The organism is Arthrobacter jinronghuae (assembly GCF_025244825.1).
GTDB classification, from domain to species: Bacteria; Actinomycetota; Actinomycetes; order Actinomycetales; family Micrococcaceae; genus Arthrobacter_B; species Arthrobacter_B jinronghuae.
On the sequence record NZ_CP104263.1, the window covers coordinates 2,345,228 to 2,402,607 of the forward strand.

Annotated in this window: 51 protein-coding genes, 2 tRNA genes and 3 rRNA genes (2 of these 56 running past the window's edge); 14 read left to right on the top strand and 42 right to left on the bottom strand. The window is 65.4% G+C overall.

Going from position 1 to position 57,380, the window contains the following annotated elements; genetic code table 11:
• The 9 genes from rpsP to ftsY all read right to left on the bottom strand — a co-directional run.
• Window positions 1-67 carry the beginning of a 30S ribosomal protein S16 gene (gene rpsP, locus N2K98_RS11020; RefSeq protein ID WP_255766527.1) on the bottom strand. It extends 341 nt beyond the left edge of the window, so only the first 67 of its 408 coding nucleotides appear in the window; the start codon lies at window positions 65-67; its stop codon lies off the left edge, out of view.
• Window positions 68-261: 194 nt separating this feature from the next.
• Entirely contained in the window at window positions 262-1,149 is an 888-nt protein-coding gene (locus N2K98_RS11025) for a VOC family protein (protein ID WP_255865836.1), read from the bottom strand.
• Between the two features lie 68 nt (window positions 1,150-1,217).
• Window positions 1,218-1,715, bottom strand: coding sequence for a GNAT family N-acetyltransferase (locus tag N2K98_RS11030; RefSeq protein ID WP_255865837.1), 498 nt, complete (start codon window positions 1,713-1,715; stop codon window positions 1,218-1,220).
• Window positions 1,715-2,287 carry an alpha/beta fold hydrolase gene (locus tag N2K98_RS11035; protein ID WP_255865838.1) on the bottom strand — a complete coding sequence of 191 codons (573 nt, stop codon included), beginning with the start codon at window positions 2,285-2,287 and terminating at the stop codon, window positions 1,715-1,717. Before N2K98_RS11035 ends, N2K98_RS11030 begins: the two co-directional genes overlap by 1 nt.
• Window positions 2,288-2,295: 8 nt before the next feature.
• On the bottom strand, window positions 2,296-2,841 hold the full coding sequence (locus tag N2K98_RS11040; RefSeq protein ID WP_255865839.1) for an NUDIX domain-containing protein: 546 nt from the start codon (window positions 2,839-2,841) through the stop codon (window positions 2,296-2,298).
• 135 nt (window positions 2,842-2,976) lie between these two features.
• Window positions 2,977-4,560, bottom strand: a complete 1,584-nt coding sequence (gene ffh, locus N2K98_RS11045; RefSeq protein ID WP_255865841.1) for a signal recognition particle protein — start codon at window positions 4,558-4,560, stop codon at window positions 2,977-2,979.
• A 176-nt stretch (window positions 4,561-4,736) separates the two neighbouring features.
• The gene (locus tag N2K98_RS11050; RefSeq protein ID WP_146364419.1) at window positions 4,737-5,075 is read right to left on the bottom strand and encodes a P-II family nitrogen regulator; all 339 of its coding nucleotides are present in this window, start codon (window positions 5,073-5,075) and stop codon (window positions 4,737-4,739) included.
• Window positions 5,072-6,370, bottom strand: coding sequence for an ammonium transporter (locus N2K98_RS11055; RefSeq protein ID WP_255865842.1), 1,299 nt, complete (start codon window positions 6,368-6,370; stop codon window positions 5,072-5,074). The genes N2K98_RS11050 and N2K98_RS11055 overlap by 4 nt, the downstream gene beginning before the upstream one ends.
• A 210-nt stretch (window positions 6,371-6,580) precedes the next feature.
• Entirely contained in the window at window positions 6,581-7,768 is a 1,188-nt protein-coding gene (gene ftsY / locus N2K98_RS11060) for a signal recognition particle-docking protein FtsY (RefSeq protein ID WP_229951591.1), read from the bottom strand.
• Between the two features lie 62 nt (window positions 7,769-7,830).
• Between ftsY and N2K98_RS11065 the strand changes: the two genes are divergently transcribed.
• Window positions 7,831-9,060: an MFS transporter gene (locus N2K98_RS11065; protein WP_255797385.1), complete on the top strand. Its 1,230-nt coding sequence runs from the start codon at window positions 7,831-7,833 to the stop codon at window positions 9,058-9,060.
• On the top strand, window positions 9,057-9,788 hold the full coding sequence (locus N2K98_RS11070) for a glutamine amidotransferase (protein WP_255865843.1): 732 nt from the start codon (window positions 9,057-9,059) through the stop codon (window positions 9,786-9,788). The genes N2K98_RS11065 and N2K98_RS11070 overlap by 4 nt, the downstream gene beginning before the upstream one ends.
• On the opposite strand, the gene smc is transcribed toward N2K98_RS11070, so the two are convergent.
• Entirely contained in the window at window positions 9,785-13,402 is a 3,618-nt protein-coding gene (gene smc, locus N2K98_RS11075; RefSeq protein ID WP_255865844.1) for a chromosome segregation protein SMC, read from the bottom strand. The genes N2K98_RS11070 and smc overlap by 4 nt on opposite strands.
• 214 nt (window positions 13,403-13,616) lie before the next feature.
• On the opposite strand from smc, the gene N2K98_RS11080 reads away from it, so the two are divergent.
• Genes N2K98_RS11080 through N2K98_RS11095 form a run of 4 tightly spaced genes read left to right on the top strand, consistent with a single transcriptional unit; the run spans window position 13,617 to window position 19,090 of the window.
• Entirely contained in the window at window positions 13,617-14,642 is a 1,026-nt protein-coding gene (locus tag N2K98_RS11080; RefSeq protein ID WP_229951615.1) for a 3-oxoacyl-ACP synthase III, read from the top strand.
• Entirely contained in the window at window positions 14,636-17,266 is a 2,631-nt protein-coding gene (locus N2K98_RS11085; RefSeq protein ID WP_255865845.1) for an alpha/beta fold hydrolase, read from the top strand. Before N2K98_RS11080 ends, N2K98_RS11085 begins: the two co-directional genes overlap by 7 nt.
• Complete coding sequence (locus N2K98_RS11090) at window positions 17,263-18,261, top strand: NAD-dependent epimerase/dehydratase family protein (RefSeq protein WP_255865846.1); 999 nt, start codon at window positions 17,263-17,265, stop codon at window positions 18,259-18,261. Before N2K98_RS11085 ends, N2K98_RS11090 begins: the two co-directional genes overlap by 4 nt.
• 10 nt (window positions 18,262-18,271) lie before the next feature.
• Window positions 18,272-19,090: a serine hydrolase domain-containing protein gene (locus N2K98_RS11095; RefSeq protein WP_308219829.1), complete on the top strand. Its 819-nt coding sequence runs from the start codon at window positions 18,272-18,274 to the stop codon at window positions 19,088-19,090.
• A gap of 59 nt (window positions 19,091-19,149) precedes the next feature.
• On the opposite strand, the gene N2K98_RS11100 is transcribed toward N2K98_RS11095, so the two are convergent.
• From N2K98_RS11100 to N2K98_RS11115, 4 genes are all read right to left on the bottom strand, one after another.
• A complete protein-coding gene (locus tag N2K98_RS11100) occupies window positions 19,150-20,733 on the bottom strand; it encodes an HNH endonuclease (protein ID WP_255865848.1) in 1,584 nt (527 codons plus the stop codon).
• Window positions 20,734-20,853: 120 nt separating this feature from the next.
• Window positions 20,854-21,552 carry a hypothetical protein gene (locus tag N2K98_RS11105; RefSeq protein ID WP_255865849.1) on the bottom strand — a complete coding sequence of 233 codons (699 nt, stop codon included), beginning with the start codon at window positions 21,550-21,552 and terminating at the stop codon, window positions 20,854-20,856.
• Window positions 21,552-22,637 (bottom strand): serine hydrolase domain-containing protein, encoded by a 1,086-nt coding sequence (locus N2K98_RS11110; RefSeq protein ID WP_255865850.1) that lies wholly within the window; start codon window positions 22,635-22,637, stop codon window positions 21,552-21,554. Before N2K98_RS11110 ends, N2K98_RS11105 begins: the two co-directional genes overlap by 1 nt.
• A gap of 1 nt (window position 22,638) precedes the next feature.
• Window positions 22,639-23,151 (bottom strand): winged helix-turn-helix domain-containing protein, encoded by a 513-nt coding sequence (locus N2K98_RS11115; RefSeq protein WP_255865852.1) that lies wholly within the window; start codon window positions 23,149-23,151, stop codon window positions 22,639-22,641.
• A gap of 133 nt (window positions 23,152-23,284) precedes the next feature.
• On the opposite strand from N2K98_RS11115, the gene N2K98_RS11120 reads away from it, so the two are divergent.
• The 3 genes from N2K98_RS11120 to N2K98_RS11130 are packed head-to-tail and all read left to right on the top strand — an operon-like array spanning window position 23,285 to window position 24,534.
• Window positions 23,285-23,755 (top strand): hypothetical protein, encoded by a 471-nt coding sequence (locus N2K98_RS11120; protein ID WP_255865853.1) that lies wholly within the window; start codon window positions 23,285-23,287, stop codon window positions 23,753-23,755.
• Window positions 23,755-24,057 carry a transcriptional regulator gene (locus N2K98_RS11125; protein ID WP_255865855.1) on the top strand — a complete coding sequence of 101 codons (303 nt, stop codon included), beginning with the start codon at window positions 23,755-23,757 and terminating at the stop codon, window positions 24,055-24,057. Before N2K98_RS11120 ends, N2K98_RS11125 begins: the two co-directional genes overlap by 1 nt.
• 24 nt (window positions 24,058-24,081) lie before the next feature.
• Window positions 24,082-24,534, top strand: coding sequence for a VOC family protein (locus N2K98_RS11130; protein ID WP_255865856.1), 453 nt, complete (start codon window positions 24,082-24,084; stop codon window positions 24,532-24,534).
• Here the strand turns inward: N2K98_RS11130 and mutM are convergent.
• From mutM to coaD, 5 genes are all read right to left on the bottom strand, one after another.
• A complete protein-coding gene (mutM, locus tag N2K98_RS11135) occupies window positions 24,470-25,456 on the bottom strand; it encodes a bifunctional DNA-formamidopyrimidine glycosylase/DNA-(apurinic or apyrimidinic site) lyase (RefSeq protein WP_255865857.1) in 987 nt (328 codons plus the stop codon). The two genes, N2K98_RS11130 and mutM, sit on opposite strands and share 65 nt — an antisense overlap.
• A gap of 12 nt (window positions 25,457-25,468) precedes the next feature.
• Window positions 25,469-26,176 (bottom strand): ribonuclease III, encoded by a 708-nt coding sequence (rnc, locus tag N2K98_RS11140; RefSeq protein ID WP_227923609.1) that lies wholly within the window; start codon window positions 26,174-26,176, stop codon window positions 25,469-25,471.
• Between the two features lie 85 nt (window positions 26,177-26,261).
• A complete protein-coding gene (gene rpmF / locus N2K98_RS11145) occupies window positions 26,262-26,465 on the bottom strand; it encodes a 50S ribosomal protein L32 (protein ID WP_146364453.1) in 204 nt (67 codons plus the stop codon).
• Window positions 26,466-26,467: 2 nt separating this feature from the next.
• Window positions 26,468-27,034 carry a YceD family protein gene (locus N2K98_RS11150; RefSeq protein WP_255797453.1) on the bottom strand — a complete coding sequence of 189 codons (567 nt, stop codon included), beginning with the start codon at window positions 27,032-27,034 and terminating at the stop codon, window positions 26,468-26,470.
• A gap of 236 nt (window positions 27,035-27,270) precedes the next feature.
• A complete protein-coding gene (gene coaD, locus N2K98_RS11155; protein ID WP_255797371.1) occupies window positions 27,271-27,753 on the bottom strand; it encodes a pantetheine-phosphate adenylyltransferase in 483 nt (160 codons plus the stop codon).
• A 40-nt stretch (window positions 27,754-27,793) separates the two neighbouring features.
• On the opposite strand from coaD, the gene N2K98_RS11160 reads away from it, so the two are divergent.
• Window positions 27,794-29,047, top strand: a complete 1,254-nt coding sequence (locus N2K98_RS11160; protein WP_255865858.1) for an aminotransferase class I/II-fold pyridoxal phosphate-dependent enzyme — start codon at window positions 27,794-27,796, stop codon at window positions 29,045-29,047.
• Complete coding sequence (locus N2K98_RS11165) at window positions 29,044-29,835, top strand: spermidine synthase (RefSeq protein WP_255865859.1); 792 nt, start codon at window positions 29,044-29,046, stop codon at window positions 29,833-29,835. The genes N2K98_RS11160 and N2K98_RS11165 overlap by 4 nt, the downstream gene beginning before the upstream one ends.
• On the opposite strand, the gene rsmD is transcribed toward N2K98_RS11165, so the two are convergent.
• From rsmD to N2K98_RS11185, 4 genes are all read right to left on the bottom strand, one after another.
• Complete coding sequence (rsmD, locus tag N2K98_RS11170; protein WP_255865860.1) at window positions 29,832-30,440, bottom strand: 16S rRNA (guanine(966)-N(2))-methyltransferase RsmD; 609 nt, start codon at window positions 30,438-30,440, stop codon at window positions 29,832-29,834. The two genes, N2K98_RS11165 and rsmD, sit on opposite strands and share 4 nt — an antisense overlap.
• Window positions 30,441-30,488: 48 nt before the next feature.
• Complete coding sequence (locus N2K98_RS11175; protein ID WP_255865861.1) at window positions 30,489-32,714, bottom strand: ATP-dependent DNA helicase RecG; 2,226 nt, start codon at window positions 32,712-32,714, stop codon at window positions 30,489-30,491.
• Entirely contained in the window at window positions 32,704-33,663 is a 960-nt protein-coding gene (locus tag N2K98_RS11180; protein WP_255865874.1) for a DAK2 domain-containing protein, read from the bottom strand. Before N2K98_RS11180 ends, N2K98_RS11175 begins: the two co-directional genes overlap by 11 nt.
• 204 nt (window positions 33,664-33,867) lie before the next feature.
• On the bottom strand, window positions 33,868-34,890 hold the full coding sequence (locus N2K98_RS11185; RefSeq protein ID WP_255865862.1) for an LCP family protein: 1,023 nt from the start codon (window positions 34,888-34,890) through the stop codon (window positions 33,868-33,870).
• An 82-nt stretch (window positions 34,891-34,972) separates the two neighbouring features.
• On the opposite strand from N2K98_RS11185, the gene N2K98_RS11190 reads away from it, so the two are divergent.
• The gene (locus N2K98_RS11190) at window positions 34,973-35,452 is read left to right on the top strand and encodes a DUF3515 domain-containing protein (RefSeq protein ID WP_255865863.1); all 480 of its coding nucleotides are present in this window, start codon (window positions 34,973-34,975) and stop codon (window positions 35,450-35,452) included.
• Here the strand turns inward: N2K98_RS11190 and N2K98_RS11195 are convergent.
• The 6 genes from N2K98_RS11195 to leuC form a co-directional block, all read right to left on the bottom strand.
• Window positions 35,449-36,591 carry a D-alanine--D-alanine ligase family protein gene (locus N2K98_RS11195; RefSeq protein WP_257794568.1) on the bottom strand — a complete coding sequence of 381 codons (1,143 nt, stop codon included), beginning with the start codon at window positions 36,589-36,591 and terminating at the stop codon, window positions 35,449-35,451. The two genes, N2K98_RS11190 and N2K98_RS11195, sit on opposite strands and share 4 nt — an antisense overlap.
• Window positions 36,592-36,602: 11 nt before the next feature.
• The gene (locus tag N2K98_RS11200) at window positions 36,603-37,646 is read right to left on the bottom strand and encodes an NAD(P)H-dependent glycerol-3-phosphate dehydrogenase (RefSeq protein ID WP_255797364.1); all 1,044 of its coding nucleotides are present in this window, start codon (window positions 37,644-37,646) and stop codon (window positions 36,603-36,605) included.
• Window positions 37,643-38,437: a lysophospholipid acyltransferase family protein gene (locus tag N2K98_RS11205; RefSeq protein WP_255865865.1), complete on the bottom strand. Its 795-nt coding sequence runs from the start codon at window positions 38,435-38,437 to the stop codon at window positions 37,643-37,645. Before N2K98_RS11205 ends, N2K98_RS11200 begins: the two co-directional genes overlap by 4 nt.
• 9 nt (window positions 38,438-38,446) lie before the next feature.
• Entirely contained in the window at window positions 38,447-39,787 is a 1,341-nt protein-coding gene (gene murA, locus N2K98_RS11210; RefSeq protein WP_255797362.1) for a UDP-N-acetylglucosamine 1-carboxyvinyltransferase, read from the bottom strand.
• Between the two features lie 274 nt (window positions 39,788-40,061).
• A complete protein-coding gene (leuD, locus tag N2K98_RS11215; protein WP_255797361.1) occupies window positions 40,062-40,661 on the bottom strand; it encodes a 3-isopropylmalate dehydratase small subunit in 600 nt (199 codons plus the stop codon).
• Between the two features lie 10 nt (window positions 40,662-40,671).
• Complete coding sequence (leuC, locus tag N2K98_RS11220; protein ID WP_255797360.1) at window positions 40,672-42,123, bottom strand: 3-isopropylmalate dehydratase large subunit; 1,452 nt, start codon at window positions 42,121-42,123, stop codon at window positions 40,672-40,674.
• A gap of 113 nt (window positions 42,124-42,236) precedes the next feature.
• On the opposite strand from leuC, the gene N2K98_RS11225 reads away from it, so the two are divergent.
• Window positions 42,237-42,956, top strand: a complete 720-nt coding sequence (locus tag N2K98_RS11225) for an IclR family transcriptional regulator (RefSeq protein WP_227923577.1) — start codon at window positions 42,237-42,239, stop codon at window positions 42,954-42,956.
• 47 nt (window positions 42,957-43,003) lie between these two features.
• A complete protein-coding gene (locus tag N2K98_RS11230; RefSeq protein ID WP_255797359.1) occupies window positions 43,004-43,432 on the top strand; it encodes a potassium channel family protein in 429 nt (142 codons plus the stop codon).
• A 35-nt stretch (window positions 43,433-43,467) separates the two neighbouring features.
• On the opposite strand, the gene thiL is transcribed toward N2K98_RS11230, so the two are convergent.
• From thiL to N2K98_RS11295, 13 genes are all read right to left on the bottom strand, one after another.
• Window positions 43,468-44,478, bottom strand: coding sequence for a thiamine-phosphate kinase (gene thiL / locus N2K98_RS11235; RefSeq protein WP_255865866.1), 1,011 nt, complete (start codon window positions 44,476-44,478; stop codon window positions 43,468-43,470).
• Between the two features lie 136 nt (window positions 44,479-44,614).
• Window positions 44,615-44,687 (bottom strand) — tRNA-Glu (locus tag N2K98_RS11240).
• A 124-nt stretch (window positions 44,688-44,811) separates the two neighbouring features.
• A tRNA-Gln gene (locus N2K98_RS11245) sits at window positions 44,812-44,883 on the bottom strand.
• Between the two features lie 112 nt (window positions 44,884-44,995).
• Window positions 44,996-45,721, bottom strand: a complete 726-nt coding sequence (locus N2K98_RS11250; RefSeq protein WP_255865867.1) for an HAD family hydrolase — start codon at window positions 45,719-45,721, stop codon at window positions 44,996-44,998.
• 10 nt (window positions 45,722-45,731) lie between these two features.
• Window positions 45,732-47,249 carry a glutamate--tRNA ligase gene (gene gltX / locus N2K98_RS11255; protein WP_255865868.1) on the bottom strand — a complete coding sequence of 506 codons (1,518 nt, stop codon included), beginning with the start codon at window positions 47,247-47,249 and terminating at the stop codon, window positions 45,732-45,734.
• Between the two features lie 39 nt (window positions 47,250-47,288).
• On the bottom strand, window positions 47,289-47,891 hold the full coding sequence (locus tag N2K98_RS11260) for a hypothetical protein (RefSeq protein WP_260553701.1): 603 nt from the start codon (window positions 47,889-47,891) through the stop codon (window positions 47,289-47,291).
• Window positions 47,891-48,664 carry a fumarylacetoacetate hydrolase family protein gene (locus N2K98_RS11265; RefSeq protein ID WP_227923562.1) on the bottom strand — a complete coding sequence of 258 codons (774 nt, stop codon included), beginning with the start codon at window positions 48,662-48,664 and terminating at the stop codon, window positions 47,891-47,893. The genes N2K98_RS11260 and N2K98_RS11265 overlap by 1 nt, the downstream gene beginning before the upstream one ends.
• 45 nt (window positions 48,665-48,709) lie before the next feature.
• A complete protein-coding gene (locus N2K98_RS11270; RefSeq protein WP_255865870.1) occupies window positions 48,710-49,459 on the bottom strand; it encodes a DUF1648 domain-containing protein in 750 nt (249 codons plus the stop codon).
• A gap of 84 nt (window positions 49,460-49,543) precedes the next feature.
• Window positions 49,544-49,660 (bottom strand): 5S ribosomal RNA (gene rrf, locus N2K98_RS11275).
• A gap of 264 nt (window positions 49,661-49,924) precedes the next feature.
• Window positions 49,925-53,059, bottom strand: a 23S ribosomal RNA gene (locus tag N2K98_RS11280).
• Window positions 53,060-53,602: 543 nt separating this feature from the next.
• A 16S ribosomal RNA gene (locus tag N2K98_RS11285) occupies window positions 53,603-55,130 on the bottom strand.
• The 16S, 23S and 5S rRNA genes sit together here, the layout of an rRNA operon.
• 650 nt (window positions 55,131-55,780) lie before the next feature.
• Window positions 55,781-56,569, bottom strand: a complete 789-nt coding sequence (locus N2K98_RS11290; RefSeq protein WP_407079984.1) for an MBL fold metallo-hydrolase — start codon at window positions 56,567-56,569, stop codon at window positions 55,781-55,783.
• 7 nt (window positions 56,570-56,576) lie between these two features.
• On the bottom strand, window positions 56,577-57,380 hold the 3' portion of the coding sequence (locus tag N2K98_RS11295) for a branched-chain amino acid aminotransferase (protein WP_255797344.1). It continues 303 nt past the right edge of the window; 804 of the gene's 1,107 nt are visible here — the last part of the coding sequence; the start codon falls outside the window, past its right edge; its stop codon occupies window positions 56,577-56,579.

The window sequence follows — 57,380 nt, forward strand, 5'->3', positions numbered from 1 at the left end:
TGACAACAACGCGGTAGTGTGCTGAGAACTTCTTGCCAAGGCGCTTAAGGCGAATCTTTACGGCCACTTTTGTGGTCACTCCTGATCTGAAATGGGGCGAACCCGTACTTCTGCTCCCGTGGGGCGGGCCATAACGTTGGGGTTCAAAAGGACAAGATGCATGCACGGAGAGAGGGCCCGCGCAGATCGAGTACCTGACCATTGTGCCAGATGAGTTCATCTTTTGCGACTCGCCCGGCCGGGGCGGATATCCGCGGATTTTCAGCCGACGGCAACACGCAGCCGGTTGCGCCAGGGGTCCTCGAAGCGCAGCTCGGCCCCGGTGGAGTGGCTGGAAATCCCGGCGAACCGAAGGCGGTCCGCCAGCCCGGCGACGTCGTCGGCCGTTGGAACGGTAATCAGCACCTCCCCAAGGCCAAGGGTGTCACGGCGAGGTCCTGCGCCGCGGCTGTTCCAGACGTTCATCGCCATGTGGTGGTGGTAGCCGCCGGCGGAGACGAACAGTGCCTGGCCGTGGAAGCCTGCAGTCCGCTCAAAACCGAGCGTGTCGATGTAGAAGGCGGCGGCGGTGTCCGTATCCCCTACCTGCAGGTGAACGTGCCCGACGGCGGCGTCGGCTGCCTGAAGGCCGGCCAGTGCCGCTTCGGTGAGGTGGTCGCGGATGTAGGCCTGCGGAGACAGCGGCAGGGAGGCCATCCGGACCTCACGGCCGGCCGCGGTCTCGTCCCAGTCCCAGGTGTCCCGGGGCTTGTCATAGTAGAGCTCGATGCCGTTGCCTTCGGGATCGGTGAAGTAGAAGGCCTCGCTGACGAGGTGGTCCGCGGAGCCGGCAAAGGCCGACGGATCGTGCCTCGCTGCGGAGGCAACCGCAGCGGCCAGGTCAGCCTGGGTTTCAAAGAGGATGGCGGTGTGGAACAGGCCTGCCTCTCCGCGGGAGGCGACCTGCAGGTCCGGCGCCGGTGCCAGGTGCACCAGGGGAACACTTCCGCGACCGAGGTACATGCCGCCGTCGGACTCTGCCACGACGTCCAGCCCGAGGGCGCTGCGGTAGTACGCGGAGACGTTTGCCAGATCGCCCACCTTGAGCATTACGGTGCCCATGGCGAGATCGCCGGGCAGCAGGTCCCGGGCATTTACTTGAAGGTTCATGCAATCAGGTTACTTGAAGGTTCATGTATTCTTCAATGCTGCATCCTCCCAGCCAACAGCGACCCCGGTTACAGCCGGGCACGCATCGCCACGCGCTTCCCCAAGGAATCCAGCCCGAGGCGGATTTCGTGCTGCCGCACCGCCGCCAGTTCGCCGTCGGGGTCCTGGACAACTTCGAAGCCGCAGCTGGCGTAGAACGGGGCGTTGAACGGCACGTCCGCAAAGGTGCACAGCGTCATTGAGGTGTAGCCGTGCTGCCGCGCCCAGTCCAGGGCAGCCTCGACCAGTGCCCGGCCGAGCCCTGCGCCGGCGGCGTCGGGGTGGACGGAGAGCTGCTCAAGGTGCACCTGTCCATCGGTTTCCTCCAGACGGGCAAAGCCGGCGGGCGGATCGCCCGCAACCAGGATGTGGCGGGACGCTGCGAGCTCCGGAACAGTGGCGGGCGGCGGCAGCTCCCGGCGGCCGGTAGGCAACATTCCGTCCAGCAGCGTGTCGGAGGCCGCTTCCAGTGCCGGCAGCACGGAAAGATCTCCGGGACGGGCACTCCGGATGGACGGTCCGCCCATCAGCTGGCTCCGATCCGGCTGACGGAGGCCAGGAAGTCCCGGATCGCCTGCCGCCCGGCATCCGTGTCCTGGGGACGGTGGTTTCCACCGACCTGCCGGTGCTCAGCACCCGTAGACACCAGGAAATCCGCCACCTCTTCGTACAGCGGCTCCCATCCCCCGGTCAGGACCAGCGTGGGTACACCCGGAACAATATCCAGCGGTGCGTCGTCAAAGAGGGGCTGCAGCAGGTTGCGGTGGGCCGTTGTGGCCGGCAGGTCGCGGGTCAGGGAGAAGACCGCAGGCTCGCACAGGACCAGGGACAAGACCCGGGCCGGATCGCGGAGTGCGGCCAGCATGGCCGGAACCGCGCCGGCCGAGTGCGCCACCAGGTGCCCGCCGTCGGCCAGTTCCTCCCGGATCAGGGCGATGTCCGCTTCCAGGTCCGGAGGCAACGGCTCGGCGACGGCGTCATAGCCGTGGCGCCGGAGGAACAGGCACTCATAGTCCAGGGCAAGCCCGTGCTGCCGGGGCCACGCGGCAGCGCCGAAACTGCCGGCACCGTGCACAAACACCACTCGTTCCCGAGCCAAACCCACTCCTAATGTCCAAGAATTCCGGAGAAGCCCTCCAGCGGCGGCATCATCCTGCGCAGCGTCGGCGCGGCGACCGGCCCCGCGGAGACAGGCTCACCGTTCACGAGCTCCACCATGGTGCCCAGTTCCAGGGCTTCCAGCGCGGCTCCCCACTCCCCGCGAAGCCCCTCGTCCGCCGCACCGCAATCCGCGAGGGGAATGAAGCCGGCCTCCCACTCGCCGCCGGCTCCGGTAAAGGACGTCACGGAGGTGGACAACATGCCGCCGTCGAACAGGAAACCGATCGAGTCCGCCTGCCCCTGGACTCCCTGCACGTAGTCCAGCACCAGCACGCGGCCGACGTCGAACTCGGGGTCCAGGGTGGCACGGGCAATGCGGCGGGCCGCGGAGCGTGGATCTTCCCCGCCCTTCACTACTCCCCCCGGCAGCTCCCAGGCGTTGCCGCTGCGCAGCATCAGCACCCGGCCGTCGGTTGTGCGGATCAGGACCCGTACGGTGATGCTGCGCCGGAAGACCGACCCGTAAAAGCCGCTCAGCCCCTGTGCCGCCATGCTGGTCCCTCCCTCTGGTGACGAACTTCCGCGTTCGTGCCGAACTTCCGCGCAGCGCCCTGAAGGCACGCATCCGTCATTAAACACACAACGCCGGACCAGAAGTCCGGCGTTGTGTCGGGTGCGGCGCGGACCCTACTTGCCGAGGAACTTGTCGAAGCCCTTGGGCAGGTTCAGCGAGGACGGGTCGAAGTCCGTCTCCTGGCCTCCGAACGCACTGCCGGTGGGCAGGGCCTGCCGGGCTCCCGCACGCCGGGCCTCCGCCTCTGCACGTTCCTGTGCGGCCTTGGCCGGGTTGCCCGACTTGGCCTTCTTCTTGCCCTTGGCTGCCTGCTGCTTCTTGCGGGCGCCGCCGAACCCGCCGGGCCCTGCCATGCCGGGCATGCCCGGGATGCCGCCGCCGGCAGCCATCTTCTTCATCATCTTCTGCGCCTGCACGAAACGCTCGAGCAGGCCGTTGACCTCGGAGACGTGCACGCCGGAACCGCGGGCGATGCGGGCACGCCGGGAGCCGTTGATGATCTTGGGCGCAACCCGCTCGTGCGGGGTCATGGAGCGGACAATCGCTTCCACCCGGTCGATTTCGCGTTCGTCGAAGTTTTCCAGCTGATCACGCATGCCGGCGGCGCCGGGCATCATCATGAGCATCTTCTTCATGGAGCCCATCTTGCGGATCTGCTGCATCTGGGCAAGGAAATCGTCGAGGGTGAAGTCTTCCTGGTCGGCGAACTTCTTCGCCATCCGGTTGGCTTCGTCCTTGTCCCAGCTCTGCTCGGCCTGCTCGATCAGGGTCAGGACATCGCCGAGATCCAGGATGCGGCTGGCCATGCGGTCCGGGTGGAAGACCTCGAAGTCGGTCAGGCCCTCGCCGGTGGAGGCGAACATGATCGGCTTGCCGGTCACCGACGCCACGGACAGCGCGGCACCGCCGCGGGCATCGCCGTCGAGCTTGGTGAGGACCACGCCGGTGAAGTTGACGCCCTCGTTGAAGGCCTGCGCCGTGTTGACGGCGTCCTGGCCGATCATGGCGTCAATGACGAACAGGACTTCGTCCGGGTTGATCGCGGCGCGGATGTCCGCGGCCTGCTGCATCAGCTCTGCATCCACGCCCAGGCGGCCGGCGGTGTCAACAATGACGACGTCGTAGAGCTTGGTGCGTGCTTCCTCGATGCCCTGGCGGGCGACGGCGACCGGATCGCCGGTGGCTGCCTCGAACTCGGAGGAAACGCCGGGGTGCGGCGCGTAGACCGGCACGCCGGCGCGTTCACCGTTGACCTGCAGCTGGCGGACGGCGTTGGGGCGCTGCAGGTCCGCTGCAACGAGCAGCGGGCTGTGGCCCTGGGACTTCAGGTGCTTGGAGAGCTTGCCGGCGAGGGTGGTCTTACCGGCACCCTGCAGGCCCGCGAGCATGATGACCGTGGGCGGGTTCTTCGCCAGGCGCAGCCGCCGGGTCTCGCCGCCGAGGATGCCCTTGAGCTCTTCGTTGACGATCTTGACGACCTGCTGGCCCGGGTTCAGCGCCTGCGAGACCTCCAGGCCGAGGGCGCGTTCCTTGACGGAGGCGGTGAAGGCACGCACCACCGGAACGGCGACGTCGGCGTCCAGCAGGGCGCGGCGGATCTCGCGTACGGTGGCATCGACGTCGGCCTCGGTGAGCCGGCCCTTGCCGCGGAGATTCTTGAAGGTTGAAGTCAACCGGTCAGACAGTGAATTGAACACGTGCCGCGCACTTCTTTCGTCAGTTCTTCGCCATGTTTGGCAGGCCCAGCTGTTAAGGGTACCAAGCCGGTCCCGCTATTCGCCCCTCCTGTCCTGCCGGATCGCTTCGCCGGATCGCAGGACCGCCCGGCTGGAGCACCAGCCGGGCGGTAGGTTCCTTTCCTCTGGAGGGAGAGTCAGAGCGCCGAGTCCCCCCGCTCCCCCGTCCGGACCCGGAGGGCTTCCTCCACGTTCACCACCCAGACCTTGCCGTCGCCGGCCCGTCCGGTGTTGGCCGTGGAGACCAGCACATCCACAATGTCGTTGACCCAGTCATTGGCCACCAGGATCTCCACCCGGACTTTGGGCAGCAGGTCCACGGTGTATTCGGCGCCGCGGTAGACCTCGGTGTGTCCGCGCTGGCGGCCGTACCCGTTGGCGGAGCTTACGGTCAATCCCTGGACCCCGTAGCTCTCCAGGCTTCCCCGGACGGCGTCAAGCTTTTCCGGCCGGACAATAGCGGTTACCAGTTTCATGAGTTGACCGTCTCCTTGGTTGTGGTGGCGCGTGCCGTGTCCTGGAAGGGGCTGAAGGAGCCGCCGGTGCCGAGTCCGCCGAATTCGTAGGCGGTTTCGGCGTGTTCGCTCAGGTCCACGCCGTTGACCTCCGCCTCCTCCGAGATCCGGAAGCCCATAGTCTTGTGGATCGCCAGGCCGATGAGCAGCGTGAGGACGCCGGAGAAGACGATGGCCACTGCCGCGGCTGCTGCCTGAGCGCCGAGCTGGCCCAAACCGCCGCCGTAGAACAAGCCCCCGCCCGCGCCGTCGACCGGCAAGGCGATGAAGCCCAGGGCCAGGGTGCCCGCAAGGCCGGCAACGAGGTGCACGCCGACGACGTCGAGCGAGTCGTCATAGCCGAACCGGTATTTGAGCCCGACGGCGAGGGCGGACAGGACACCGGAGACCAGGCCCAGCCCCACCGCGGCGAGCGGGCTGACGTTGGCGCAGGCCGGGGTGATGGCAACGAGTCCTGCCACGACGCCGGAGGCGGCTCCGAGCGACGTCGCCCGGCCGTCACGGAGCCGTTCGGTCAGGAGCCAGCCGAGCATCGCTGCGGCCGGTGCGGCGAGGGTGTTGATCCAGATCAGCCCCGCTTCTTCGGCGGTGCCCGCGGCGCCGCCGTTGAAACCGAACCACCCGAACCAGAGCAGCGTGGCGCCGAGCATCACGAAGGGGATGTTGTGCGGACGCTGGTTGGGGTCCTTCCCGAAGCCCTTCCGCTTGCCGAGGATCAGGGCCAGGACGAGTCCCGCCACGCCTGCGTTGATATGGACCACGGTGCCGCCGGCGAAGTCGATGGCTTCACCGACCACCGAGCCCACGGCCCCCTCGGCACCGAGGAGTCCGCCGCCCCAGACCATGAACGCCAGCGGGCAGTAAACCAGGGTCACCCACACCGGCACAAACACCGCCCAGGCGCCGAACTTGGTCCGGTCGGCCACCGCGCCGCTGATCAGGGCAACGGTGATGATGGCGAACGTGGCCCCGTAGCCGGCGGTGATGAGGTCCTCGCTGCCGAGGATGTCTTTGAGTCCAAAGGAGGTGAAGGGGTTGCCGAACAGTCCGGCGATACCGTTCCCGCCGGTCATGGAGAAGCCCCAGAGGATCCAGACCACGCCGACGAGTCCGATCGAGACGAAGCTCATCATCATCATGTTCAACGCGGCCTTGGCGCGGGTCATGCCGCCGTAGAAAAATGCCACGCCCGGCGTCATAAGCAGCACAAGCGCCGCCGAAACCATTACCCAGACGTGACCTGCTGACAGATCCATCTTCACGTCCCTTCACATATGGCGGGCATCTCCCGCACAACGAACTCTGCCGGGGCCAGATTTCCGGCCGGGCCCGGAGGTGTTGCCGGGAAGTTACAAACCGGGCGCCGAGGTAAAAGGATCGTGACGGTGACGTTTCCGGAACGTTTCCGGGCACGCAAAAGCCCCGCTTCCCTTGCGGGAAACGGGGCTGTGCGTTCGGGTGCCTGCCTAGCTCAGCAGTGCGTCCACGAAGCTCTCTGCCTCGAACGGCGCCAGGTCGTCTGCGCCTTCGCCCAGTCCCACGAGCTTCACCGGTACGCCCAGGGTCCGCTGGATGGCGACGACGATGCCGCCCTTGGCGGTGCCGTCCAGCTTGGTCAGGACAATGCCGGAAATGTTGACTACCTCGGCAAAGACCTTCGCCTGGGTCAGCCCGTTCTGGCCGGTGGTGGCATCCAGGACCAGCAGGACCTCGTCCACCGCGGCCTGCTTTTCAATGACGCGCTTGACCTTGCCGAGCTCGTCCATCAGGCCGACCTTGTTCTGCAGCCGCCCGGCGGTGTCGATCAGGACCACGTCCACTTCGCCTTCGATGCCGGCCTTGACCGCTTCAAAAGCTACGGAGGCGGGGTCAGCGCCGTCGATCTCGGAGCGTACTGTGGGGACGCCTACGCGCTGTCCCCAGGTAGCCAGCTGTTCGGCGGCGGCGGCACGGAACGTGTCGGCAGCACCCAGCAGCACGTCCTTGTCTTCGGCCACGAGGACGCGGGCCAGCTTGCCCACGGTGGTGGTCTTGCCGACGCCGTTGACGCCCACCACCATAACGATGGCGGGGGTCTCGGCGTGGCGGGTGACTGCCAGCGAGCGGTCCATGGTCGGATCCACCAGCTTGATCAGTTCCTCGCGCAGCATCGCGTGGACTTCCTGCGGGTCCTGGCTGCCGGAGACCTTGACCCGCTGACGCAGCGCGTCCACGAGTTCCATGGTGGGTTCGGTGCCCAGGTCTGCGAGGAGGAGGGTTTCCTCGATCTCATCCCAGACGTCTTCGTCGATCGTGTCGCGGGAGAGCAGCGCCAGCAGTGCCTTGCCCAGCGCGTTGTTGGATTTCGCCAGCCGTGCCCGCAGCCGGGCCAGGCGGCCCTGCACCGGTTCGGGCGTCTCGATGGCCGGCGCCTGCGGGGCAGGGGCTTCCTCGAGGTCACGCAGGTCATCCGGGACGACGACGTCGGTCTCCCCCGGCGGTGCCTCCAGGGTGTCGGTGCCGCCGCCGGTTCCGGTGACCGGATCGTTGGCGTCCCGGCGGGTGGGGTACATGCTCTTGGGTGTACGCCGGGTCCGTACCAGCAGTGTCGCGGAGAAGCCGACAACGGCGATCGCAACAAGGACATAGATCACTATCGAAAGGGTCTCATTCACGCTCCCAAGCTTCTCACATGCCGCTCATCCGATCCCCTGGGATCTGAGAGAATCGCCTTATCATGGTGCGCTCTTCCAGAATCCGAATCCCGCAGGAAATCCAGGTCCTCATCGCGGCCGCCTTCGTCATAGCCCTTGGCTTTGGCCTGGTGGCGCCGGTGCTGCCGCAGTTCGCGCAGAGTTTCGACGTCGGCGTCACGGCTTCCGCCGTCATCGTCAGCGCGTTTGCGTTCACCCGGCTGGTGTTCGCCCCGGCGGGCGGCATGCTGCTGGAAAAGCTCGGCGAGCGCCCGGTGTACATTGCCGGCCTGCTGATCGTGGCCGTCTCCACTGCCGCATGCGCCTTTGCGCAGAGCTACTGGCAGCTCCTGGTCTTCCGCGGCCTGGGCGGCATCGGGTCGACCATGTTCACCATCTCGGCCATGGCGCTCATCATCCGGCTCGCACCTGCGGAGATCCGCGGCAGGGTTTCCAGCGCCTATGCCTCATCCTTCCTGCTCGGCAATATCGGCGGCCCGCTGCTCGGCGGCCTGCTGGCCGGGTTCGGACTGCGTGTTCCGTTCCTCGTCTACGCAGCCGCGCTGGTGCTGGCCGCCGGCGTCGTCTTCCTCCGGCTGAAGGACGCCCGGCCGGCGGCCGGGCCAGATGACACCAAGCCCGCCGCGCTGCCGGTGCTCACCGTCACCGCCGCCCTGCGCGATCCGACCTACCGGGCGGCGCTGGTGTCCTCCTTCGCCAACGGCTGGTCCTCGTTCGGCGTGCGCAACGCCCTGGTGCCGCTGTTCGCTGCCGCGGCGCTGTCCGCCGGACCGGAGGTTGCGGGCATTTCCCTGACCGCCTTCGCGGTGGGCACCGCCGTCGTCCTGACCTTCTCCGGCCGGCTGGCCGACAGCTGGGGCCGCAAGCCCCTGGCCCTCATTGGACTGGGCGTCAACGCCGTGGCCACCGCGTTGATGGGGTTCAGCTCCAGCGTGCCGGAGTTCCTGATCATCTCCGTCATCGCAGGCATGGGCACCGGCCTGCTCAATCCTGCCCAGCAGGCCGCGGTGGGTGACATCATCGGCAGCGGCCGCAGCGGCGGCAAGGTCCTGGCCACCTTCCAGATGGCCAGCGATACCGGTGCCATTGCCGGCCCCATCCTGGCCGGTATGCTCGCCGATTCACTGGGCTACTCCTGGGCGTTCGGCGTCACCGGTGCCATTGCCGCCATGGGCTTCATCGCCTGGCTGACGGCACGGGAAACCCTTCCTGCCCGGAAAGCGGCCCCGGCCCCCACTACCATCGAGGAATGAAGCCTTTCCTGCTCCTGGCCACCCGCGCCGAAGATGACGCCGCCGAGGAGGAGTACGCCTCTTTCCTGCGCTTCGGCGGGCTCGCCGAGGGGCAGCTGCACCGGGTCCGCCTCGAAGCCGGCCCGCTGCCGCCAATGGACCTGGATTCCTACAGCGGCGTGATTGTGGGCGGCGGCCCGTTCAACTCGAGCGATCCCGAGGAGTCCAAGTCCCCGGTCCAGCTCCGGGTGGAGTCGGAAATGGCCAATCTGCTGGACGACGTCGTGGCCCGCGACTTTCCGTTCTTCGGCGCCTGCTACGGAGTGGGCACGCTGGGACGGCACCAGGGGGCGACAGTGGACCGCCGGTACGGCGAGCCCGTGGGCCCGGTCGAGGTCCGGCTGACGCCCGAAGGCCGCCGCGACCCGCTCCTGGAAGGCGTACCGGACACCTTCGCCGCCTATGTGGGACACAAGGAAGCCGTGGCCGAGCTGCCGCCGCATGCGGTGAACCTTGCCGGCTCGGCGACCTGCCCGGTGCAGATGTTCCGGGTGAAGTCCAACCTTTACGCCACCCAGTTCCATCCGGAACTGGACGTGGCCGGGCTGCTGACGCGGATCTCCGTGTACCGGCACGCCGGCTACTTTGAGCCGGACGAGGCGGAGACCGTGATGGAAGCGGCCCGCGGATCGGCCGTACACGTGCCACCGCGGGTGCTGCGTAACTTCGTAAGCCGTTACGCGTCCTAGCTCCGGACGGCTTCGGGCTCCGTCCCGCGCTCGATCCGCTGGCTGATCACGGTGGACACCCCGTCGCCGCGCATGGTCACGCCGTAGAGCGCGTCCGCCACTTCCATCGTTCGCTTCTGGTGGGTGATGACAATCAGCTGGCTGGACTCCCGCAGTTCTTCGAAAATGGTGAGCAGCCGGCCGAGGTTCGTGTCATCCAGCGCTGCCTCCACCTCGTCCATCACGTAGAACGGCGAGGGCCGGGCCTTGAAGATGGCCACCAGCAGTGCCACCGCCGTCAGTGAGCGTTCCCCGCCGGAGAGCAGGGAAAGCCGCTTGATTTTCTTGCCGGCCGGCCGGGCATGGACCTCGATGCCGGTGGTCAGCATGTTGTCCGGATCGGTCAGCACCAGCCGTCCCTCCCCGCCCGGGAACAGCGTGCCGAACACATGCTTGAACTGCTCGGCAGTGTCCCGGTACGCGGCGGTGAACACCTCTTCGACGCGGCGGTCGACGTCGGCAATGATGTCCAGCAGGTCCTTCCGGGTGGCTTTGAGGTCTTCCAGCTGAGTGGACAGGAATTGGTGGCGTTCCTCCAGGGCGGCAAATTCCTCCAGCGCCAGGGGATTGACCTTTCCGAGCGCCGCCAGGTCCCGCTCGGCGCGCTTGAGCCGTTTCTCCTGCTCCGCCCGGACATACGGGATGCCGTCCAGGAGCGGATTGCCGTCCTCGTCCACCGGCGTGCGCAGTGCCGCCCACTTGTCGCCGCTGACCGGTTCGGCGGGCACCGGCACCGGCTGGTCCGGACCGAAGTTCGCCACCAGGTGCTCCGCGGTCATGCCCAGCTCCTCGAGGGCGCGGGCTTCGAGGGCCTCAATGCGCAGCCGCTGCTGTGCACGCGCCAGCTCGTCGCGGTGGACGGAGTCCGTGAGCCGTGCCAGTTCCGCGGCGGCGTCGTTGTTGGCGCTGCGGACGGCGGACAGTTCGGCTTCCCGCGCGGTCCGGGTTTCCTCCGCACGGTTGCGTTCCTCGGCGGCCAGCGCCAGGGAAACCTGCAGATGTGCCAGCACTGCCTCTGCCGCCGCCCCGACGGCAACCGCCCGGGCATGCTGTCCGGCACGGCGGCGTGCCCGTTCCGCCGCGGCAGCCCGGGCCCGGCCTTCGGCCAGGGCAGCGCGTTCCAGGGCCTCCGCACGGCCGGCAACGGCCTTGAGCTGTTCTTCGGCCGAGCGCAGGCCCAGCCGGGCATCCATTTCCGCCTGCCGTGCGGAGGCGGCGGCGAGCGCCAATGCATCCCGCCGGTCCGCAGACGGTTCCTCTTCGGGGCGGTGTTCCTCCCCTGCCGCGGCGAGTCGTTCGGAGACGGCCGCCAGTTTCGCTTCTTCTGCCACGACGTTGGCTTCCGCGGCAGCCACCAGGGACGAGAGCCGCTCGGCCTCGCCTGAGGCGGCGCGCAGCGCAGAACCCAGAGTGCCGAGCCGTTCCGCCACCGCGGCCAGCCGTGCATCGGACTCATGCAGGGCCGCGAGGGCGGCGTCCGCCCGCTGCCGGCAGGCCTCGACACGGCCGTCCGCAGCCCCGATGCCGGCGCCGGCTTCCTCCGCCCTGGCGCGTGCCACTGCCAGGCGGGCATCTGTTTCATCCACCGCGGCGGAGATTTCCAGCAGCCCCGGCGCAGAGACGGACCCGCCCCGAGCACTGAAGGCGCTCAGCACATCCCCGTCGGGGGTCACCGCGACGGCGCCGGGCGAGGCGGTCACCAGGCTCACGGCCGCGGCCAGGTCCGGGACTGCCACGGCATTGCCCAGCAGCGCGTTCAACGCTTCCTGCACCTTGGCATCGGCGCTGACCAGGGACAGCACCGGCACCGCGCCGGCCGGGAGGTCCGCGGGCAGTTCCGCTGCCGGAGCGGGCACCCCGCCCAGCAGCAGTTCCACCTGGCCCTCCCCTGTCTCCTTCAGGTGCTGCAGGGCCCGGGCGGCGGCGTCGAGATCCGCGGCGGCCAGGGAATCGGCTGCGGTTCCCAGCGCTGCCGCCACTGTCCGTTCGGAGCCCGGCTTGACGCTGACCAGTTCCGCCAGCGGCTCCAGCACGCCGTCCAGCCCGGCCTTGCGCAGGGAGGCGCTGCCGTCGCGGCGGTCCAGGCCGACGGCGAGGGCCTCGCGGCGGGCGGCGAGGTTCTCGGTTTCACGGACCGCTTCCCGCTCGGCCTGCTGCAGCTGCCGGAACTCCTGCTCGGCTGCTTCGAGGGCTGCCTGCGCGTCTTCATACTCGGCATCCAGGTCCGCTTCGCCGGCCTCGGCTCCCGCAGCTGAGCCTTCCAGCTGCTCGAACTCTTCCCGGGCGCGGGTACGGCGTTCCTCGGCGGCGGTGATCGAGTCCCGGAGCCGGCCCGCTTCGGACTGTGCCGAGGCCACCCTTGAGCGGGCGGCTTCCACCGAGCCGGTCAGCCGGGCCAGGCCTTCCCGCCGGTCCGCGGCGGCCCGGAGCAGCCCGGCGTACCGCTTCTCCTCCGCAGCTGCGTCCTCTTCGGCTGCCTCGCGGATCTCGACGGCGTCCTCCAGCCGTGCGCGCCGGTCCTCGATTTCCGCCTCCAGGGCTGCGGCTTCAGCGCGTACCCGGTCCGCGGAGGCCTGCAGCTGTTCCGGGTCCCGGCCGCTGCCGGCCGCAGGTTCCGCTGCCCCCAGCAGCCGGGCACGCTCGGCCGCGAGCGCGGCGAGGGAACGGAACCGCTCCTGCAGCGAGGACAGTTCGTACCAGGTGTCCCGTGCGGCGTTCAGCTGCGGTGCCGCTTCGGCTGCCATGGCTTCCAGTGCGGCCTGGCGCTCCCGGCCCTCTTCCACTGCAGCCTCCACTACCGTGCGGCGTGCCTTCAGGGCGCTTTCGTCCGCTGCTTCCTTGTCGTAGGCAGCTTTCAGGGTGGCGAGGTCATCGGCCAGGAGCCGTGACCGGGCGTCCCGGACATCCTGCTGCACCGTCTTGGCCCGCCGGGCGACGGCCGCCTGCTTGCCCAGCGGTCCGAGCTGGCGCCGCAGCTCGGCAGTGAGGTCGGTGACGCGGGCAAGGTTCGCGGCCATGGCGTCCAGCTTGCGCAGGGTTTTTTCCTTGCGCCGCCGGTGCTTGAGGATCCCGGCGGCTTCCTCGATAAAGCCCCGGCGCTCCTCCGCTGAAGCGTGCAGCACCTTGTCCAGCTGGCCCTGCCCGACTATGACATGCATCTCACGGCCCAGGCCGGAGTCCGAGAGCAGTTCCTGGATATCGAGGAGGCGGCAGGGGCTCCCGTTGATGGCGTACTCGGATCCGCCGGTGCGGAAGAGGGTGCGCGAAATGGTGACCTCGGAGTATTCGATCGGCAGGGCGCCGTCGGCGTTGTCGATGGTCAGTGACACCTGGGCCCGCCCCAGCGGCGCACGGCCGGAGGCACCTGACGTGCCCGCGAAGATCACGTCTTCCATCTTTCCGCCGCGCAGCGTCTTGGCGCCCTGTTCGCCCATCACCCAGGCCAGGGCATCCACCACGTTGGACTTCCCGGAACCGTTGGGACCGACCACCGCCGTGACACCGGGTTCGAACTCAAAGGTGGTGGCCGATGCAAAGGACTTGAATCCTCGCATGGTCAGGGTCTTCAGATGCACGGGGGTTAATCTCTCCTGCCGGGGTTGATTCCTTAAATCTACGCGGTTAGCGTCAAAATTCCGCTCTACTCGGAGAGCGTAATCGGGCTTTTGCCTGCGGAATCGCGGGGCCGGTAAGTAGGCTTCTACAAGAGTCATATGATTTTAGGGCGTGGATGCAGGCTTCACGGCGGCCGCCAGCGCGATAGGTTCAGCAGCAGACAAGGCAGGCATTTTGACCGGGAACTTCAACTTCCAGCACTCCAACTCGGCCATCCTCAGCGTGAACAGCGTTGAAGCTCCAGTGGTTATGAGTTCCAGTGAATTCGACGGGCGCCTCGAGCCGTCGCTCAAACGGCTGCGGCTTTCCAAGCGCCTGCTCGAGCGGGTGGCAGGCGTGAGTGAACGGCGCTGGTGGGCTCCCGGCACCGCGTTCGACGACGGCGCCACCGAGGCAGGTGCCAAGGCCCTGGCCGAAGCCGGCGTCGAGGCATCCGAAATCGGGCTGCTCATCAACACCTCGGTCACCCGACGGAACCTGGAGCCGTCCGTGGCCGTGAAGATCCATAACGGCCTGGGGCTGCCTTCCTCCGCGATGAACTTCGACCTTGCCAACGCCTGCCTGGGCTTCGTCAACGGCATCACTTTGGCGTCCAACATGATCGACTCCGGGCAGATCAACTATGCCCTGATTGTGGCCGGCGAGGACTCCCAGGGCGTGCAGGAAGCCACCTTCGAGCGGCTGAACGCCCCGGATTCCACCCGTGACGACTACCTGCGCGAATTCGCGACCCTCACGCTCGGCTCCGGTGCCGCGGCGGCCGTGATCGGCCGGGCGGACCGACACCCCGGCTCGCACCGCATCCTCGGCGGCGTTTCGCGTGCCGGCACCCAGCACCACGAGCTGTGCGTGGGCGGCATCGACGGCATGTACACCGACACCAAGGGCCTGCTGGACGGCGGCCTGGAACTCGTGGTGGACGCCTGGCATGAAGCCCACGGCAACGGCTGGGACTGGTCCGGCATGGACCGCTACGTCACCCACCAGGTGTCCAACTCCTACACCAACGCCATCATCAAGGCCGTGGACCTGGACCGGAAAAAGGTGCCGATCACGTTCCCGAACTGGGGCAACGTGGGGCCTGCGTCCCTGCCGATGACCCTGGCCCAGGAATCCCGTTCGCTGAACCCCGGCGACCGCGTGCTGTGCATGGGCGTGGGCTCCGGACTGAACACGACCATGATGGAGATTGCGTGGTAGAGGAGCTTTGGCCGGGCGTTTCCGCCGCCTGGTCCACGTTTGTCCACGTTCCCTCCACCGCCGCCGTCGACGTCGCGGGCACCGTCCGCAAGTGGCACATCCTCGATAACGGACCCGATCTGGCCGCCGCCGGCGTCGAACCGGCCGGGACCCTGCTGTGTGTGCACGGCAACCCCACCTGGTCCTACCTCTGGCGCACCCTGCTGGCTGCCGGCGCGTCCGCCGACAAGCCGTGGCGCGTGGTGGCCGTTGACCAGTTGGACATGGGCTTCTCCGAACGTACCGGTGCCTTCCGCCGGCTGGAGGACCGGATCACCGACCTCGGCAACCTCACGGACACGCTGGAAATCACCGGACCCGTGGTCACTGTCGGCCACGACTGGGGCGGACTGATTTCCCTGGGCTGGGCGCTGCGGCACCGCCGTCAGCTCGCCGGGGTGGTCCTGACCAACACTGCAGTGCACCCTGCCGGGTATTCGCTGCCGCCGGCCTTGAAGCTGGCCCTGCATCCGGCCGTCCATCCCTGGGGCACGCGCAGCACTGATGCCTTTATCCGGGTTACGCATTCCCTCGCGCAGCCCGCACTGCCTGCTCCGGTACGGGAAGCGTTTGCGCTGCCGTACCGCGGGGCGGCCCGCCGACAGGGCGTTGCGAACTTCGTGGCCGACATTCCCGCCGTGGATTCCCACCCGAGCTGGCGGGCGCTGACCACCGTTGCCGAGGGTATCCGCCGGCTCAATGTTCCCTCTCTGGTCCTCTGGGGTCCTAAGGATCCGGTCTTCTCCGACCGCTACCTGCGCGACCTGCTGGACCGGCTGCCGGAATCCTCCGTGCACCGGTTCGAAGGTGCCGGGCACCTGCTCCCCGAAGACGTCGATATTGCCTCCCCCGTCTTCTCCTGGCTGCAGACCGCCGTCGAAGCCCCTGCCGATTCCGCACTCCGGCGCACTGAACCGTTCCGCCCCATGCTTGCCGAGTTGGATGAGCGTGCGGGCGACACCAGCCCCGCCGTCGTCGACATGGCACCGCTGGGCGAAGGCGAGGGCACGGCCGCTGGGCCGCGCACCCTGTCCTGGGCCGGGCTCGCGGAGCGGGTGAATGCCCTCGCCGCGGGACTCGCCGCAGCGGGCGTGCGTCCGGGTACCCGGGTGAACCTGCTGGTTCCGCCGGGCATTGAACTGACCTCGCTGATTTACGCGTGCCTGCGCCTGAACGCCGTCATTGTGGTGGCCGACGCCGGCCTGGGCACCAAGGGACTCGGCCGCGCCATCAAGGGCGCCGGGCCGGCGTTCCTGATCGGCATCGACCGGGCACTGGTCGGTGCCCGGGCGCTGGGCTGGCCGGGAACCCGGATCAGCGTGTCCGAGCTGTCGCCGGCCCGTAAGCGGCTGCTGGGTGTCCGGTACTCCGTTGAGGGTCTCATTGCCGACGGATCCGGTTCCGAAGCGCCGTGGTACCCCGCGGAACCCGACGCGGACGCCGCCGTCCTGTTCACCTCCGGGTCCACTGGCCCTGCCAAGGGTGTGGTGTACACGCACCGGCAGTTGGCCGCCATGCGGGATGCCATCAAGGACACCTATAACCTCCGTGCCGGGACCTCGCTGGTGGCCGGCTTCGCGCCGTTCGCTCTGCTGGGTCCGGCGTTGGGTGCCACATCAGTGACGCCGGACATGGACGTCACCTCCCCGCGCACCCTGACCGCGGCAGCCCTGGCCGATGCCGCCGTCGCCGTGGACGCCACCACCATCTTCGCTTCCCCTGCGGCGCTGACCAACGTGCTGGCCACGTCCGGCCAGCTGAACGCTCCGCAGCGAGCCGCACTGGCACAGGTGGAACTGCTGCTCTCCGCCGGTGCTCCGATAGCCGAGCCGCTTCTGGCGCAGGTGCAGGACCTGGTGCCGAAGGCCTCCCTGCACACCCCGTACGGCATGACCGAAGCACTGCCGGTCACCGATATCAGCCTTGAGGGCATCCGTGCCGCTGGTGCCGGCAACGGTGTCTGCGTCGGCACACCGGTGTCCCGGGCCGAGGTGGCCATTGCCGAAGTCTTCCCGGACGGTTCGGTGGGCAATAAACCGCTGACCGTTCCGAACCGCACCGGTGAAATCCTGGTCAGCGCCCCGCACGTCAAGGACCGCTACGACCGGCTCTGGATCACGGAAAGCCACAGTTCGTCCATTGACGGCTGGCACCGCACCGGCGACGTCGGCCACTTCGACGACGAGGGCCGGCTGTGGGTCGAGGGGCGCCTCGGGCACATCCTCACCACCGCGGACGGGGTCCGGACCCCGGTGGCAGCCGAGCAGGCGGCCGAGACGGTCGACGGCGTGGGCAGGGTGGCGCTGGTCGGCGTCGGACCCGCCGGCGCCCAGGTGCCCGTAGCTGTCCTGGAGACGGAACCGCCCGCCCGCCGGGCCGGGACCGCGTCTTCCGAGCTGACCACAGCTGTGCGGTCCCGCGTGGCCGAGCTCGTGGGGCTCGATCTGGCTGCCGTACTGGTGCTGCCGCAGATGCCTACCGATATCCGGCACAATTCCAAGATCGACCGTACGGCGTTGGCCGACTGGGCCTCCCGGCTGCTGGCCGGCGGTCCGGTGCCGCGGCTGGGCAAGGGCCGGCGATGAGTTCGGCCGTCCTGCCTCCCCGGAACGTCCTGGTCACCGGTGCGAGCGGCCTGCTGGGCGGTGCTGTTGCGGACCTGCTGGAAGCCAAGGGCCACAAGGTCCGCACCTTCCAGCGCCGTCCCGGCCGGCCCGGCAGGGATTCCGTGTCAGGTTCCGTTGCCGATCCCGCTGCGGCCGCCCGCGCCGTCGACGGGATGGACGCAGTAATCCATCTCGCGGCGAAGGTCTCCTTTACCGGCGAGTGGCGTGAGTTCGAAGAAACCAACATCGTGGGTACGCAGGTCCTGCTGCAGGCTGCGCAGGCGGCCGGGGTCCGCGACGTCGTTTTCGTCTCGTCTCCGTCCGTGGCGCACTTCGGCGAGCCGATTGCCGGTGCCGGTGCGGGTACTGCAGACCCTGCCCGTGCCCGCGGTTTCTATGCTGCGTCCAAGGCCCAGGCCGAGCTCTTTGCACTGGCGCAGAATTCGTCCGGTTTCCGGGTCGCTGCCATCCGGCCGCATATCGTCTGGGGGCCCGGCGACACGCAGCTGGTGGAACGCGTCATCGACCGTGCCCGGTCCGGCCGCCTGCCGCTGCTGGACGGCGGTGCGGCGCTGATCGACACCACGTACATCGACAACGCGGCGGCGGCCATTGTCCGCGGACTGGAGCGGATGGATGCCGCAGCCGGCCGTGCCCTCGTGGTCACGAACGGCCAGCCGCGGCCGGTAGGGGAACTGATTGCCGGTATCTGTGCAGCTGCAGGAGTGGCTGCACCGGGCTGGAGCGTTCCCGGCAAGGCTGCCCGCGGCGCCGGAAGCCTGATCGAGAAGGCCTGGTTGGTGGCCGGTCGGCGGGGTCTGGTCCACGATGAGCCTCCCATGACCCGCTTCCTGGCCGAGCAGCTCTCGACGTCGCACTGGTTTGACCAGCGCGAAACCCGCGAAGTGCTGGACTGGACCCCCGAAGTTTCGATTGAAGACGGCATGGCCCGGCTTGCCCGGCACTACTCCTAGGATGATTTCCGTGAAAAGCCTGCAGAAGATCGAGTCCTGGCCTGTTGACCATGCCGCTGTCTCCGTCGTGACCGCCGACGGCGAGGTGCTCGGCACTGCCGGTGACCAGGACCGCCGTTTTCGACTCGCCTCGGTCACCAAGCTGCTGAGCGCGTATGCCGTACTGGTTTCCCTCGATGAGGGAGCCTTGGAACTCGATCAGCCTGCAGGCACTGAGGGTTCGACCGTCCGGCACCTTCTGGCCCATTCCGGGGGCTACGACTTCGGCGAGCGCACGGTCCGCTACACCCCCGGCACCCGGCGCCTGTATTCCAACGCAGGTTTTGAGGTACTCGGGGAGACACTGGAGCAGGCCACGGGCATGGCTTTCGGGGAATACCTACGGGAAGGCGTGCTGGTTCCGCTGGGCATGTCTTCCACAACACTGGAGGGCTCCCCTGCTGCCGGTGCCGTCTCCACGGCAGCGGACCTCAGCAGGTTTGCTGCCGAGCTGCAGGCTCCCACGCTCACCGATCCGGGCCGGCTGACGGAAGCCACGCAGGTGGTCTTTCCCGGCCTCGCGGGGGTGCTTCCCGGTTTCGGCCGGCAGAAAGAGAACGATTGGGGCCTCGGCTTCGAAATCCGGGCACAGAAGTCTCCGCACTGGACCGGCGCTAACAGCTCGCCGGCCACTTTCGGGCACTTCGGCCAGTCCGGAACCTTCCTTTGGGTGGATCCTGCGGTTCGTGCTGCTGCTGTCTGCCTTACCGACCGCGATTTCGGTCCGTGGGCAGCCGAGGTGTGGCCTCCCTTCACCGACGGGCTCCTTGCGGAACTGGCGGACCGGTAGAGCCCTCCCCCAAGCCGGCCGGAATACTCCCAGCGCCGGAACGCCCATACGCGGGTCCATCACGCGGCCCAGATCAGATCGACGATGCAGCCTTCCAGGAACGTGGTTGGAGATGCTGAGCGTTTGACGGGCCGTGTTCCTGCGCTGGATTGATCTTCGGTTTCGATTCCAGTCTCGGTTCCCGCCCGATCCCCGGCTCTTGCTACAGCTCTGACCCCATTCAGCGGCGGCGCAGTAGACCGATAGGTGTGCCCCGTTGGGGTGGTGGTCTCGACGGTGTGCGGTGCGCTCTTCCCTGGAGTATCGACCGTTCGCGCCTTCCAATCAGGTGCTTCCTTGGCCTGGTTGCACGCCTCGCAGAGGCCCTGCCCATTCGCGGTGCTGGTCTCCCCGCCGTCACGGTGCGGACGGATGTGGTCAAAATGCCGGATGGGCGCTCCGCACCACGGCATTCGACACGTTTGGTCCCGAGCCGCGATAAGCCGTCCCAACGAAGTCGGAAACAAGCGTGCCCGTGAATCCATTGCAACGAGTTCTCCGGTAACGGGATCTGCGTACAGACGCCGAAGCCAGCGTTCGTCTTGTTTGTCCCGCTTCGTTGTCCGCCCTGCAACACGATGCTGGCCCCGATCCGGGATCTGTCCGTGGCCCTGTCCGGGTTCTGCTCCACGGTCAGAATTGTCCTGCTCGGCGTCTTGCCCCGGATGCCTTCCCCGAACCAGGTCCCTTGCCCACTGCGCCGGCACCGGGCCGTATCCGGAGACCACGGCCGGCTCGGAATCTCCGCCGAACAGCGTCCGATCCGTCATCACCAGCTGAACTTCCACCTTCAGCCGGCCTGCCTCGGCCTGTCCGGTCACGCGCTCCACGAGGGTGTCCGCCATGATCTGGCCCCGGCCCCGGGAATCTCCGGAGGCACGCAGCCGGTCCGCTTCACGGGACAATGCCGCATAAACACCCACGCCCTGGGCCACGGGCAGAAGTCCGGTCAGGTAGGTCATGGTGTCCGGTGCAGGACGGCAGGAGACAAAACGTTCCGATTCGGCTTTGGCCGCGCGCTTGACCGCTGCTGAAGGATCCAGCCGGTAGGCGGCACCTCTGGCACGGGAAATGATCTGCCGGTCCCCCAGGGTTTCAAGCACTTCCGGATCTCCGGCCACTTCTTCGTCCACCCGCCGCCGGTCCTCCAAACTCAGGCAAGCCGTTTCACGGACCAGCAGCGTTGCCCTCCATTCACTGATTTTCCCGCGGGTCAGCGCGTGCAGGGTGCACGGCATCTCCTCCGTCAGTACCTTGGCAAACCCCAGCAGTCGTCCCCCTCGGCTCGGCGACTCCCTGCGGGCCAAGGCAATCTGGGAAGCGACACCGCGGCCCAGGTCCTCGCGCCGCACTCCGGCCTCGGCCTGCTTCCGGCGCTGCGAGGCATCGAACACTGCAGCAGCCCGGGCCTGTGCCGCCGAAGCCGCGGCTTTGAGTTCCTCCAGTGCCCGGATCCGGTCAATCAGCTCGCGGTCTTCGTGCTCCCCGCTGGACAGGCCCTCAGCTTGGTCCCCCAATACCTCGACCCACGCGTTCACCAACGCGGTGTCGGCAGTCAATCCGCCGGTCCGCTGATGGTTTGCAGGTCGAGAGTATTCGAACATGTGTTCGAGTCTATCGAGGCTCGGGCGTCGGAGCTAGGGAAGAAATACCCGTTCCGCCACCTGTTTTTCAGTTCGCTTACAAGGCCTTTCCAGGCGATACTCTTACAGCCCAAACCGGCCTCAACCAGCTAGAAAAGAAATCACGACGACGGCGAGCAGCAGCGCCCCGCTTCCGGCCAACGCGAGATTTCCGGGTTCCTTCTTTATCTTCTCTCCGGCCGCCGCCTTCCGGCCAGGCTTTCCTTGGTCAGGGTTGCCAGGATCGGACTTCCCCGTGTCGGGTGCGGCTGCCCTTTCCCGCACAGGAAGGAGAGTCCGCCGGGACCGCTCCCCCTGTGCGGCTTCTATGGCCGCACCTTGCCCTGCGGCGGTCTCCGCTCTGGCGCTTTGCTGCAGCCGGGATTGGTCCGGCACTTCCGACACGGCGACGTCGGGCTTCGGAACCAACTCCGATTCCTCCGGCTCCGCGCCCTCAGGTCCCCTCGAACCCCCGGACACCGCCTCCACCGCCGACGCAGCCTCCGCAGCCCCAGATCCCCGTGACCGGCCCGGCAGCTCCGGCCAGCGAAGAACCGCTCCGGCAACTGCCGCCGCCAGCACGACGATCGCCACCACCCAGAGGACCACCGACCCGGGAGTCCACGGCACCACGAGCCGCAAGAGGCCCGCGAGCGAAGCCGCATCCAACAAACCGGCCAGCAGGGACCGCCGACTGGGGCCTGAAGGCTGTCCCGCCCGTTTCCAGACGGGAACCGCCACGGACAGACAGGTCACCATCAGCCAAGCGCCGAGGATCCAGGACATCAGGCTGAATGTCATCAGAGACCTTCCTTCAGCAAAGCCAACGCAGCTTCTTCCTGCCCGACAGCCACATTGGAGAGGATCAGCACGGCTGTGCCAGCTTCACGATCCATCGCCACCATGGATGAGAAACCTCCGGTCTGGCCGTTGTGCCAAGTCGCGGCCCGCCCACTCGAGGATGAGACCTGCGTGAACCATGCCAGGCCCACCTGCTCACCGTCCTCACCGGTATCCCACTGCGGTTCCAGGGCGCCGGCACCAGGGGCGGTGCCCGCCAGCAGCGCCCGGAGATAGAGCGACATATCCGCTGCGGTAGACCGGATCCCACCCATCGGTGCGGTGCCGTTGCCGGTCCAGGCGCCCTCTGACAGTCCGCTTGCATTCCGGCCGGTGGGAGCACCTGCACGCAGGTTGTCGGCCGTCATCGGCACGTAGGTGTCCTTCATTCCCAGCGGCTCGAAAATCCGCTGCTCCAGCAGATCGGTGTATTCCATCCCGGCCGCCTTGGCGAGCAGCTGCCCGAGGAAGGCATACCCGAGGTTGGAGTAGGCCATCGTTCCCCTTCCGCCCACCGACGCAGACTGTGCCTGCTCCAGCACCTCGGCGGGCGAGGCGGTGTAGGGGTCGCGGTGGAGGACGGTGCCGGCGAGCAGGGAGACCAGCGCTTCCGGATCGGTGGCTAGCCGGGGAAGCCCCGACCGGTGGCTGGCCAGCTCGGCCAGGGTGACGGTTCCGATCTCGGCCTCCGGGTCCCGCAGCTCCGGACCCAGGATCTCGGCAACGGTGGTCTCCAACGTCACCTCGCCGCGCTCGACGGCGTCCGCGAGCAGCGCTGCGGTGAATGTCTTGGACACCGAACCGATTTCGAACTCCGTCCGCTCGTCGGCACCGAACCCGGCAAACCGGACAGCGCCGTTTTCCAGGTAGGCCACGCTGACCGCATCGGCAGGTTTCTGCAGCAGGGGACGGACGGCCTCAGCCAGTGCTGCATCCCCGGAAACCTGCGTCGACAGGCGCGGCGTCCAAGGGGCAGCAAGGAGCCCGGCGGCCAGGACCGCTGCAGCGGCAAGGACGGCCACGGTCATACGTCTGTATTTGGACATGTCAGTTACCTCCGGAGGCAGCAGTCAGAATCGCCAGCAGCGGGATGACCCGGGCCGGCGGGATTTGGTAGCGGGACCGGGCGTGCGGTGTGAGCCAGCCCGAGGCGGTCAGCTGGTGAACGTGGTGGTAAATCTGTCCGGAGGTTCCGGAACCCAGTTCCTCCACCAGCTCTGCCACGGTCTCGGTTCCGCCGAGCACGGCGTGGAGCACAGCCAGACGGACGGGATGGCCGAGGGAGGCAAGGGAGTCAGCGAACTGCGTCCAGTCGACGTCGAGCAGATGCCCGGTCTCCAACCCGTACTGGTACTCGTAGTGGGCACCGGCGGCGGTAGTGGCGGTGCCGGTGAACAGCACGGCTCCCGGCTCGGGATGGCGCTTCCGCACCCCTTCGAGGGCCCAGAACACGTCTGCCCCGTCCGCGGCCGACGTCGGCTCCGCGGCTCCCGCGCGTTGCTCCAGGGCTGCCACGCGTGCTTCCAACGCCTCCAGTCGGGTGTCGTCTCCTGTCGTCATGGATAGAGAATTACGTAATTCCGAAACAATTACAAGAGTTTCGTAATTTTCTAGACGACGGCCGGGGAGACTCCCAGGATTTTCCGCACCGGAAACCCTTCCCTTTCCGTTGCGGAAAGTCTAGGCTCTCGGCATGACCCACGCTCAAGGCCCCCGCCCCTCCCCCGACGAAGCACGCCAGGCCCTGGAATCCATCACCCTGTCCAAGCAGGCGCTGGCTCCGCACGTCCGGTCACCGGCATGGCTCTACCCCGCTCAGGGAGTAGGAATGGCGATGTTCGTCATCGGCCTCGTCTTCTCAAAGGAAGCCGGCTGGGCGTCCGTCCTCATCGCGGTGTCCGGAGTGCTCTTCAGTGTCCTGCCGATGCTCCAAACCCGCGGCCGCGTGGTGGTTGACGTCTATACCCATCCGGGCAGCCGCGGACTGGCCTGGACGTACGTCGCCTCGTTCGCGTTCATCACCGTCGCGGCAGTTGTGCTCTACTCGACCTACTCCCGGGCATGGATTGCATACGTCGCGGCAGTCCTCGTATTGGTCCTGACGCTGGTGGCGGGACCGGCCATGGACGCCCGCCTGGAGCGCGCCCTACGGAACGCCGGCTGATGGGCGACGGATTCAATGAGGTTATCCATGTACCCACCCGCCTGCGGATCTGTTCCATCCTGGCCGAAGTGGGCGAAGCCGAATTCGGCGTACTACGCGACGCTCTGAAGCTCAGCGACTCCGTACTCAGCAAACACGTCAAGGTGCTCGAACAGGCCGGGTTCGTTACCGTGCGCAAGGGTTCCGTGAACGGCCGCACCCGCACTTGGGTGGCCCTGAACAAGACCGGGCAGAAGGCCTTCAAGGCCCACATCGAGGAGCTCCGCAAGCTCGCTGCCGCCGGGGACCTGCTCAATCCGTAGCAAAGCCGCTAACCGAGGACAGCCATGAAAATCTACAATCCGCAGGTCATCCTGTTCGTCGCCGACGTCGCGCGGGCGGCACGCTTCTACGCGGCCCTCGGCTTCAACGAAGAATTCCGCACAACAGGAACAGGAACAGCACCCGTCAAGATCGAAATGTCATTGGAAGGCTTCGAACTCGGGCTTGCACTGCCCGGACCGATGGCCGAAGCGCACGGACTCACCCCGGTCACGGCCGGACACCGCGCGAGCCTCACGCTCTGGACGGATGACGCCGCAGCGGCCTACGCGGCTGCACTCGACGCCGGAGCAAAGCCCCTTCAAGGACCGCACCCGTTCCTGGACGGAAAACTACGGGTTGCATTCGTCGAGGACTTCGACGGACATCCGATCCAGTTCGTGGAACGGAAAACTACCAGCGGCCGTTCCGAGGCCGAGGCTGGCACACAGGACAGCTGTAGGACGACCGGTTCATAAAGGAATCCCGTCGGATGAGGGTGTGCAGCCCCAGCTGCTCACACCGTGGGCAGGGCAGCCCCTCACGGCCGTAAGCATTGAGGGACCGCGAGAAGTACCCCGAGGCACCGTTCACATTGACGTACAGCGAATCAAAGCTGGTGCCGCCTGCAGCCAAGGCACGGGTCATCACGTCCCGGGCGGCTTCGACCAGCCGCAGCGCATCGGCCCGGCGCATGGTGTCCGTGGCGCGGGCAAAGTGCATGCGTGCCGCCCACAGGGACTCGTCGGCATAAATGTTCCCGACCCCGGAAATCAGCCCCTGGTCCAGCAGGGCACGCTTGATCCCGGTCTTCCGCAGCCGCAGCCGACGGTAGAACTCATCAAAGGAAAACGCAGGATCCAGAGGGTCGCGCGCAATATGCGCGGCCTCGGCAGCCACGAACGGAAGTCCGGTCTCGGACAGGCCGCCGGGAGCGCCGTCGGGCGTCGGGATCAAGTCGGTGAGGAACACGCCCCCGAAGATGCGCTGGTCCACAAAGCGCAGCTCGTCCGGCATCGCAGCACCGGAGGCATCAACGGCGGGACTGAGCGTGAACCGGACCTTCAGGTGCTTTTCATCCGGAAGCGCGGAGTCTTCCATCAGCAGCTGGCCACTCATCCCGAGGTGCGCCATCAGCGCAAAGGAGGGTACGACGTCGTCGGCCGGCGTAGGAACAGACGGCGTAGGAGCAGACTCGAGCAGCGGCAGCCAGAGGAACTTGCCGCGGCGGACGACGTCGGCCACCACCGCGCCTTCGAGGTTGCCTACGAGATCCTCGGGACCTGCAGCATGGCGCCGGACGGAACGGGGATCCACGACTTCGACGCCGGTGATGGTGCGGCCGCGGACCCATGACGCCAGTCCGCGGCGGACCACCTCGACTTCGGGAAGCTCAGGCATGCCCGGGAGTGCCTAGGAACCGGCAGCCGCGGAGTCGGCTTCCTTGGCGTTGATCATCTTCCAGGAGGCAGCGGCGGCTTCCTGCTCGGCTTCCTTCTTGGAATGGCCGACGCCCGTGCCGTAGGCCTTGTCGCCGATATGCAGGACCGCTACGAAGCTGCGGGAATGGTCGGGACCGGATCCGGAGACCCGGTATTCGATGTCGCCCATTTTCCGGCCGGCAGCGATCTCCTGGATGCTGGTCTTCCAGTCGGTACCGGCACCGAGCGCCTCGGCGTTGGACAGCAGCGGCCCAACAAGGCGCATCACCATCTGGCGCGCGGCTTCGATTCCGTGATCCAGGTACACGGCACCGATGATTGCCTCGGTGGTGTCCGCAAGGATGGAGGACTTGTCGCGTCCGTTGGTCAGCTTTTCGCCCTGGCCCAGGAGGATGTACTCCCCCAGCCCCAGGCCGCGGGCAATGCCCGCGAGGGCACGGGTACTTACGACGGCGGAGCGGCGCTTGGCCAGCTCGCCTTCGGAAAGATCAGGATTATCCCGGTAGAGGGCATCGGTTACCGAGAACCCCAGAATGGAGTCACCCAGGAATTCCAGGCGCTCGTTCGTGGGGATGCCGCCCTGCTCGTAAGCGTAGGAACGGTGCGTGAGTGCAAGACGAAGCGTCCCGGCGTCGATATCGACACCGAGACGCTTCATAAGCTCTTCAGTATTCTTCACTTTTTGGATACAACCCGAAAAGCAGTATTCACGTGCCCGTCCGCAACAACACTAATGATGCGCAAAACCGGGCCGAACACTGGTCTTAGACGTCCGCGACCTTGCGGCCCTTGTATTCAAGGAACAGCGCGGTGCCGGCGGAGTCGGTTACGACCTTGGCCTGGTGCGGCAGGCTATAGGTGACGCGGCCGTTCTCCACGGTCTTCACCAGGTTGGGCGCGGTCGCCTTCCACTGGGACCGGCGTGCACGTGTATTCGCGCGGGACATTTTCCGCTTCGGAACAGCCACGGCTAACTCTCTTCTCTCTCGTCTGACTCTGTACTTGGTGCCGCAGTATCTTCTGCGGCCGTGCCGGTCAGCCCGGCGAGGGCTGCCCAGCGAGGATCCACTGCTTCATGGTGGTGACCCGGATCCTCCTCAAGGCGCGCTCCGCATTCGGAGCAAAGGCCTTCGCAGTCTTCCCGGCACACCGGCTGGAACGGCATGGTAAGAACCACTGCGTCCCGCAATACCGGCTCAAGATCGATGACATCTCGCTCGATCCGGTGTTGCTCTTCTTCATCTTCTTCTTCGAAGGACTCAGCGTCCTCGTAGTAGAAGAGTTCCTGCACATCGACTTCTTGGTCGTACGCGAGTGGCTTCAGGCAGCGGCCGCATTCGCCCTTTACGGGGGCGATTACTACGCCGGATACCAGAATCCCTTCGTGCACGGCCTCCAGCCTCAGATCGAGCTCGAGGTCGGATCCTTCCGGAACGCCGATAAGCGCAACACCGAAGTCTTTCGGTGCCGGTACATGTTCATGCAAGGTCCGCATCGTTCCCGGGCTGCGCCCGAGGTCCCTGACGTTGATAGCCAGGGGAGTTTCCGGATTGGACCGCGAAAATTCGCTAATGAGAACTCCTGTAGAACATAGACCGACATATCATCTTAGCCTGACTTGCCGGAATCTCTCAAACTGCGGCTGCACCGCAGCCAGGGAACACGTGCGGGCACGTGCTCCACAGACCAGTTTACCCGCCACAGGGCATCCGGCTAATCGGCCTGCGGGTGCTTCCCGGCCGGGCTGATCCGCCCCGCCTGCGCAAACCCGGTCTAGCTTGCCGTCCGGCCTTCCGTCAGGCGCTTCAGCACCGTCGGCGGAACATAGCCTGCGACGTCGCCGCCGAGGGAGGCCACTTCCTTGATGAGGGACGAGGAAAGGTGGGTGTAGCTGCTTTCCGCGGCGAGGAAGACGGTTTCGACGCCGGTGAGCTGCCTGTTCATGACGGCCATGGGCAGTTCGTACTGGTAGTCCTGGACGGACCGCAGTCCCTTCACGATCGCGGAGGCGCCGTGCTCCCGGCAGAAGTCGGCCAGCAGCCCGTCCCCCATGGGGACCACGGAAACCCCGCGCAGCGCCCCAAAGGTTTCCGCCGCCAGTTCCAGGCGTTCCTCGGCACTGAAACGGTATTTCTTTGCATAGTTGGTGGACACCGCCACGATGACTTCGTCGAAGAGGGTTGCCGCACGGGCAATCACCTCCACATGGCCGTTGTGGATGGGATCAAAGGAACCGGGGCATACAGCACGTCGCATAGGTCGAATCTACCGGGTGCGGGCGGGTAATACTTGAGGAATGAGTATCAGCACAGCCGCGTCCCTGCTCCGCGCCCGGCCCGGCACCGGCACGGCCGCCGCCCAGCCCTGGCAGCGGACCGCCGCGGGAGCCAACCTGCTCGCGGCGGACGGCAATCTCGGGGTGACCATTTTCGAGGAAATCACCGCACTTGCCGGACGGCACGGAGCCATCAACCTCGGCCAGGGCTTTCCCGATGAAGACGGCCCGGCCGTAATGCTCGACGCCGCGCGGGAGGCCATTGCCTCCGGCGCCAACCAGTACGCCCCGGGACAGGGCCTGCCGGTGCTGCGCAACGCCGTCGCGGCTCATCAGGAGCGGTTCTACGGGCTGCACGTGGACCCGGACACCGAGGTCATCGTCAGCACCGGCGCCACGGAAGCCATTGCCTCGGCCCTCCTGGCCCTGACGGGTCCCGGAGACGAGGTGCTGACCTTCGAACCGTTCTACGATTCCTACGGCGCGGTCATCGGGCTCAGCGGCGCCACGCACACCACCGTCGCCCTCGAGGCTCCGCACTTCCTCCCCGCCGACGGCGCCCTCGAAGCGGCGTTCACCGACCGCACCCGGGTGGTGCTGGTCAATAATCCGCACAACCCCACGGGCGCCGTCCTCCCCCGCGAGGTCCTGCAGCAGATTGTGGACCTGGCAGCGAAGCACGACGCCGTGATCGTCACCGACGAGGTGTACGAACATCTGACCTTCGGGCCGGTGCACATCCCCGTAGCCACGCTGCCCGGCGCCGCGGAACGGACCCTGACCATTTCCTCGGCGGGTAAGACATTTTCCGTGACCGGCTGGAAGATCGGCTGGCTCACCGGCCCGGCGCCGCTGGTGGCAGCGGTCCGCACCGTCAAGACCTTCCTGAGCTACACCTCGGGCACACCCTTCCAGTCCGCGGTCGCCGTCGGCCTGGGACTGGAGGATTCCTACTTCACCGGAGCCGCAGCCGCGCTGCAGGCGAAGCGGGACCTGCTCGGTTCGGGGCTGCGGGCCGCCGGGATGGAGGTCCTGCCCTCCGCCGGAACGTATTTCGTTACCGCCGATACTTCGCCCCTGGGGATTACGGACGCCACGGAACTGGCACGGCGGCTGCCGGAACTGATCGGCGTGGCGGCCATTCCGGTGGCCGTGTTCTGCCACGCCGAAGGAGCGCAGCGCACCCGGTCGCTGCTGAGGTTCGCGTTCTGCAAGAAAACGGACGTCCTGGACTCCGCCTCCGAGCGTCTCGCCCGGCTGGGCGGGCTGCTGTGAACGCGTCCCGGCTCCTGCGGGGCATCGGCGCCCACGCCACCATCACCGAAGACGGCTTCACCCCCGGCGCCTACATCCTGAGCATCGGCGGGGCGGAGCAGTCCCACGTGGATCTGGCCCGCCCGCAGGAAATCTTCTACGAGTACCTGCGCCGGATAGGCAACGTCCTGGACCTGGCCGCACCGGCCGGGGAGCCGCTGCGAGCACTGCACCTGGGTGCCGGAGCGCTGACCCTCACCCGTTACCTCCAGGCCACCCGCCCCGGGTCCGAACAGGCGGCGGTGGAGCTGGAACGGGAACTGCTGGACTTCGTCCTGGCGCATCTTCCGCTGCCGGAGGGCACCCGGCTCGAGACCGTCATCGGAGACGCGCGGGAATCACTGGACCGCTTTGACGGCCGGTCCTTCGACGCCATTGTGCTGGACATCTTCGCCGGACCCGATGCGCCCGCGCACTTGGCGACGTCGGACTTCTACGCCGAACTGATTGCCTTGCTCTCCCCCGCCGGGGTGCTGCTGGTCAACGTCGGGGACGATCCGCCGCTGGCCTTCGCCCGCCGGCAGGTCCGCGAGCTGCAGGCCGCCCTGGGTACGGACGGCTTGGATGCGGACGGCGCCCTGGCGGCGCTGGGTCAGCGGGACATGTTCACGGGGCGCTACCCCGGCAACATTGTGCTCGCGGCAACCCGGTTCCCCTGGCCCGCCGAGTGGACGCAGCAGCTCCTGGCGGCCGGCCCGCACCCGGCAGCAGTGCTGACGGGCGAGGACCTGGACCGCTTCGCAGGTTAGGCCTGCGCCGCCGCGGCGTCGTCGGACTCTGCGTCGTCGTCGGCAGGTTCGGCGAACCACAGGGTGGTTTCACCGTATTTACGCTCGCTGAAGCGCTCCAGGCCTTCGGGCCAGACCGGCTCGGGGGAACGCGTGGAGCGTTCGAGCACCACTACCGCACCGACTGCGAGGTACCCTGCCAGCGGAGTGAGGACGGTAGCCAGCTCGGCTTCGGTGAACGCGTAGGGCGGATCGATGAACACCACATCCCAGCGCACGTCCGCCGGGACCCGGAGCAGGAAGGTTTCGGCCTTGGCCCGGTGCACGTTCACGCAGGTTCTGCCCAGGATCTTGTTGACCAGTTCCGCGTTCTGCCGGCAGGTCGCCGCGGGCTTGTCAGCCAGTTCCACCAGGTCGACGGCGGCCGCACCGCGGCTGGCGCTCTCCACACCCAGGGCACCGGACCCGGCGAACAGGTCCAGCACGCGGGCTTCCTGCAGGATGCCGTAGGACTCGAGGCGGGAAAAGAGGGCTTCCTTTACCCGGTCCGTGGTGGGTCGCGTTCCGTCACCCGGAACGCTGAACAAGGAGGATCCGCCGGCAGCCCCGGCAATAATGCGGCTCATGCCTTCACTTTATCCGCTGCCGGTGCCCCGTCCGGTTTCCGGTGCCCGTTAGCCGCGTTCCAGGAATGCTTCGGCTTCGGGGTTCAGGTAGGCCTCGATGGCTTCGTCCAGGGCCGGATAGTCGCGCAGGTCCGGATCCGCCGCCACCAGGGCCACGGCGTCGGCACGGGCCTTTTCAATGAGCTTTTCGTCCTGGACGGCGCGCAGCAGTTTCAGGGTGGAGCGGCCGCCGGACTGGCTGGCGCCGAGGATGTCGCCTTCGCGGCGCAGTTCAAGGTCCTTGCGGGACAGTTCGAAACCGTCGGTGGTGGCCGCCACGGCCTCGAGCCGCTCCCGGCTCGGATGCCCCGGTTCCAGCTGCGTCACGAGCAGGCAGGTACCGGGCAGCCCGCCTCGGCCCACCCGGCCGCGCAGCTGGTGCAGCTGGGAGATGCCGAACCGGTCGGCGTCCATAATCACCATGAGCGAGGCGTTGGGTACGTCCACGCCCACCTCGATGACGGTGGTGGAGACCAGCACCTCAATGTCGCCGCGGTTGAAGGCAGCCATGGTCTCGTGCTTGTCATTGGGGTCCAGCCGGCCGTGCAGGGGCGCAATGCTCTTGCCTGCGAGCGCCGGCACAGTGGTGAGATACTCGACCAGCTCGGTGACGGAGGTCAGCTCCTGCCGCTCGGCACGCGCACGTCCCTCTGCGGCTTCCTTCGAGTCGAACAATGCCAGGTCCGTACCGGGCTCCTCCTCCTTGGCTCCGATCTTGGGGCAGACCACGTACACCTGTCGGCCGGCGTCGATCTCTTCCCGGGCGCGGGCCCAGATCCGCTGCTCCCACTGCGGCTTCTCCGCCAGCGGCGAGACGTAGGTGGAGATGCGGGCCCTCCCGGCCGGCAGCTCGGTGAGGGTGGAGACCTCCAGGTCACCGAAGACAGTCATCGCCACGGTACGGGGAATCGGGGTGGCCGTCATGACCAAAAGGTGCGGGGTGCTGTGCCCCTTGGTGCGCAGCACGTCGCGCTGCTCGACGCCGAACCGGTGCTGTTCATCCACCACCACCAGGCCGAGGTCGGCAAACGAAACGTTCTCGGACAGCAGGGCGTGCGTGCCGATGATGATTCCGGCCGCGCCGCTGGCAGCGTCCAGCATCGCAGCCCGGCGCCCGGCGGTGTTCATCGAGCCGGTGAGCAACGCCACGCGGGTGCCGTCCGGGTCGCCGTCAAGCTGTCCGCCGCGGCCCAGCGGGCCGAGCATGGCGGTGATCGACTCGTAGTGCTGGGATGCCAGGACTTCAGTGGGTGCCAGCAGTGCGGCCTGTCCCCCGGCGTCGATCACCTGCAGCATGGCGCGCAGGGCCACCAGGGTCTTGCCCGAACCCACCTCGCCCTGCAGGAGGCGGTTCATGGGGTGGTCCCCGCCCAGTTCAGTGGATAGGTCCCGCCCGATGTCGGCCTGACCGCGAGTCAGGGTGAAAGGAAGGGCCGCGTCAAAGCGGTCCAGGAGACCCCCGGGCACTGCCGGACGCGCGGTGGCTTCCTCTTCGGCGGTCAGGGCACGACGCCGGGCCAGTGCGGTCTGCAGGACCAGGGCTTCCTGGTACCGAAACCGGTGCCGTGCGGCGTAGGCCTCCTCCATGGTGGCCGGCCGGTGGATTCTGTTGTAAGCCGCAACGATGTCCGGCATGCGGTCGCGCTCCCGGATCGCCGCCGGGATCGGATCCCGCAGCCGGGCGCCTTCCATGCTGTCCAGCAGCATCGACACGGACTTGGCGATGGTCGGACTGGCCACCCTGGCCGACGCGCGGTAGACCGGGATGGGGCGCTTGGCTTCGTCCTCATCCACCGAGTCTTCATCCAGGAGCACATAGCTGGGATTGGTCAGCTGCAGCTGGCCCCGGTAGGCGCCCACCTTGCCGGAGAACATGGCCCGGGTGCCGACGGTGAGTTCCTTGGAGGCATTGAACCCGTTGAAGAACGTCAGATGCAGCTGTCCGAGGCTGCCGTCGGTGTCGTCGGTGACGACCACCTCGACGATTGTCCCCTTGCGGGCCCGCATCTGCCGGCGGTTGTTGCTTTGCACCCGGGCTATCAGGGTGACGTCTTCGTCGAACGGTATCTCCGCGATGGGCGTGAGTTCACCGCGCTCCAGATACCGGCGCGGGAAATGGTGGAGCAGATCGCCGACGGTCTTCAGGCCAAGCTGTTTCTCCATGGCGTTGGCCGTGGTTTTGCCGATCCGTCGGTCCAGCGGAAAGTCGAGTTCTCCGGGGAGCCTAGAGTCCATGTGCCTCGGGGACTTCTTTGGTTTCGTGTCCGTCAGCGGACAGCTCGGTGATGGTCAGGTTCTCGGGATCACCGAGCGTGCGCAGCAGATCGATGGTCGTACCGGCGTCGGGGGTGTGCACGTGGATCCGCCAGCGGTAGCCGTCTCCCACCGGGCTCACGGCGCTCATGATGACGGAGTCCCCCAGCTCGTCCAGCTGCAGCCGCAGAGTGGCTGCATCCAGCGGGCTGAGGGTGATGGTGCACATGACTTCCACGCCTTCCATGCGGGGCATGTGGGCGTGGATGTGCGGGTCCTGGACGTCGTAGCCGTGCAGTCCGTCCAGCAGTTCTTCCTGCAGTTCCTCGCCCAGGGCTGCAGCACGCAGGGCGTCCAGAATCAGCAGGAAGCCGACGCCGCCGGCGTCCACCACGCGTGCCGCCGCGAGCGCATCCAGCTGGCTCTCGGTATGGATGACGGCGGTCAGGGCGGCGTCCATAATGGCCCGCAGCGTGAGTGCGAGTCCTACGTTGCTGTCGTCTCCGGTGACGGCGGGTTCGCTGTCGGAGGCGGCGTGCGCTGCGGCCTCGAGGACGGAGAGCATGGTGCCGGGCACCGGATCGCTGAGCACCGACCAGGAGCGCAGCTGCGCCCGCTGCAGGGCGGCGGCGAGCAACGGCGCGGAGAGCCGGGTTGCGCCGGCCAGGGGTTCTGCCATGGAGGTGAGGAAGACGGAAAACAGGGTGCCGGAGTTGCCGCGTGCTTCTTCCATTGCGGCACGGCCGGCTGTTCCCAGCAGCTCGCCGATGTCGGCGGTGTCCTCTTCCGCAATGGCCCTCGAGGCGGCGCAGAGAGTCAGGTAGAGGTTGGTGCCGGTATCGCCGTCGGCCACGGGAAAGATATTGATGGCATTGAGGCGGTCGCTGTGGTTACCCAAGGAGACCTCTGCGTTGCTCAACCATCGCTTCAGCGCTTGCGCGTTGGCGGTGATTTTAGTCTGCAAGGTAATCCCGTTTCCTGCTTGTAGAGCTGTCTCTGGTCCTGCTGGTGCCGCTCATCGGGGCCCGTCCTATCCGGTCTTCGCCGTCATTGCCGCTAACCGTCTATGTCATTAGGAAGCCTACCGCAGGGCACTGACAGTGGCCGATAACGATTTACCGCCGGTTGGGCCGGATCAGTTCCGGGGTGCTGCGGACCGGACGTAGTCGGCAAGGTCGTCAGAGTCCAGTGCAGTACCGATTTCGGCGATGGCTGCATAGTCCGGCACCACAATGGACTGCCCGTCGGAGGACGTTCCCACTCCGGCGTTCGGCAACGTGAACATATGGACATCCCCGGACCGGACGCTGCGGAGGCTCACGGCCAAAGCCCCTGCCGCGGCGGCGTCCAGATCTTCATCCACGCTCAGGTACGGCGAAATTTCGCCCACTATGTTGCTGATCTTTACCGGGTTGGTCAGGGTCTGCGTGTTGAGGACGCCGGAGACCACGCCGCTGAGGAAAGCCTGCTGGTTCTTGACCCGCTGATAGTCGCCGTCGGTAAAGGCGTACCGCTCGCGGACGTACTTGAGCGCAGACTCCCTCTTCACAGTGATCGGCCCGGCGGCAAAGTACTCCCCATGGTCCCCCTCGGACTGGAAAGCGATGTCGTTGTTGAGGGTAACCCCGCCCAGGGCATCCGTTAGACCCTGGAACCCTTCGAAGTCGATGATCGCCACGTGGTCGACAGGGATATCGAACAGGGTCTGCACAGTGTCCACAGTCAGGGAAACTCCGCCGAGAGCCATGGCGGCGTTGATCTTCTGTTCCCCGTACCCGGGGATCTCCACCCACGTGTCGCGCATGATCGACATGACGTAAACGCCGCTCCGGTCGCCCGGGATATGGACCAGCATCATCGTGTCCGACCGTGCGTCGCTGGAAGCGGGATCCCGGGTATCGGTGCCCATCAGCAGGATATTCTGCGAGTCTCCTGCGGCAGCGCCCTTCTCCGGCCGTGCCTCTGGAAGCGCATTGGTAATGGTCTTCGTCGAGCTGTCGAAAGTCCACGCCAGATGCCACAGGAAGCCACCGGCGGCAAGTGCGGCAACCAGCACGAGGGCCGGAATCATCAGCAGCATATTTCGTACCGGGCGCGATGTCCTGCGCCCGGTATTTGCGGGAACGTCAGTTTCGGCGGAAAAGGGGTGCTCGCTCACGTGTTTTTCCTCAGCTCGGGGCAGGTATGAGTCTAGCCAGACCGATTCAGGTCCGGGGCGCCGCGCCGGATACGCTGGAATCATGAAGTCCTATGCGTTACCAGCAGTACTCGTTCTCTCGGCAGTGGCCGCCGCCGGCTGCAGCCCGGTAGCCAGCGTTAATCCGGCTCCGGACGCGGCCAACCCGGACTGTGCCGCCGTCATGGTGGCCTTGCCGGACGAGATAGCGGGTTACGCCCTGCGGGACACGGACAGCCAATCGACGGCTGCGTGGGGCAACCCGTCCCGGGCGATCCTGAAGTGCGGCGTCCCCGTGCCGGGCCCGACAACCGATCCCTGCGCCTCGGTGAACGGCATCGACTGGATCCTGCGTGAGGGCGAAGACACCTGGACCGCCACCACCTACGGCCGGGAGCCGGCGGTGGAAGTTCTCTTCGATCCAAACGAGGTTGCCTCGTCCACGCTCCTGGTCCAGCTGCAGAACGCGGTGTCGAAAATCGAGCCCACCAGCCAGTGCCTCAGCCCGCAGGACACCCTGGATCTGGAATCCGAACAGGGCTAGCGCAGTCCCGTCTTCCGGTCCAGCGCCAGGGAAATCAGTTCATCGATCAGTTCGGTGTACGGCAGTCCGGACTTGGCCCACATCTGCGGATACATGCTGATGGGTGTGAAGCCGGGCATGGTGTTGATCTCGTTAATGATCAGCTGGCCGTCCGGGGTGTAGAAGAAGTCCACCCGGGACAGGCCTTCACCGCCCACTGCTTCGAAAGCGGTTCCGGCGAGCGTGCGGACCTGGGCCGTGATATCCGCCGGCAGGTCGGCCGGGCAGCTGAGGTCTGCCGCTGCGCCGTCCACATACTTGGCTTCGAAGTCGTACCACTCGTGGCCGCCGTCGCGCACCGCAACCTCGCCGGGCTGGCTGGTGCGCGGATCCTCCGTGCCCCGCCCCTGGAGGACGGCCACTTCGATCTCCCGGCCGATGATCCCGGCTTCCACTACGACCTTCGGATCGTGCAGGCGTGCCGCTTCGATGGCTGCCGGCAGTTCCGCTGCGTCCGTGACGCGGGTGATGCCCATGGACGAACCGGCGCGGGCGGGCTTGACGAACAGCGGGAAATCGAGGGCACCGGCGCGGTCCAGGCAGGACTGCGGATCGCGCAGCCACTGCCGGTCCGTGATGACCTCGTAGGGGCCCACCGAGAGGCCTGCGGCTTCGAAGACCACCTTCATGTAGTGCTTGTCCATGCCGACGGCGGACGCCAGGACACCTGCTCCCACGTACCTCACGTCAGCCATTTCCAACATGCCCTGGAGGGTTCCGTCCTCGCCGAAGGGGCCATGCAGCAGCGGCATCACCACGTCGATGGAGCCCAGGCTGCGGGGCAGGCTGCCGGCGGCGTGGGCCACCAGTTCGCGGCTGCCGTCCTGCGAGGAGAGCACCACGGATTCCTTCGACGCCGGAACCTCGGGCAGGGTCGCGGCGCGCAGGGACCACTCAGCCGGATCAGCCGAGACCAGGCTCCACTGGCCGTTCTTCGCGATGCCGATGGGGACGACGTCGTACTTTGACGTATCGATGGCCTGCAGCACACCGGCGGCTGTCACGCAGCTGACGGCATGCTCGCTGGAGCGTCCGCCGAACAGGACGGCTACCCGGGGGCGCACGGGTCCGGAACGGTCCTCGATGGTACCGGCGGGCAGGGGTTCAACAGTCACGGGGCGGACACACCTTCGGATTTCAGTTCTCGGGCCAGCAACCGCGGACCCAGTTCATCAACAGTAATTACGCCCTGCAGTACGGCGACAACATTTTCGGTGATGGGCATATAGACGCCCAGCTGGGTGGCACGGTCCAGCACGGCCTGCGCGGACTTGATGCCCTCGGCCGTCTGGGTCATGGACGCGTTGACTTCGGCAAGGCTCAGGCCCTGGGCCAGCAGCGTACCGGCCGTGTGGTTGCGGGACAGCGGCGAGGAACAGGTGGCAATCAGGTCACCCATACCGGCCAGGCCGGCCATGGTCTCCGCATTGCCGCCCAGCGCCAGGGCCAGGCGGGTGGTTTCGGCCAGTCCGCGGGTCATCACGGAGGCCTTGGTGTTGTCCCCCATGCCCTTGCCGTCGCAGATCCCCACCGCGAGGGCAATAACGTTCTTGACGATGCCGCCGATCTCGGTGCCCACCACATCCTCGTTGGTGTAGGGACGGAAATACGGCGCCGTGCAGGCCTCGGCGATCCAGGCGGCCGTGTCCAGGTCGGTGCAGGCCACCACGGACGCGGTGGGCTCCTGGCGGGCAATTTCCATGGCGAGGTTCGGTCCGGAAACCACGGCGATACGCTCGGCGGGCAGTCCCAGTTCCTCGGCGATCACCTGGCTCATCCGGGCGTCGGTGCCCCGCTCCAGTCCCTTCATCAGCGACACGACGACGGCGTCCGCGGGGATCCGTCCAGCTACGTCCTTGAGCTGCGCGCGCAGGGACTGTGCAGGGACGGCGAGGACCACCATTTCGGCTCCGGCGAGCACCTCGCCGAGGTCCGTGAAGGCGCGCAGGTTGGCGGGCAGGACGGTGTCCTTGAGGTACTGGGTGTTGCGGTGCCTGCCGTTGATGTCAGCGGCCACCTCGGGGCGGCGCGCCCAGAGCCGGACATCGGTGCCGCGTTCGGCGCCCGAGTCGGCGGCAATCTTGGCAAAGGCGGTACCCCAGCTGCCGGCGCCCAGGACGGCGACGACGGCGGGGTGTTCACTGCGGGGGGTCACTGTCCGGCCTCCGGTTGGATTGGTTTGGTTGATGTGCCGGATCCGCCGGCTCCGTTTTCGAAGGAACGTCCCACTTGCCGCTGGCCCCTGGCCACGGGGTTCCACCGCTCGGTGGGCGGCTGGGCACCGCGGAGCTTGGAGACCATGTCCGTGAGGTCGGACATGATCCGTTCCGTGGCTGCGTCGAGCACAGCCTTGGTGACCGGCAGTCCGGCGAATTCGGACAGGTCCACGGGCTTGCCGACCACCAGCCGCACCCGCTTGCGCGGGAACAGCTTGGGGAACTTCGCGTAGCGCGGGAAGGCTTCCTGCGCACCCCAGTGGGCGATCGGGATGACGGGCACCCCGGTCTGCAGGGCCAGCCGCGCGGCCCCGGTCCGGCCCTTCATCGGCCAGAGATCAGGATCCCGGGTGAGGGTGCCTTCGGGGTAGATCACCAGAGTGCGCCCTGCCGCCAGGGCTTCACGGGCGGCATCCAGCGAACCGGCGGCCCCGGTGGTGATCCGCTCCACCGGGACCTGGTTCGTGGCGGACAGTGCCGGCCCCAGCACGGGCACCTTGAAGAGCGATGCCTTCGCCAGGAAGTGCGGCGGGCGGCCCTGGTTGTACAGGAAGTGCCCCACCACCACCGGATCGATTTCAGTCACGTGGTTCGGGCAGACAATGAAGCCCGGATCCTTGGGCAGGTTCTCTGCCCCCTGCCACTGCTTTTTCAGGAAGATATTGAATACCGGCCGGAGAGATCCGGCGAGCAGCGCAAAAACAACCCGTGACTTATTCGATTCCGTCATTCCGTCAGGCTACCGGAGTCCGGCAGATCCGCCGGAAGCGACGTCAAAGTCCGCGCCGAGGCCCTCGAGCTTGCCCTGGAAGTGCTCGTACCCGCGGTTGATCAGCTCGATGCCGGTCACCCGCGAGGTGCCCTCGGCAGCCAGCGCCGCAATGAGGTGGCTGAAGCCGCCGCGCAGATCCGGGATGTCGATCTCGGCACCGCGCAGCTGCACGGATCCGGCAATGACAGCCGAGTGCAGGAAGTTGCGCTGGCCGAAACGGCACGGGACGCTGCCCAGGCACTCACGGTGGACCTGGATGTTGGCACCCATCCGGATAAGCGCATCCGTGAAGCCGAAGCGGTTCTCGTACACGGTTTCGTGCACGATGGACACACCCTCGGCCTGGGTCAGGGCGACCACCAGCGGCTGCTGCCAGTCCGTCATAAAGCCGGGGTGGACGTCGGTTTCCAGTACCAGCGGGTTCAGCGGGCCGCCCGGGTGGTAGAACCGGATGCCGCCGTCGTCGATGTCGAACGCTCCGCCGATCTTGCGGTACGTGTTGAGGAACGCGGTGAGGTCCTTCTGGTCCGCGCCCTCCACATAGATGTCGCCCTTGGTGACGAGGGCCGCTGAAGCCCAGGAAGCGGCCTCGTTGCGGTCCGGAAGCGCCCGGTGGTTGTAGCCGGTCAGTTCGGAAACGCCTTCGATCCGGATCACGCGGTCCGTCTGCACGGAGATGATGGCGCCCATCTTCTGCAGGATGGCAATGAGGTCCATGATCTCGGGTTCAACGGCTGCACCGCGCAGCTCGGTGATACCCACGGCCTTCACGGCAGTCAGGAGCACCTGTTCGGTGGCTCCGACGCTCGGGTAGGGCAGTTCAAGCTTGGCGCCGCTGAGGCCCTTGGGCGCGGAAATGGAAATGCCGCCGGGGCGCTTTTCCACCACTGCACCGAAGTTGCGCAGCATCTGCAGGTGGTAGTCGATGGGCCGGTCGCCGATTTTGCAGCCGCCGAGGTCAGGAATGAAGGCTTCACCCAGGCTGTGCATGAGGGGCCCGCAGAGCAGGATCGGGATGCGGGAATCGCCTGCGTGGGCGTCGATGTCCTTGGACGCCGCCGTCTTGGCGTTCTTCGGGTCCATGGTGAGATCGCCCGTGACAGGGTCCTTGGTGACCTCAACGCCGTGCAGCTGCAGCAGGGACGTAACTACCTCTACGTCCTTGATTTCAGGAACGTTGCGCAGTGTGGACGGGCCGTTGCCAAGCAGGGCCGCAACCATCGCCTTGGGGACCAGATTTTTCGCCCCGCGGACCGGTACCTTCCCTGAGAGAGGAACACCGCCTCGGATGGTGAGGACGCTACCCATGAACACCTGATTTCTTAAAATAGATTGGCCCCGGAAGCAATAAGAGACTGCACTCAAGCATATGAGCAAGGGTCTGCTTACTGAAATAACGCCGCCCTCCGACAGGCCGGAACCGGTGTGATTCCGGTCATGCCCGCAGTCGAAAGCGGATAGGCCCCGCCGAAGCGGGGCCTATCAATGATATCGGGGCTCTGGGAGGGGCAGAAAAACCTCCAGAGTGCAAACCGGAAGCCTGCTGATCATTCCGGGGCGGCGTGCCTCCGCCGAAACCGCACTAGTGCAGGGCAGGGAGCGTGGTGGGCTTGTACGCGGGACGCTCGGCCTCGAATGACGTGATGTCGGACTCGTGGCGCAGGGTCAGGGCAATGTCGTCCAATCCTTCCAGCAGACGCCAGCGGGTGTACTCGTCAATTTCAAATGGAGCCGTGACGCTGCCGCAGACCGCCGTCCGGGCCTGCAGATCAACGGTGACTGTTGTTCCCGGGGAGTTTTCCAGGACCTTCCAGATCAGCTCAATGTCATCCTGCGCCACCTGGGCCGCGACGAGGCCCTGCTTGCCGGCGTTCCCGCGGAAGATATCCGCAAAGCGGGAGGAGAGCACTGCCCTGAAGCCGTAGTCCTTCAGGGCCCAGACGGCATGTTCACGGGAGGAGCCGGTGCCGAAGTCCGGTCCGGCCACCAGCACGGAGCCCTGGCGGTAGGGTTCCCGGTTCAGGATGAAGTCCTCGTTCTTCCGCCAGCCGGCGAAGAGCGCATCCTCGAATCCGGTGCGGGTGATCCGCTTGAGGTAGACGGCCGGAATGATCTGGTCGGTGTCGACGTCGCTTTGGCGCAGCGGGACGCCGATTCCGGTGTGGGTGGTGATCTTGTCCATAACGGTTCTCCTAGGCTGCGGTGCCGACGACGGCGCCCGGCAGCGGGTCGAGGTCCGAGGGTGAGCTGAGGGTTCCCCTGACGGCAGTGGCTGCTGCCACCACCGGGGACACCAGGTGGGTACGCCCGCCCTTGCCCTGCCGGCCCTCGAAGTTTCGGTTGGAGGTGGAGGCGCAGCGCTCTCCCGGTTCGAGCTGGTCAGGATTCATGCCCAGGCACATGGAACAGCCGGCAAACCGCCATTCGGCACCGAAGTCCTTGAATACCCGGTCCAATCCCTCCGCCTCGGCCTCCAGACGCACCCGTGCGGAGCCGGGCACCACCATCATCCGGACTGCGGGGTCCTTCTGCCGGCCGCGGATAATATCCGCGGCTATCCGCAGGTCCTCGATGCGGCTGTTGGTACAGGAGCCCAGGAAGACAGTGTCCACGCGGATGTCCTTCATGGGGGTGCCGGCGGCCAGGTCCATGTAGGCCAGCGCGCGTTCGGCGGCGGCGCGGGCGTTTTCATCGCTGAAATCTTCGGGTGCTGGCACGGCTTCGGAGAGCGAGACTCCCTGTCCGGGATTGGTTCCCCAGGTGACGAACGGCTCCAGGGTGTCTGCGTCCAGGAAAACCTCGGCGTCGAACTCGGCGTCGGTGTCCGTTGCAAGGGATTTCCAGTGCTCGACCGCGGCGTCCCAGTCCCGGCCCTGAGGTGCGTGCGGGCGGTGCTTGAGGTAGGCGAAGGTGGTTTCGTCCGGGGCGACCATCCCGGCCCGGGCACCGGCCTCGATGGACATGTTGCAAATGGTCATCCGCGCTTCCATCGACAGTGCGCGAATGGCGGAGCCGCGGTATTCCAGCACGTAGCCCTGGCCGCCGCCGGTGCCGATCTTGGCGATCACCGCCAGGATGATGTCCTTGGACGTAACACCGGGCCGCAGGGTTCCCTCGACATTGATCGCCATGGTCCGAAACGGCTTGAGGGACAGGGTCTGGGTGGCCATCACGTGCTCAACCTCGGAGGTGCCGATACCCATCGCCAGCGCGCCGAACGCGCCGTGTGTCGAGGTGTGGGAGTCGCCGCAGACCACCGTGAGTCCCGGCTGGGTCAGGCCAAGCTGCGGGCCCACCACATGGACGATGCCCTGCTCGGCATCCCCCAGCGGATGCAGACGCACACCGAACTCGGCGCAGTTGGCCCGCAGTGTTTCAATCTGGGTGCGGCTCACCGGGTCGGCAATGGGCTTGTCGATGGCCAGGGTGGGAGTGTTGTGGTCCTCGGTGGCAATGGTCAGGTCCGGGCGGCGCAATCCGCGGCCTGACAGCCGCAGGCCCTCGAAGGCCTGCGGGGAGGTGACTTCATGGACGAGGTGGAGATCGATGTAGAGCAAGTCGGGAGCACCGTCCTCCCCCTTGCGGACCACGTGCTCGTCCCAGACTTTCTGCGCCAGCGTCCTGCCTGCCACATGCTCACCCATACCGCTACCCCTCATTTGGTTCAGTCCCTAGTTCCTCAAGAGAACCAGCAGGCGGAGCCGGCGGTCCAGCTTTTCGATTTGCATCTCAGATAGTGAGACGGCAGTATCAGCTTATGGACACAGTCAGCGGGGTAGGCGTCATCGATAAAGCGGCCATGGTGCTGGATGCACTGGAAGCCGGCCCCACCACGCTCGCGCAGTTGGTTTCCGCGACGGGACTCGCGCGCCCCACGGTGCACCGGCTTGCGCTGGCACTGGTGCACCACCGGCTGGTCGGCCGCGATATCCAGGGCCGGTTTGTCCTGGGCGGACGCCTGGTGGAACTCGCCTCCGCGGCCGGTGAGGACCGTTTGATAGCCTCCGCCGGACCGGTGCTGCTGTCGCTGCGCGATGCCACGGGCGAAAGCTCGCAGGTCTTCCGGCGGCAGGGTGAGTGGCGGGTCTGCGTCGCCTCCGCCGAGCGGCCCATCGGCCTGCGGGACACGATACCGGTGGGCACCCAGCTGTCCATGAAAGCCGGTTCCGCCGCCCAGTGCCTGCTGGCCTGGGAGGACCATGACCGGCTCCTCGAGGGCCTGCAGAATGCCCGCTTCACCCCTACGGTCCTGGCCGGCGTCCGACGCCGCGGCTGGGCCCAGAGCCTGGGCGAACGTGAACCCGGCGTCGCCTCCGTTTCCGCTCCGGTGCGCGGGCCGTCCGGCCGGGTGATTGCCGCCGTGTCGATTTCAGGGCCGATAGAACGCCTCACCCGCCAGCCGGGCCGCGTTCACGCCGAAGTGGTGGCCAAGGCCGGAGCCCAGCTCACCGAGGCACTGCGCAACAGCGGCGAGTAACCCTATATTGGGAAACCGTTGGGGATCGAAAACCCAAGGGAGTTCCCATGAAGCGGATGCGGGTGCTGTGGCACATTATCCGAATCTCCGGCGCGGACTACATTTTCTTTGGCTTCCTGATTGTCCTTGGGGTCGCCAGCTTCCTGCTGCCGCGGCTCGAACCGGAATTCAGCGATTTCGGCGACGGCCTCTGGTACCTGTTCGTGTCCTTCACCACCGTCGGCTTCGGCGATTATGTGGCCACCGGACCGGCTGGCCGGATTATCACGGTGGTCGTGACCCTCTACGGGATCCTCGTGGTGGCCCTCATGACCGGCATTATTGTGGGCTTCTATACCGAACTCCTCAAGGCCCGTGCCACCACCGCACTGGATGACTTCGTCAAGGAGCTGGAGCACCTGCCGGACCTGTCACGGGAGCAGCTGCTGGACCTTGCCGAAAGGATCCGCAACCGGCGCATCATGCCGGACTCCTGAGCGGCTGCCGTGGCAGCGGAGCCAGCCGCCTGCAGCTAGCCGGCGAAGTGGTCCCAGCCGATGGCCGGCGGCGCCTCTCCGCCAAACGTGACTCCCGCGCCGTCCGTTACCTCTCCAATGCGCACAAACCCCTCTGGCAGGACCGCGTCCGGCGGGAAGGTTGCCAGCAGGCCGTGGTCTTCTCCCCCGCCCAGCACCCAGGCCAGCGGATCCGCACCGAGGCGCGCGGCTGCCGGTGCCAGCTGCTCCGCCCGGGAGGCCAGATAACCGGCGTCGAGGTCAATGGCCATGCCCGAGGCGCGGGCGATGCGGCCGGCGTCGCGCACCAGGCCGTCGGAGACGTCCAGCATGGCCGTGGCGCCCGCAATCGCCGCCTCGGGTCCGGCACCGGTCCGCGGCGGACGGGGCCGGCACTGCGCCATGGCCAGCACCGCAAGCACGTGGTCCTCAGAGTCCCCGGGGTTTGCCATGTCGACGTTGCTCTCGAGTACTGCCAGCCCGCCTGCTGCAAGTCCCAGCGACCCAATGTGGGCCAGGACGTCGCCTGGCCGGGCCCCCGACCGCAGAACCGGGTTCCGCCCCTCCAGGTCACCGGTGACAGCGGCCGTGACCACAATCTGGCTGCCCCGGCCCAGGTCTCCGCCCACTACGGAGCAGCGCTCGAACGCCAGGGAATCAATACCGGCGGCAAGCCCTGCGGCGAGTTCCTCCACCCATGCGACTTCCGTACTGCCCGGGAGGGTGAGGCTGACCACCAGCGAGGTGGGCACCGCGCCCATGGCACGGATATCGGAAACATTCTGGGCTACGCATTTCCAGCCGACATCGAAGCCGGTGGTGCGGTAACCGCTAGGCCACAGGAGGCGGAAATCTGCATCCTGGACGAGGGTGTCGATGGAGATCACGGTCCGGCCGTCCGGCGCAGCGATTACGGCGGCGTCGTCACCCGGCCCCAGCAGTGCAGTGTCCGGTCCCAGCCGGGGAAAGATCCGGCCCAGAAGCGCCTTTTCATCGAGCTGGTCCACGGTCAGGGCTTCGGACGGCACGGGCTGTTCCTCTGGTTATTGTTTTGCGGCTTCAGTTTCGAAATTAGCACGGCGGTAATCCTGGCAGCATCGCAGCCAATATCAGCAGGGCAAAACAAAACCGGCCCCGGACATAATGTCCGGAGCCGGCAATCTGTGACCCCAGCGGGATTCGAACCCGCGTTACCGCCGTGAGAGGGCAGCGTACTAGGCCGCTATACGATGGGGCCGTGTACAGTGCTCCGAGTCTTTCAACCCAGGCACTTCCTTGCCGGTTTCGATGAACCGGCCTGTAGAGTATTTCATACTCCGTCAGAGGAGACCAATCGGGGCTAAACCACCAATTGATTACCGCTGGGATACCAGGACTCGAACCTAGAATGTCGGTACCAGAAACCGATGTGTTGCCAATTACACCATATCCCAATGCACTTTCCCGGCTGCTTCTCGAGGAGTTATCCCCGGCCGCAGCCCCTCAGCACGAGATATAACTATACACGGGTTTCGGACCAAGTACAAAACGCACCCGAGGGCCGCATCAGATCAGCTCCAGCAGCTCGCCAAGCGACCCGATGGTTGGCACCTCCGAAGGCGCTACTGCTCGCTCGTCGCGCACCGGAGAAGGATTGCCCGTACGGTCGAGCCAGACGCCCAGCAGGCCGGCGCCTGCCGCTCCCACGGCGTCTACCTGCAGGTTGTCCCCTACGTAGGCAGTCCGTTCCGGCGTGCTGCCGAGCAGACGCACTCCCTCATGGAAGATTGCCGGTTCCGGTTTCGCGGCACCGACGGTGTCAATGCCCACCAGGACCTTGATGCGCTGCAGTCCGGCGGCGTCGAGCTTGGCCCGCTGGTAGTCGTGCACGTTGTTGCTGACCGCCCCGTACGCAATGCCGCGCGCTTCCAAGGCATCAAGGAGCGGATCCACATCGTCAAAGGCGCGGAAGTACTGCGGCAGGGCTTGTTCATAGGCTTGGTTCCATGCCCGGGCCGCATCGCTGTCCAGGGGTGCCAACCCCGCCTGTTCACGGGCGTGCTGCAGACGCAGTACCCGTTGGTCGGCAAAGCTCAGCCGGCCAGCGAGGTAGGCGTTGTAGTGCCCCTGGGGGTCGGCGGCGAACAAGGAGGTATAGGCCTCCCAGTCCGCCGCCGTGAAATGGGTCAGGTCATCGGCGCTGACCGCCTGGAGCGTGGTGCCCATGGCAGCCTGCAGGTCGATGAGGGTCTCGTCAATGTCGAACAAAACCGCATCGAGGAACCTGCCCATTTCGGTGTTCCTAGGCTGCTGCGCGGAACGCGCGGATCCGTGCCAGCGAGGATTCCCGGCCAAGGATGACCATGGACTCGAACAGGGGCGGCGAAATCCGGCGTCCGGAGACGGCCGTGCGCACCGGACCGAAGGCCAGGCGCGGCTTGATGCCCATGTCTTCCACGAGTGCCTGGCGCAGAGCTGCCTGGATGTTCTCCGCTGTCCAGTCGGACACGGATTCCAGGGCTGCCAGGGCGGCGTCGAGCACCTCGGCCAGGTTCGCCGGCAGGCCCTTCCGGGCGTCGTCGGCAACGTCGACGGCGTCGTCGGCCTTGAACAGGAAGCCGAGCATGTCCGGAGCCTCACCCAGCAGAGTGATGCGTTCCTGCACCAGGGGCGCGGCTTCGGTCAGGATTTCCTCTTCACGCGGCGTGAGGGTCTCCCCTACCAGACCGGCCTGCTGCAGGTAGGGAACCAGCCGGTTGCGGAAGTCTTCGGCCTCGAGCATGCGCACGTGGGTGCCGTTGATGGCCTCGGCCTTCTTCAGGTCGAAGCGGGCGGGGTTGGCCAGCACGTTGTGGATGTCGAAGTTTTCCACCAGCTGGTCGACGGTGAAGATGTCCTCGTCTGCGGACAGCGACCAGCCCAGCAGGGACAGGTAGTTCAGCAGGCCTTCGGGGATGAAGCCGCGTTCCCGGTGCAGGAAGAGGCTGGACTCCGGATCGCGCTTGGACAGCTTCTTGTTGCCGGCACCCATGACGTACGGAAGGTGACCGAACAGGGGCATGTACTTGGCCACGCCGACGTCGATCAGGGCGCGGTAAAGCGCAATCTGGCGCGGGGTGGAGGACAGCAGGTCCTCGCCGCGCAGGATGTGGGTGATGCCCATGAGCGCGTCGTCCACCGGGTTGACCAGCGTGTAGAGCGGTGCACCGTTGGCCCGGACCACTACGAAGTCGGGAACGGTTCCGGCCTTGAAGGTGATCTCACCGCGGACCAGGTCGGTGAAGGTGATATCTTCGTCCGGCATCCGGACGCGCAGCACGGGTGAACGGCCTTCGGCCCGGAAGGCTTCGATCTGTTCCGGGGTCAGGTCGCGGTCATAGTTGTCATAGCCCAGCTTGATGTCGCGTCCGGCGGCGCGGTGGCGCGCTTCGATCTCTTCCGGGGTGGAGTAGGACTCGTAGACGTAGCCGGCGTCGCGCAGCTTCGCGATGACGTCCTGGTAGATCTCTCCGCGCTGGGACTGGCGGTAGGGTTCGTGCGGCCCGCCCACTTCCACGCCTTCATCCCACGTGATGCCAAGCCACTTCAGCGCATCGAGGAGCTGGAGGTAGCTCTCCTCGCTGTCACGTGCAGTGTCGGTATCTTCGATGCGGAACACCATGGTGCCCTTGGTGTGCTTGGCATAGGCCCAGTTGAACAGGGCGGTCCGGATGAGGCCGACGTGCGGGGTGCCCGTGGGAGACGGGCAGAAGCGCACGCGCACGGGCGTGTCATCGGTAACGGTGGGAAGGTCAGCTAAGGGAGTGGGAGCGTTAGTCATGATGTTTCCCAGTTTAGACTCTTCCGTCCGCCGGCCGCCTTATTGCGCGTAGGACAGCAGCCAGAGGAAGACTCCCCCGCCGGCTGCCGCTCCGGCACCAGCGGCGGCGAGATGTCCTGCCGGGCGTCCCTGCCGCAGCCGGGCAGTAAGGGAAAGTGCCAGCACGCCGGCAAGAACGACACCTGCCACGGTGCCCGCCAGTCCCGGGAACAGCAGGAGCGCCGTCGAACCGAGGATCACGATGCCCGCCCCCAGGGTGAGGTCCAGCCAGGACCAGGACGTGAACGCATTGGCGACCAGCAGCACGACCGCCGCAGCCAGCAGGGCGAAGACCGCCGCAGAGAGCGGCAGCGGCCCGTCCAGCCAGAGGATGAGCCGCTGGAACATAAACGCCAGCGCCGCCGCACCCAGCACTGCGGGCGGCAGGGACGACGGCGGCAGGCTGCGGAGGTCGTTGGTGTGCTGCAGATAGGTGACCAGGACTGCCGGGAAAACACCCATCAGCAGCGCCGCACCGGCACCCCACGGCAGGGCGGCAGCGGGCGGAAAGCCGAGAAACGGAGCGGCCAGGAGGATCAAGGACCAGATCAGCGCAGACATGGCTGTGTTACGGCCGGACTCCCGGGCCGCTCCGCGGGGCATCAGCTGCGGACAGTGTTGACCAGCCGGCCGATGCCTTCGATATCAACCTCGAAGCGTTCGCCGTCGCTGATAATGCCGACGCCTGCGGGGGTGCCGGTGAGGATGACGTCGCCGGGCAGCAAGGTGAAGGCCTGCGAGACGTAGGAAACCAGTTCCTTGACGCCCCAGATCATCGAGTTGGTGTTGCCGTCCTGGACCAGTTCACCGTTGAGGTAACCGCGGACCGCGGTGTTCTCGGGATCCAGCTCTGTTTCGATCCACGGGCCCAGCGGGCAGGACGTGTCAAAGCCCTTGGCACGGGCCCACTGGTCGTCGGTGCGCTGGGCATCACGGGCGGTGAGGTCGTTGGCACAGGTGTAACCGAAGATCACTTCGTCCACGCGCTCGATCGGGACATCCTTGCAGATGCGTCCGATAACAACGGCCAGTTCGGCTTCGTAGGAAACCTCGTCCGAGAAGGACGGCAGCACCACGGGATCGTTCGGGCCGATCACCGAGGTGTTGGGCTTAAGGAACATCAACGGCGCCGGCGGCACGTCGTTGCCCATTTCGCTGGCGTGGTCCGCGTAGTTGCGGCCGATGCCGACCACCTTGCTTCGCGGGATGATCGGGGCCAGCAGGCGCACGTCTTCCAGCTTGTGCCGCTCCCCCGTCAGCTGGACGCCCGAAAAGAACGGGTCACCCTTAATGACGGCGATTTCTTCGCTGCCTTCTTCTCCGCCGACCACGCCGAAGGCGGGGTCGCTGTCCTGTACAAATCGAGCAATACGCATGGGTATAAGCCTAGTGGAGAAACGGACTCCGCCGGCAGGCGGTACCTAGAGGGCCAGGAAGACTCCGAAAACAGCAGGAAGGACAACAAAGACCACCAGGAACACCACGACGGCGGTGCGCCCCCTGCGGTTGCCGACATTCACCGTCAGTCCGGTGCCGGTTCCGCTGCGCTTGGGTACCAGGATGTGGGGATCATTCGGATCGTTGTAGAGGATGCCGCCGACCCACCGCTTCTCTTCCTCCTCTTCCTCGATTGTCGGGCGGACACCGTGCCGCTCAGCCGTCCGCCGCGCCCAGCGGGCGGCAGCCGTATAGGAAAGGACCAAGAAGCCAAGGATCAGGGGAATCATCACGAGGGCCGGACCGCCGGGTACATGGCCCGGGCTCCGCCAGCCGGCAACCGTGAGCGCACCGATCAGCGCCGCTATCAGGACAGAAGTCCCACCCAGGGCAACAACAGTGCCGCGGATCATTCCCTCCCGGCGATACAGCTCCCAGTCCGACGGATTCTTTTCAGGGGGCACCATGGCGGGTACGACGGCGGCCACCAAGGCCAGGAGTGCACTGGTACCGGCGCCCGTCAACAGAGGGAAGAAGGCGGTCCCGAAGGACTTGGCTTCCCAGGCATCCGGGCGGCCGCCGGCACCCCAGTGGGTCGGAATGGTTTCCGGCAGGGAATCGTAAATCGTGGTCCCATAGGTAAAACAGGACGCCAGAACAAGCACTGCAGCGAAATGGATCAGCCAGAGAATACCGCGCCCGCTGGTGATTTTTGTCTCGACTCTGGATTCCATGCATTAAACCTATCCGGATTTGCGGGTTAAACAGGTCAGGCCCCGCACCAATGGCGCGGGACCTGACCCTCTGTACTAAATATTGTCCGGCGGTGACCTACTCTCCCACATCCTCCCGGATGCAGTACCATCGGCGCTGTGGGTCTTAGCTTCCGGGTTCGGAATGGGACCGGGCGTTTCCCCCACGCTATGACCGCCGTAACCCTTCTACCCGCACCCACCAAAGGCGGGAGGGGAAAACAATGGTTACAACACTCCCCCGGAACCAACCCAAAATGAGGGGTGCCGGGCAGTGCGGTAAAAATGTGAACCCGCCCCCTGGACAAGGGGCAAAGGTTCGGTGTTCCAGGCACAGCAACCAACGGTTGTTGTCCGGGAACCACATAGTGGACGCAAGCAGCATGATCTACAACACCCTTTATACTTTGACGGACCGTTTGAAGTCGTGTCCGTCCAGGTGCTGGTGTGGTGTAAGTTATCGGCCTATTAGTACCGGTCAGCTTCACGGGTCTTTAGTCCCCGCTTCCACATCCGGCCTATCAACCCAGTGGTCTGGCTGGGGGCCTCTCACACACAAGGTGTATGGAAATCTCATCTCGAAGCGGGCTTCCCGCTTAGATGCTTTCAGCGGTTATCCCATCCGAACGTAGCTAATCAGCGGTGCACTTGGCAGTACAACTGACACACCAGAGGTTCGTCCGTCCCGGTCCTCTCGTACTAAGGACAGCCCTTCTCAAATTTCCTGCGCGCGCAGCGGATAGGGACCGAACTGTCTCACGACGTTCTAAACCCAGCTCGCGTACCGCTTTAATGGGCGAACAGCCCAACCCTTGGGACCTACTCCAGCCCCAGGATGCGACGAGCCGACATCGAGGTGCCAAACCATGCCGTCGATATGGACTCTTGGGCAAGATCAGCCTGTTATCCCCGAGGTACCTTTTATCCGTTGAGCGACGGCCATTCCACAATGTACCGCCGGATCACTAGTCCCGACTTTCGTCCCTGCTCGAGATGTCTCTCTCACAGTCAAGCTCCCTTGTGCACTTACACTCGACACCTGATTGCCAACCAGGCTGAGGGAACCTTTGGGCGCCTCCGTTACTCTTTAGGAGGCAACCGCCCCAGTTAAACTACCCATCAGGCACTGTCCCTGACCCGGATTACGGGCCGAAGTTAGATATCCAGTATGACCAGAGTGGTATTTCAACGATGACTCCACCCGAACTGGCGTCCGGGTCTCACAGTCTCCCACCTATCCTACACAAGCCACACCGAACACCAATACCAAACTATAGTAAAGGTCTCGGGGTCTTTCCGTCCTGCTGCGCGTAACGAGCATCTTTACTCGTACTGCAATTTCGCCGAGTTTATGGTTGAGACAGCGGGGAAGTCGTTACTCCATTCGTGCAGGTCGGAACTTACCCGACAAGGAATTTCGCTACCTTAGGATGGTTATAGTTACCACCGCCGTTTACTGGGGCTTAAATTCCCAGCTTCGCCCGTAAGGGCTAACCGGTCCTCTTAACCTTCCAGCACCGGGCAGGAGTCAGTCCGTATACATCGTCTTGCGACTTCGCACGGACCTGTGTTTTTAGTAAACAGTCGCTTCCCCCTGGTCTCTGCGGCCCCGATCCCCTCCGGACAGCAAGTGTCCATCAAGGTTGGGGCCCCCCTTCTCCCGAAGTTACGGGGGCATTTTGCCGAGTTCCTTAACCATAATTCTCTCGATCGCCTTAGTATTCTCTACCTGATCACCTGTGTCGGTTTGGGGTACGGGCGGCTGGAACCTCGCGCCGATGCTTTTCTAGGCAGCATAGGATCACCGGATCCCCCCGTGAGGGGGTCCCGTCGGATCTCAGGTGCGTCATCAAAGACACCGTGACGGATTTACCTATCACGGACCCTACATCCTTAGACCAGGTCTACCATCGCCTGGCCCGGCTACCTTCCTGCGTCACACCTGTTAATACGCTTACCTCCCAGGATCAGGTCCCGTGCTCGGCCAAAACCCTCACACCACAAGGGTGATCGGGCAGGCTCCGGACGGTTAGTGTCCCCTGCTTGGTATGGGCGGTTCTTCGCCGGTACGGGAATATCAACCCGTTGTCCATCGACTACGCCTGTCGGCCTCGCCTTAGGTCCCGACTTACCCAGGGCAGATTAGCTTGACCCTGGAACCCTTGATCATTCGGCGGACGGGTTTCTCACCCGTCTTTCGCTACTCATGCCTGCATTCTCACTCGTGTAGGCTCCACCACTGGTTTACACCGCAGCTTCACTGCCCACACGACGCTCCCCTACCACTCCAGACGACTGAACCACGAAGGCTTATCTATATCTGAAATCCACAACTTCGGCGGTGTACTTGAGCCCCGCTACATTGTCGGCGCGGAATCACTTGACCAGTGAGCTATTACGCACTCTTTCAAGGGTGGCTGCTTCTAAGCCAACCTCCTGGTTGTCTGGGCAACTCCACATCCTTTCCCACTTAGCACACGCTTAGGGGCCTTAGTTGGTGGTCTGGGCTGTTTCCCTCTCGACTATGAAGCTTATCCCCCACAGTCTCACTGCTGCGCTCTCACTTACCGGCATTCGGAGTTTGGCTGACGTCAGTAACCTTGTAGGGCCCATTAGCCATCCAGTAGCTCTACCTCCGGTAAGAAACACGCAACGCTGCACCTAAATGCATTTCGGGGAGAACCAGCTATCACGGAGTTTGATTGGCCTTTCACCCCTACCCACAGCTCATCCCCTCCATTTTCAACTGAAGTGGGTTCGGTCCTCCACGACGTCTTACCGTCGCTTCAACCTGGCCATGGGTAGATCACTCCGCTTCGGGTCTAGATCACGCCACTGCATCGCCCTATTCAGACTCGCTTTCGCTACGGCTTCCCCTCACGGGTTAACCTCGCGACGTAACACTAACTCGCAGGCTCATTCTTCAAAAGGCACGCTGTCACAGCAATCAGAGCTGCTCCAACGGTTTGTAGGCACACGGTTTCAGGTACTATTTCACTCCCCTCCCGGGGTACTTTTCACCTTTCCCTCACGGTACTTGTCCGCTATCGGTCATCAGGGAGTATTTAGGCTTACCAGGTGGTCCTGGCAGATTCGCACGGGATTTCTCGGGCCCCGTGCTACTTGGGATCCTCTCCAAGCGGCAGCATGCATTCCGGTTACGGGGCTAACACCCTCTACGGCCCGGCTTTCAAACCGGTTCACCTATACATCTGCACTCACTTCACCGATCCGGCAGAATCGGTACGGAAAGTCCCGCAACCCCAGTGATGCAACGCCCGCCGGCTATCACACACCACTGGTTTAGCCTCTTCCGCGTTCGCTCGCCACTACTAACGGAATCACTGTTGTTTTCTCTTCCTGTGGGTACTGAGATGTTTCACTTCCCCACGTTCCCTCCACGCACCCTATGTGTTCAGATGCGGGTCACCCGGTCACTCGCGCGCCGGGCGGGGTTTCCCCATTCGGACATCCTGGGATCAAAGTTCGGTTATCAACTCCCCCAGGCTTATCGCAGATTCCTACGTCCTTCTTCGGCTCCTGATGCCAAGGCATCCACCGTGTGCCCTTAAAAACTTGACCACAAAGATCAATTTATTATCGCTATCGAGAAAACCACGGTCTCCCCAGGCACCCTTTTGACGGGGCACCCGGATCCACCAGGTTTTTCTGAAATTGCACTTAATATTTTAAGATGCTCGCGTCCACTATGTAGTTCTCAAACAACAACCCCGTCACACCCCTCCCCGCACCCGCAGCCCGCCCCCAAGAGGGAAGACCACCCGTGTACGGTTCCGGCCTGCGCAGGAACAAACAGAAACAAACCAAACAACCCATCCCCTCCGGCCCCGCGCAAACGGGACAGGAAGAACCGGGGTGCCTGTTGCTTCAGGACCCAACAGTGTGCCAAACGACGAACCGGACCTACCAGGACTGCACGGGATGTTCCAGGAACCCTCCCGAAGGAGGGAACGTACTGATCCCCGCAGCCGGCATGCCAGCGCCTATTCATTGATATTCCACCCTTGAGCACCCACCGGAGAACAGATGTCTCCGATATGGGCATCTCCTGCAAAGCACACATCCGACACTGTGGACGGACATGGTCTTCGAGGTGCTCCTTAGAAAGGAGGTGATCCAGCCGCACCTTCCGGTACGGCTACCTTGTTACGACTTAGTCCCAATCGCCGGTCCCACCTTCGACGGCTCCCTCCCACAAGGGGTTAGGCCACCGGCTTCGGGTGTTACCAACTTTCGTGACTTGACGGGCGGTGTGTACAAGGCCCGGGAACGTATTCACCGCAGCGTTGCTGATCTGCGATTACTAGCGACTCCAACTTCATGAGGTCGAGTTGCAGACCTCAATCCGAACTGAGACCGGCTTTTTGGGATTAGCTCCACCTCACAGTATCGCAACCCTTTGTACCGGCCATTGTAGCATGCGTGAAGCCCAAGACATAAGGGGCATGATGATTTGACGTCGTCCCCACCTTCCTCCGAGTTGACCCCGGCAGTCTCCTATGAGTCCCCGCCATAACGCGCTGGCAACATAGAACGAGGGTTGCGCTCGTTGCGGGACTTAACCCAACATCTCACGACACGAGCTGACGACAACCATGCACCACCTGTAAACCGGCCACAAGTGGGGGACCTGTTTCCAGGCCTTTCCGGTTCATGTCAAGCCTTGGTAAGGTTCTTCGCGTTGCATCGAATTAATCCGCATGCTCCGCCGCTTGTGCGGGCCCCCGTCAATTCCTTTGAGTTTTAGCCTTGCGGCCGTACTCCCCAGGCGGGGCACTTAATGCGTTAGCTACGGCGCGGAAAACGTGGAATGTCCCCCACACCTAGTGCCCAACGTTTACGGCATGGACTACCAGGGTATCTAATCCTGTTCGCTCCCCATGCTTTCGCTCCTCAGCGTCAGTTAATGCCCAGAGACCTGCCTTCGCCATCGGTGTTCCTCCTGATATCTGCGCATTTCACCGCTACACCAGGAATTCCAGTCTCCCCTACATCACTCTAGTCTGCCCGTACCCACTGCAGACCCGGGGTTGAGCCCCGGGCTTTCACAGCAGACGCGACAAACCGCCTACGAGCTCTTTACGCCCAATAATTCCGGATAACGCTTGCGCCCTACGTATTACCGCGGCTGCTGGCACGTAGTTAGCCGGCGCTTCTTCTGCAGGTACCGTCACTTTCGCTTCTTCCCTGCTGAAAGAGGTTTACAACCCGAAGGCATTCGTCCCTCACGCGGCGTCGCTGCATCAGGCTTCCGCCCATTGTGCAATATTCCCCACTGCTGCCTCCCGTAGGAGTCTGGGCCGTGTCTCAGTCCCAGTGTGGCCGGTCACCCTCTCAGGCCGGCTACCCGTCGTCGCCTTGGTGGGCCATTACCCCAACCAACAAGCTGATAGGCCGCGAGTCCATCCAAAACCGCATAAAGCTTTCCACGGACCGCCATGCGGTGGTCCGTTGTATCCGGTATTAGACCCGGTTTCCCAGGCTTATCCCGAAGTCAGGGGCAGGTTACTCACGTGTTACTCACCCGTTCGCCACTAATCATTCTGTGCAAGCACAGAAGTCATCGTTCGACTTGCATGTGTTAAGCACGCCGCCAGCGTTCATCCTGAGCCAGGATCAAACTCTCCGTAAATGTGTTACAGACACAGCACCGAAGCCAAGGAAAATTGGCTGCAGGCACTGCACTAAATTCGAAACCGGCTAAAAAAACCGTCCCTTACCCACGGGGTGGGCGGAACGGCCTGTTCAACCAATCAAAATAAATTGGTATCAATAAACTTGGCACACTATTGAGTTCTCAAACAACAGACGCAATCCGAAAATACTCGGGAAAACAATGTTTTCCTTTTCTTCTTCGCTGCAATGTTTTATATCTTATTCCATTCCGGCGTTATTTGCAATTCGCGGTTTCCCTTGTCGGGACCCCGTGAAAAGCGTTTTCCGCCGTTCCGGACCCAGCATCCAACGGAGTCTTTCCCACCGGCCCTGCAAAGGGCGCGCACTGGTTGGACTCTGTTTTTGTTGGGGTTTGGCCGCCATGCTCGGGCGCTTTTCCAGCGTCCCGGCCGCGGCGACTCATGCAACTTTACACATCGCTTCCGGTCCTTGCAAACCGGATCGAAGTGATCCGCCGCACAGGCTTCGGGACCCTTTTACTGTCCCCGGCCCTGCAGCCGATATATCCATTCTAGGACCGGGCGGCAGTCTCTACGCAACCCGGCAGGCGGTTTTCCTCGTCACATCCGAAGCCACTGTGCGACTGGCGATAGACGGATGCCTTCGTCAGCTGCCGTTCCGCAGATAGGCAAGCTGGGCGGCCACCGAAAGTTCCGCTGCACGGCGGACGTTCGCCGGCACATCGGAGTAGACCAGGTCAGCGATCTCCCCCGCACCTGCATCCGGGCCGGCTTGTTCCAGGGCTGTCCGGATCTGTTCCAGACGCTCTTCGCGGTGGTCGCGGTAGGTCAGGACCAGGGAACTGAGGTCCGCCTGAACCGGTCCGTGTCCGGGAAGGACCATGGCCGGACCAAGGAGAGAGAGCATATCCAGCGTGTCCAGATAATCGCCTAGGTTTCCGTCCGGGTAGTCCAGCACGGTAGTCCCCCGCCCCAGGATGGTGTCCCCCGTCAGGACGGAACCGTTGGCGCCGTCGTCGGGAAGCCAGAAGCACACCGAATCCGACGTGTGGCCTGGAGTTGCAAGGACCCGGATGTCCACGCCTGCGGCAGAGATCTCTTCATCAGCTGCCAACGGTTTGCCTGAGACGCAGAAAGCGGGATCAAACGCCCGCACCGGAGCTCCGGTCAGTTCGGCGAACCGTCTGCTGGCCTCCGTGTGGTCGGGGTGCCGGTGGGTGATGAGCACCAGCTCCACGGTTCCGGCATCGGCGAGGGCCCGCAGGTGCCCTTCGTCCTGGGGACCAGGGTCCACCACCACCGTGCTTCCGGATCCGGGGGCAGCCACAACGTAGCTGTTGGTGCCGTCCAGCGACATGGGACCCGGGTTCGGCGCCAGCCTTACACGGGTCAGGTCACTGCTGCGGACTACTCCGGATTCCGGAAGCATGGGCATGGTTTTCCTAGGCCAGACGTGTGAGCCAGCCGTGGGTATCCTCCACGGTGCCGGTCTGGATGCCGAGCAGCTGCTCGCGGATGGACATGGTCACTTCTCCGGGCTTGGCATCAGCGGAGCCGATGACCTCGTTCTCCGACTTAAGCTGCCCGATGGGTGTGATGACGGCGGCCGTGCCGCACGCGAACACTTCGGTGATGTCGCCTGAGGCAATGCCCTCGCGCCATTCGTCCAAGGTGATCTTGCGTTCCTGGACGTCCATGCCGCGGTCGCGGCCCAGCTGCAGAACGGACGAGCGGGTAATGCCGTGCAGGATGGTGCCGGACAGGGCCGGCGTGACCAGGCGGCCGTCCTTGAAGACGAAGAAGACGTTCATGCCGCCCAGTTCTTCAACGGCGTTGTCATTGAATTCATCCAGGAACAGCACCTGCTTGCAACCGTTCGCTTCGCCTTCCATCTGGGCAATGAGCGACGCCGCGTAGTTACCGCCGCACTTGGCTTCCCCGGTGCCGCCGCGGCCTGCGCGGGCGTACTTGGTGGAGAGCCAGATGGATACGGGCTTCAGTTCCCCGCCGAAGTAGTTGCCGGCCGGGGAAGCGATGACGCGGTAGGACACCTCACGCGCAGGACGCACGCCGAGGAAGGGCTCGGTGGCAATCATGAACGGGCGCAGGTACAGCGCAGCGCCTTCACCGTCGGGGATCCAGTCCTTGTCCAGTGCCACCAGCTGGCGGATGGACTCCAGGAAGAGTTCCTCGGGCAATTCCGGCAGGGCAAGCCGGCGGGCGGAAAGGTTCAGGCGGGCCGCATT

Bases quoted from the DNA above. Each gene is read 5' to 3' on its own strand.
- N2K98_RS11205 (WP_255865865.1), bottom strand. From the start codon at position 38,437: ATGACGGAATCGAATAAGTCACGGGTTGTTTTTGCGCTGCTCGCCGGA.
- N2K98_RS11175 (WP_255865861.1), bottom strand. From the start codon at position 32,714: ATGGACTCTAGGCTCCCCGGAGAACTCGACTTTCCGCTGGACCGACGG.
- rsmD (WP_255865860.1), bottom strand. From the start codon at position 30,440: ATGAGCCGCATTATTGCCGGGGCTGCCGGCGGATCCTCCTTGTTCAGC.
- N2K98_RS11055 (WP_255865842.1), bottom strand. From the start codon at position 6,370: ATGGATCTGTCAGCAGGTCACGTCTGGGTAATGGTTTCGGCGGCGCTT.
- murA (WP_255797362.1), bottom strand. From the start codon at position 39,787: ATGGGTAGCGTCCTCACCATCCGAGGCGGTGTTCCTCTCTCAGGGAAG.
- leuD (WP_255797361.1), bottom strand. From the start codon at position 40,661: ATGGACAAGATCACCACCCACACCGGAATCGGCGTCCCGCTGCGCCAA.
- N2K98_RS11125 (WP_255865855.1), top strand. From the start codon at position 23,755: ATGGGCGACGGATTCAATGAGGTTATCCATGTACCCACCCGCCTGCGG.
- N2K98_RS11270 (WP_255865870.1), bottom strand. From the start codon at position 49,459: ATGGAATCCAGAGTCGAGACAAAAATCACCAGCGGGCGCGGTATTCTC.
- coaD (WP_255797371.1), bottom strand. From the start codon at position 27,753: ATGCGACGTGCTGTATGCCCCGGTTCCTTTGATCCCATCCACAACGGC.
- gltX (WP_255865868.1), bottom strand. From the start codon at position 47,249: ATGACTAACGCTCCCACTCCCTTAGCTGACCTTCCCACCGTTACCGAT.
- N2K98_RS11130 (WP_255865856.1), top strand. From the start codon at position 24,082: ATGAAAATCTACAATCCGCAGGTCATCCTGTTCGTCGCCGACGTCGCG.
- N2K98_RS11105 (WP_255865849.1), bottom strand. From the start codon at position 21,552: ATGACATTCAGCCTGATGTCCTGGATCCTCGGCGCTTGGCTGATGGTG.
- N2K98_RS11120 (WP_255865853.1), top strand. From the start codon at position 23,285: ATGACCCACGCTCAAGGCCCCCGCCCCTCCCCCGACGAAGCACGCCAG.
- N2K98_RS11065 (WP_255797385.1), top strand. From the start codon at position 7,831: ATGGTGCGCTCTTCCAGAATCCGAATCCCGCAGGAAATCCAGGTCCTC.
- N2K98_RS11160 (WP_255865858.1), top strand. From the start codon at position 27,794: ATGAGTATCAGCACAGCCGCGTCCCTGCTCCGCGCCCGGCCCGGCACC.
- N2K98_RS11230 (WP_255797359.1), top strand. From the start codon at position 43,004: ATGAAGCGGATGCGGGTGCTGTGGCACATTATCCGAATCTCCGGCGCG.
- mutM (WP_255865857.1), bottom strand. From the start codon at position 25,456: ATGCCTGAGCTTCCCGAAGTCGAGGTGGTCCGCCGCGGACTGGCGTCA.
- N2K98_RS11090 (WP_255865846.1), top strand. From the start codon at position 17,263: ATGAGTTCGGCCGTCCTGCCTCCCCGGAACGTCCTGGTCACCGGTGCG.
- N2K98_RS11100 (WP_255865848.1), bottom strand. From the start codon at position 20,733: ATGTTCGAATACTCTCGACCTGCAAACCATCAGCGGACCGGCGGATTG.
- N2K98_RS11110 (WP_255865850.1), bottom strand. From the start codon at position 22,637: ATGTCCAAATACAGACGTATGACCGTGGCCGTCCTTGCCGCTGCAGCG.
- N2K98_RS11025 (WP_255865836.1), bottom strand. From the start codon at position 1,149: ATGAACCTTCAAGTAAATGCCCGGGACCTGCTGCCCGGCGATCTCGCC.
- N2K98_RS11050 (WP_146364419.1), bottom strand. From the start codon at position 5,075: ATGAAACTGGTAACCGCTATTGTCCGGCCGGAAAAGCTTGACGCCGTC.
- N2K98_RS11290 (WP_407079984.1), bottom strand. From the start codon at position 56,569: ATGCCCATGCTTCCGGAATCCGGAGTAGTCCGCAGCAGTGACCTGACC.
- N2K98_RS11030 (WP_255865837.1), bottom strand. From the start codon at position 1,715: ATGGGCGGACCGTCCATCCGGAGTGCCCGTCCCGGAGATCTTTCCGTG.
- leuC (WP_255797360.1), bottom strand. From the start codon at position 42,123: ATGGGTGAGCATGTGGCAGGCAGGACGCTGGCGCAGAAAGTCTGGGAC.
- N2K98_RS11070 (WP_255865843.1), top strand. From the start codon at position 9,057: ATGAAGCCTTTCCTGCTCCTGGCCACCCGCGCCGAAGATGACGCCGCC.
- N2K98_RS11260 (WP_260553701.1), bottom strand. From the start codon at position 47,891: ATGCCCCGCGGAGCGGCCCGGGAGTCCGGCCGTAACACAGCCATGTCT.
- N2K98_RS11040 (WP_255865839.1), bottom strand. From the start codon at position 2,841: ATGGCGGCACAGGGGCTGAGCGGCTTTTACGGGTCGGTCTTCCGGCGC.
- N2K98_RS11265 (WP_227923562.1), bottom strand. From the start codon at position 48,664: ATGCGTATTGCTCGATTTGTACAGGACAGCGACCCCGCCTTCGGCGTG.
- N2K98_RS11115 (WP_255865852.1), bottom strand. From the start codon at position 23,151: ATGACGACAGGAGACGACACCCGACTGGAGGCGTTGGAAGCACGCGTG.
- N2K98_RS11190 (WP_255865863.1), top strand. From the start codon at position 34,973: ATGAAGTCCTATGCGTTACCAGCAGTACTCGTTCTCTCGGCAGTGGCC.
- N2K98_RS11225 (WP_227923577.1), top strand. From the start codon at position 42,237: ATGGACACAGTCAGCGGGGTAGGCGTCATCGATAAAGCGGCCATGGTG.
- N2K98_RS11250 (WP_255865867.1), bottom strand. From the start codon at position 45,721: ATGGGCAGGTTCCTCGATGCGGTTTTGTTCGACATTGACGAGACCCTC.